Raw genomic sequence first — 56,743 nt, 5'->3', positions numbered from 1 at the left:
GAGGGCGACTACAAGCACATGCGCAAGGTGGTCGGCTACGTACGGCGGCACATGGCGCAGCGCCCCTCCGGCAGTGTCCGCGACACCAAGTGGCGCTGGTCCCTGATGAACTGGGGCCACGACCCGATGAAGTGACCCACCACCGAGCGACTCCAGATCAAACCCTCAGGGCGACGGGCGCGACCAACACGACCTGGTCAGGGGTTCCGGGGCAGTCCGACCCACGCAGGGATCACGCCTGACCGCGCGGAGTGGGGCGGGCTGCCCCGGAACCCCCACACCGCAACCACCACAAGATCAGTGATCGGCGCTGTTCCAGTCGCGGCCCTCGCCCACCGACACCTCCAACGGCACCGACAGCGGGTACGCCCCGCCCATCTCGTGCCGGACCAACGCCTCCAGCGCCTCCCGCTCACCGGGGGCGACCTCGAAGACCAACTCGTCGTGCACCTGCAACAGCATCCGCGAGCGCAGCCCGGCCGCGCCGAGCGCGGTGTCGACGTGCAGCATCGCCACCTTGATGATGTCGGCCGCGGAGCCCTGGATCGGGGCGTTGAGCGCCATCCGCTCGGCGATGTCACGGCGCTGCCGGTTGTCGCTGACCAGGTCGGGCAGGTAGCGGCGGCGGCCCAGGATGGTGGAGGTGTAGCCGTCCTGGCGGGCCCGGGCGACCACCTGGTGCAGGTAGTCGCGCACCCCGCCGAAACCGGCGAAGTAGTTTTCCATCAGCCCCCGGGCCTCTTCGGTGTTGATCCCGAGCTGCTGGGACAGACCGAACGCGCTCAACCCGTACGCCAGGCCGTAGTTCATCGCCTTGATCTTGCGGCGCTGGTCGGGGGTGACCTCGTCGAGCGGCACCCCGAAGACCGACGAGGCGGTGGCGGCGTGGAAGTCGGCGCCGGAGTTGAACGCCTCGATCAGCGCGTCGTCCGAGGACAGGTGCGCCATGATGCGCATCTCGATCTGGCTGTAGTCGGCGGTGAGCAGGCACTCGTAGCCCTCCCCCACCACGAAGGCCCGCCGGATCCGCCGGCCCTCCTCGGTGCGGATCGGGATGTTCTGCAGATTGGGCTCGGTGGAGGAGAGCCGTCCGGTGGCCGCCACCGTCTGGTTGAAGGTGGTGTGGATCCGACCGTCGTCGGAGACCGACTTGAGCAGCCCGTCGACTGTCGACTTGAGCTTGGCCACGTCGCGGTGGCGCAGCAGGTGGGCCAGCACCGGGTGCGGCTGCTGCGCGTAGAGCCACTGCAGGGCGTCGGCGTCGGTGGTGTAACCGGTCTTGATCTTCTTGGTCTTCGGCAGGCCCAGCTCGGTGAAGAGGATCTCCTGCAACTGCTTGGGTGAGCCGAGGTTGAACTCCCGGCCCACCGCCTCGTACGCGCCCTGCGCGGCGGCCTTCACCTCGGCGGCGAAGTGCGCCTCCAGCTCGGACAGGTAGTCCGTGTCGGCGGCGATGCCGGTGCTCTCCATGCCGGCCAGGACCCGCATCAGCGGCAGCTCCACCCCGGCCATCAGCCGGGCGGACTGCTCGCCGTCGCGGGACAACTCGGCGTCGATCGCGTCGGCCAGGTCGAGGGTGGCCCGGGCCTGGAGCATCAGGTTCTGCTCGGCCACGCCTTCGTCGCCGAGCCCGTCGAGGGTGAGCTGACCGGACTCCGGGACGTCCACCCGCAGCTCCCGGTGCAGGTAGCGCAGCGCCAGGTCGGTGAGGTCGTAGGAGCGCTGGTCGGGGCGGGCCAGGTACGCGGCGATCTGGGTGTCGCGGACGATGCCGGCGAGCTGCCAGCCGTGCGCGGCGCAGGCCAGCACTGCCGGCTTGCTGTCGTGCAGCACCTTGGGCCGCTGCTCGTCGGCCAGCCAGGCGGCCAGCGCGCCCTCGTCGGTCGGGTCGAGCCGGGCCGGGTCGACCCAGGCCGCCGCGCCGCCGGCGGTGGCCAGCGCCAGGCCGGTGATCGAGGCGGTGTGCCGACGGTTGACGCCGGTGTCGAGCTTGACCGCCAACCCGACAGGCGTGCCGGTCGGCGCGTGCGTGCTCAGCCAGGCGGCCAGCGCCCCGGACTCGGTGAGCACCTCGCCGGCAAGGTCGAACCCGGACTCGGCCTCCGGCTCGACAGCCTCCAGGTACTGGTAGAGACGGTCGCGCAGGATGCGGAACTCGAGGGTGTCGAAGACCTGGTGCACGGCCTCCCGGTCCCACCCGGTCCAGCGGGTGTCCTCCGGGCGCAGCGGCAGCTCCAGGTCGGCGACGAGCCTGTTGATCTCGTAGTTGCGGATCACGTCGGCGAGCCGCTCGCGCAGGCTGTCGCCGGCCTTGCCCTTGATCTCGTCGGCGCGGGCGATCACGCCCTCCACCCCGCCGTACGTGGTGATCCACTTGGCGGCGGTCTTCGGGCCGACGCCGGGGATGCCGGGCAGGTTGTCGCTTGTCTCGCCGACGAGCGCGGCCAGGTCCCGGTACTGCTGCGGGCTGACGCCGTACTTCGCCTCGATCGCGGCCGGGTCCATCCGGGCCAGGTCGGAGACGCCCTTGCGCGGGTAGAGGACGGTGATCTGGTCGTCGACCAACTGGAACGCATCCCGGTCGCCGCTGCTGATCAGCACCGTCATGCCCTGGTCCCGGGCCTGGCAGGCGAGCGTGGCGATGACGTCGTCAGCCTCGAAGCCCTCCTTCTCGACCACCGGGATCTGGAGTGCGGCGAGCACCTCCTTGACCAGGCTCACCTGGCCCTTGAAGTCGGTAGGGGTCTCACTGCGGCCGGCCTTGTACTCCGCGTACCTGTCGGTGCGGAAGGAGCGGCGGGAGACGTCGAAGGCCACCACGATGTGGGTGGGCTGCTCGTCGCGCAGCACGTTGATCAACATCGAGGTGAAGCCGTACACCGCGTTTGTCGGCTGGCCCGTCGTGGTGGAGAAGTTTTCCACAGGCAGGGCGAAGAACGCCCGGTATGCCATGGAATGTCCGTCGACGAGGAGCAGGCGCGGTGTCGTAGCTGTCACGGCAGCGACTCTAGTCCGTCGTACCGACACCTTCCGGGCTCGGCATGCGGTGACGTCGGGAAGTGCTCCGCACCGGCACCCGCGTCGCGCGACTACGCAGAGCGTTGTCCGTGCAACGACGACCCGGCGAGCCGCGCCCGCATCTCGTCAGCCTTGGGATGGCCGAGCTCGGCCAGGATGGCAAGCGATAGACGCCAGTCTTCGCGGCTTGCCTCCGGGTCACCGTCGGCGTGGTGGGTGTCACCCAGCCGGGCCAGGGACAACGCCTCCGCGAAACGGTCCCCAACCGCCCGGAACAGCGTGACAGCATGCCGGAAACAGTGCGCGGCGGAGCGGTGCCGGCCGCGGCGGTAGTTGGCGTAGCCGATGCTGTCCCAACTGTCCGCCGCTCCACGCCGGTCGTCCAAACGCTGGTGCAGCCGCAACGCCCGCGCCGAGTAGGTCACCGCCTGGGCATGATCACCGAGCAGGGCCCGGCACCAACCGACCGCGTTGAGCGCGTTGGCCTGGCCCGGGCGGTAGCCAGCCCCCTCATACAGCGCCAGCGCACGCTCGGCGTGCTTCAGCGCCGCCGCGTAGCGAAGCCGGCGCTCACAGGAGTCGGCGAGGCTCATCTCCGTGTTGGCCAGGCCGACGTCGTCGCCCAGGGCCGCGTAGAGGAGCACCGCCTGCCGCAGCTCACGACTCGCGTCGGCGTGCCGGCCCAGCCGAGAGTAGGCCCGGGCCAGGCCACGATGGGTGCGGGCCCGCACCGACTCGTCCCCCAGCCGGCCCGCTGCCGCCAGGGCGATCCGTTGCACCGTGGCCTGATCGTGCCACTGCGCCCGATGGTCGAGAAAGGTCGTGAGGCTCCACGCCAGCTCGCACGTCAACCGGTGGAAGCCGCTCGCCGCGGCCTGGTTGATCACCGCGAGCAGCACCTCGCACTCGGCGGCGAACCAGTCGAACGCCGTGTCGGTTTCGCTCGGCGGCTCGGCCCCGAGACCGACCGGTGACGCGCCGGCCCGGACCACGCCGGGCTCCCCCGGCGCCGGTCGACCCGGCGGGCGGTACGGCGAGATCAGTTGGTCGGCGACCGTCGCCCAGGCCAGGTAATGCGCGGTGAACCGGTGTACGGCGTCCTGCCGTACCGACTCCGGGTCGACGGCCCGGGCGAGATCGGCGGCATAGACCCGCAGCAGGCCGTGGCAGGCGTAGCGGCCGGGCCGGTGTTCGACAAGGAGGTGAGCCCGGGTCAGTTGCTCGAGCGGGCGCCGCACCTCCTCGACTGTCGTACCCGCGAGGGCCGCGGCGGCAGCTACCGAGATGTCCGGACCGGGATGCAGGCCGAGCAGCCGGAACAGCGCTGAGGCGTCGGCGGGGAGGGCGCGGTAGGACCAGGAGAAGACGGCCCGGATGTCGAAGGACTCGTCCTCGTCGGCGAACGCGGTGAGGTCACTGGCACCGGCGCGCAGCTGGCTGGCCAGGGCCGCCAGCGGCAGCTGGGGCTGGGCGGTGGCGCGGGCGGCCACAATGGCGAGTGCCAGCGGCAGTCGGGCGCAGGCCGCCACGAGCTGGTCGACCGCTTCGGGGGCCGCTGCCACCCGTGGCGAGTCGAACCGGCTGGTCAGCAACTGCCGCGCCTCCACCTCGGTCATCAGGCCCAGACTGAGCGGTCGGGCCCCGGTGACCACGAGACCACGCTGGTCGACGCGGCTGGTGACGACCGCGAAACAACCGGCGGAGCTGGGCAGCAGCGGGCGGACCTGGTCGGCGCACCGCGCGTTGTCGAGCAGGACCAGCACCCGCCGGCCGACGAGCAGACTGCGATAGAGGCCGACCTGGGCGGTCAGCCCGGCCGGCATCCGCTCCGTGGCGACCCCGAGGGCGGTGAGGAAACCGCGCATCACCTCGTCGACCCGGACCGGACCGGTCCCCGCATCGAATCCCCGGAGGTCGGCGTAGAGCTGGCCGTCGGGAAACCACTCGGCGGCCCGGTGCGACCAGTGCACCGCAAGCGTGGTCTTGCCGACCCCGGCCGTACCGGTCACCACCGCAAGCGGCGAACGGCAGCTGGCCCCACCCGTCGCCACGTCGTCGAGCCACCGCAGTTGCTCGGTACGACCGACGAACGCAACCGCGTCGGGCGGAAGCTGGGCCGGCACGATCGGCTGTTCGACGGCCGATGAGCCGGCCAGGCCGATCGGCTGTTCGACGGCCGAGGAGCCAGCCAGGCCGATCGGCTCCTCGACGGCCGAGGAGCCGGCCAGGGTCACCGAAGGGGCAGCTGGTCGGCTGACGGCGGGCGTGCTCCGATCGGGTTCGAGCAACTCCCGATGCGCGTCGGTGAGCAGGGCGCCGGGGTCGACTCCCAGCTCGGCCACGAGACGCCTGCGGGTCGATTCGAAGACGGCGAATGCCTCCGCCCGCCGGCCGAGGGCCAGGTAGCACCGCATCAGGTCCGCCTGCGCCGGCTCGTCGAGGGGCCTGGCGCGGGCCTCCGCGCGTACCAGTGCGAGCACCTCCGCTGCCCGGCCCATGCGGATCGCCGCATCCACCCGCCAAGAGATCACCAACTGCGACTCCGTGGTCATCGCAGCGGTACGGGGGTGCCCGGCGAGCATCGGAACGTCGGCGAGGGGCGTCTGCCAGAGGTTCAACGCCCATCCGGTCAGCTCCCAGACCCGCGCCTGGTCGTCGGCGGCGTGTGCGGTACGGGCCTCGTCCACCAGCCGACGGAACCGGTACAGGTCAACCGCGACCGGATCGACCGCCAGCCGGTATCCGGTGCCGACCGAGGGCAGCACCCGGCTGGGTTTTCGCGCCGTCCGGCCGGGCTCCAACACCCGACGCAGATGCTTCACGTGGGTCTGCAGCACGTTCGTGACGCGCCTCGGCGGCTCTGTCGGCCAGAGCGCGTCCACCAGTTCGTCGCGCCCGACCGGCTGGCCCGCGGCCAACGTCAGCAGCGCCAGCACCGCCCGCCGCTGCGGTGGGCCCGCCGGCAGCTCGGCCACGCCCCGCCACAGGCGGACCGGGCCCAACATGTCTATCCGCAGATCCCCTGTCCCATATTCCGGCTCCACGCCACCCCCCGTGGCCAAGATCGCTTTCTGTCGGCGTCCTGACGCTCCGACCGTCCATTGTGCATTCAGTCGATGACCAAGCGGAAGATCCACGATGGTTGTCAACAGATTGAAGGAGGTGAAACTAATGATCCGAATCGTCAACTCGGTCGGCGACCGCCTGCTCGGCTTCGTCGCCCCGAAGGCGACGGCCTCGGCCGCCGACTGCGGCCCCATCGAGCGATACGAGTTCCGCTGCTACAACGGTGTCTACCAGCGGCGGGGCTGCTTCGCGCGCCCCGGCTGCGCCTGCACGACATGGGTCGTCGTCAGGGACGGCTGCTGACCCAGCGGCTGACGTCACGGCCCGGGCGGCCGGCCTTCACCCGCCGGCCGCCCGGGCCTCGCCCGGCACTGTCGCCGATTGCTCGCCAACCGTCCCGTGGTCTTGCCGACCCCGGCCGTGCCGGTCACCGCCGCAAGCGGCGAACGGGCCCAACATGTCTATCCGCAGATCCCCTGTCCCATATTCCGGGCTCCACGCCACCCCCCGTGGCCAAGATCACTTTCTGTGTCGGCGTGCTGACGCTCCGGTCGTCCATTCCGCATCCAGTCGATGACCAAGCGGAAGATCCACGATGGCTGTCAACACAGCTTCAAGGAGGTGAAAACGAATGATCCGAATCGTCAACTCCATCGGCGACCGCCTGCTCGGCTTCGTCGCCCCGAAGGTGACCGCCTCGGCCGCCGACTGCGGCTCCAACACGCGGTACGAATACCGCTGTAACCGGGGCGTCTACCAGCGGCGGACCTGCTGGACGAACACCAACTGCGCCTGCGGGCCCTGGACGGGCGTCAAGGACGGCTGCTGAACCAGCGGCTGACGTCACGGCTCGGGCGGCCGGCCTTCCACTCGCCGGCCGCCCGGGTCTCGCCAATCACTGTCGCCAAATGCCCGTCAACCGTCCCGGTCGGCCGGGGATCCACGAGAAGGAGTAGCGCCGTGCCGTACCTCATCACCGCCGTGGTCCTCGCGTGCACGCTGGGGACACTGAACCTGCTGCTGGCCCTGGCAATCATCCGCCGACTGCGTGAGCACAGCGAGTTGCTCGCCGGTCGGCCGTCCGGCGACGGGCCGGGCATCATCGGGGCCGGGCAGACGCCCGCCGCCTTCGAGGGCGTCGACACGGACGGAGTGCCGGTACGCCGGGAGGAGCTGACCGGGGACACGCTCGTCGTCTTCTTCTCGACCGACTGTCGGGCCTGCCGGGAGGCGCTGCCCCGGTTCGTCACGCAGGCCACGGCCTTCCCCGGTGGTCGAGGTCAGATCCTCGCGGTGGTGACCGGTGATGAGCCGGAGGTGCCCGAGCTGGCCAGCCGACTCACCGAGGTCGCCCGGGTGGTGCTCGACGGCGCCGACGGCAGCCTCGCCACCGCGTTCCAGGCCGCCGCGTTTCCTTGCTGGTGTCTGCTCGACACGACGGGCACCGTCCGACGCAGCGGTACGGGATGGACCGACCTGCCCGCCCCGGTGCCCGCGTGACACCACGGGACATCCGGCGTGGGGTGGACCGCCAGCTGGTCATCGCAGCGGTCGGCCTGGCCTACCGATCGGCCCCCAGCATGGCGGTCCTCCAAGCGCTGCTGGCGATCGTCGCCGGCGTGACCCCGGTGGGCGTCGGCCTCCTCACCAAGCTGGTCGTGGACCGGCTCGCCGATCCTGGCGGCGAACCGGTGGCGGCGGTGGTCGGGGGCGCGGTCGCGCTCGCGCTCACCGGGGTGGCCGTGGCCACGCTGCCGCACCTGCTGCGCTACGTGGAGGCCGAGTGGCGGCGAAGGATCTCGATCCGCGCCCAGGCCGACATGTATCGCGCGATCGACCGTCTGCCCGGCCTCGGGAGGCTGGAGGACCCGGCCTTCCGCGACCACCTCAACATGGCCGACGAGGCCGGCCGCAACAGCCCCATCGCGGTCGCCGGCGGCGGGCTGGACCTGCTTGCCGGCCTGCTCACCATCGTCGGCTTCACCGCCACGCTGGCCCTGCTCAACCCGTGGATGGTGGGAGTCCTCGCCCTGGTGGCCATCCCCACCATGCGGGCAGAGCTGCGGTTGTCCCGGCAACGGGCGACGGTGATGTGGCAGATCACACCGACCGAGCGACGCCAGTACTTCTACGGGGAGCTGCTCACCGGCCTGGCCGCGGCCAAGGAGATTCGACTGTTCAATCTCGGCGACCTGTTCGGCAAGCGGATGATCGCGGAGTTGCGTGCCCTCAACGCGGCCAACCGCCGGATGGACCGGCGGGAGGTCCTGGTGCAGGCCGGGCTGGCGCTCACCGGTGCGATCGCCGCCGGCACCGGCCTGGTCTGGGCCATTCTCGCCGCCCGGCAGGGTCGGCTCAGCCTTGGCGACGTGACGATCTTCATCGCCGCCGTGGCCGGGGTGCAGGGGGCGGTCGCCACCGGGATCAGCAGGTTCGCCGACGCGCACCAGGCACTGCTGCGCTTCACCCACTACCGGGACGTTCTTGCCGCCACCCCGGATCTGGCGCTGCCCGCCGACCCGGCGCCGGTGCCGCCGCTGCGCCAGGCCATCGAACTGCGCGACGTCTGGTTCCGGTACGGCGATGGGCACCCCTGGGTGTTGCGCGGCCTCAACCTGACCATTCCGCGCGGCCGGACCGTGGCCATCGTCGGGCTCAACGGCGCGGGCAAGAGCACGCTCGTGAAGCTGCTGTCCCGGTTCTACGACCCCAGCCGCGGCAGCCTGTGCTGGGATGGCGTCGACTACCGCGAGCTCGACGTCAGCCAGTTGCGCGACCGGCTCGGGGCGACATTCCAGGACTTCATGTGCTACGACCTGTCCGCTGCCGAAAACATCGCCCTCGGCGACACCAGCGCCCTCGACGACACCGAGCGCATCACCACCGCGGCCAAGAGGGCCGGCGCCCACGATGCCGTGATGGCACTCCCGCACGGGTACGCGACCCAGCTCACCCGTATGTTCGCGGACCCGGCCGACCGCGACGACGTCAGCACCGGCGTGCTGCTCTCCGGTGGACAGTGGCAGCGCCTCGCGCTCGCCCGGTCCTTTCTGCGCGCAGACCGCGACCTGCTGATCCTCGACGAGCCCAGCGCCGGCCTGGACGCGGAGGCAGAGGCCGATCTGCACCACCGGCTGCGACGGCTGCGCGAGGGGCGGACCACGCTGCTGATCTCGCACCGGCTGGGCACGATCCGCGACGCCGACCACATCGTGGTGCTGCGCGACGGGGTGATAGCGGAACAGGGCAGGCACGAGGATCTGCTGGCGGCGCAGGGCACGTACGCCCGGCTGTTCAACCTGCAGGCCGCGGGCTACCAGCCGGTTGCGAATTGAGAGGTGAGCGGCAGATGGTCTTCGCGGTGCTCAGCGGTCTGGTCGTGCTGGTGCTGGGTGGCCTGCTGATCTGGTTGCGACGCGGCTGGGCGCTCATCACCGTGGAGGGACAGTCGATGGCCCCGACGCTCCGCCCGGGTGAGCGGGTGCTGGTCCGCCGGGTGCCGGCGGCCAGCATCAAGACCGGCGAGATGGTGGTGGTCGAGCGGCCGGTGGACGGCGGGTGGCGGACGACGCCGCTGGCCGCCGGGACGACGCCGCTGGCCGGCCGGAAATGGATCGTGAAGCGTGCGGTCGCTGGACCCGGCGATCCGGTGCCCACGGAGTTCCGCGCCTCGAACCACGACGATGACGGTGCAGCGGCCGGCGGGGTGCCCGACCCCACCGGCGGGTCAGCCCTCGTCCCACCCGGGCACTACCTGCTGCTCGGCGACAATCGCCACAACAGCGTCGACTCCCGGATGTTCGGCTTCGTGCCGGGAACCCGGATCCTCGGCCCGGTCCGCCGGGGTACGGGCCCGACCTGACCAGCCCCGAGACCGACAAACGGGCTGGCCGGCCGGACAGCCCCGCACCAGCACCTCGGCCCACCGGGTGTGGCGGGCCCGGCCGGCGCGACGTCAAGCGAATGGTTCCGACTACCGGAGGACAAGCAGTGTCCTATGTGGCCGCGTTCAGTCGATCTCTCATCTTCCTGATCTTCCTCGCCGCGGTGCTGGGCAAGCTTCGTGACCGGCGGCGGTTCGGGGAGTTCGTGGCCTCCGTGGCAGCCCTGCGCCTGGTGCCGGCGAGCCTGGTGGGGCCCGTGGCGGTGGCAGTCGCCGGCGCCGAGGTCGCGGTGTGCGCGCTGCTGCTCGCGCTACCGGTACCGGGGTTGACGGCCGGCGGGCTCGGGCTGGCCGCCGCGTTGCTCACCGGGTTCTCGGCTGCCATCGCCACCGCCCTGAGCCGCGGGGTGACCGCTTCGTGCCGGTGCTTCGGCGGCGACCTCTCGGCGCCCTTCGGCCGGCGTCACGTCGTCCGTAACGCCACACTGGCTCTGGTCGGTGTGGCCGGGGCCGGTGCGGTCCTGTGGCAACCCGCCACCGACCTGCCCGCCCTGGCCATCACCGCCCCGTTCGCGTTGCTCGCGGCAGCGCTGACGGTCCGGCTCGACGACGTGGTCGAGGTGTTCCGGCCCCTGTCGGTGCCGGGTCGGTAGCCGCCGCCGTTTACCGACAGCGCGCGAAGAAACCGGCCGGGTGGCAGATGCCACCCGGCCGGTCACCGCGTCACGCGACGCCGAGGTACGCCTCCTTGACCGCCGGGTCGTGCAGGAGTTCCTGGCCGGTGCCCTCCTTGACGATCCGACCGGTCTCCAACACGTACCCCCGGTGGGCCCGGGAGAGCGCCTGCTGGGCGTTCTGCTCGACAAGCAGGATGGTGGTGCCCTGTTCGTTGATCCGGGTGATGATCTCGAAGATCTGCTGGATCAACTTGGGCGCCAAGCCCATCGACGGCTCGTCCAGCAGCAGCAGCTTCGGACGGGTCATCAGCGCCCGACCCACCGCCAACATCTGCTGCTCACCGCCGGAGAGCGTCCCACCGGCCTGCTTACGCCGCTCGTGCAGCCGTGGGAACAGGTCGAACACCATGGCCAGGTCCTTGGTGATCTCGGCCTTGTCCCGACGGGTGTAGGCCCCCATCTCCAGGTTCTCCAGCACGGTCATGCCGGGAAAGACACCACGCCCTTCCGGCGACTGCCCGATCCCCCGGATCACCCGCAGGTCGGCGCGCAGCCGGCTGACATCGTTGCCCTCGAACTTGATGCTGCCCCCGGAAATGGCGTGCAGCCCCGAGATCGCCTTCATGGTCGTGGTCTTGCCGGCGCCGTTCGCGCCGATCAGCGCCACGATCTCGCCCTGGTCGACGTGCAGGCTGATGCCGTGCAACGCCTCGATGCGACCGTAGAGCAGCTTCAGATTGTCGATCTCAAGCAGCATCCTCGACACCTCCCAGGTAGGCCGCGATCACCTTCGGATCGTCGCGCACCTCGGCCGGCGACCCCTCGGCGATCTTCTGCCCGAACTCCAGCACCACCAGCCGGTCCACCACGCCCATGACCAGTCGCATGTCGTGCTCGATCAGCAGGACGGTCACCCCGGAGTCGCGGATCTTGCGGATCAGCTGCAGCAGGGCCACCTTCTCCGCCGGGTTGAAGCCGGCGGCGGGCTCGTCGAGGCAGAGCAGCGTGGGATCGGTGGCCAGGGCCCGAGCGATCTCCAGACGACGCTGGTCACCGTACGACAGGTTGCGAGCCAGGTCGCCGGAGCGACCCTGGATGCCCACGAAGTCCAGCAGCTCGTGGGCCTTCGCCTTGCCCTGCCGCTCCTCGCGCCAGTGCCGCGGCAGCCGCAGCAAGGCGCTCGGAACGCTCGTCTTGTGGTTGGCGTCGGCACCGACCTGCACGTTCTCCAGTGCCGTCATCTCCGGGAAGAGCCGGATGTTCTGGAACGTACGGGCGATGCCCAGCTTGGTGATCTGGAACCGCTTACGGCCGCTGACCTTCTCACCCCGGAACCGGATCTGGCCGGTCGTCGGGGCGTAGACGCCGGTCATCGCGTTGAAGCAGGTGGTCTTGCCCGCGCCGTTCGGACCGATCAGCCCGAGGATCTCCCCCTCGTAGAGGGTGAAGTTGACGTCGTTGAGGGCCACCACGCCGCCGAACCGCAGCGTGACGTGGTCGACCTCCAGCAGCGGCTTGCGACCGTCGGCCGACGGGGTCGGCTCACTGACCGCCTCGTCCGGCGTCGACGACGTCTCCGGCGGGCTACCCACCGTCGTCCGCGCGTCGATCGCCATGTCGCGCTCGCTGCTGACGTCGCGCTCGCTACCCATCCGTGGCTCACTCAACGACAGCCACCTCCTTCTGCCGGTCCTTGAGCTCGGCGGCCCGCCGCCGGTTCGGCCAGAGACCCTGCGGTCGGAAGATCATCACGATGATCAGCAGGATCCCGAAGATGAAATAGCGCAACGAGGTCGGGCTGACGTCGAAGTCGTTACCGAAGACGGTAGCCGTCTCCGGCAGGCCGAAGACGTCACCCACCGACCGTAGCCACTCCGGAATGTAGATGACCAGGAAGCCGCCGAGGATCGCGCCACCGATGCTGCCCGCACCGCCGAGCAGCACCGCCGCCAACACCAGGATCGAGTTCTCGAGCGAGAACGTCGACGAGTTGACGAAGTTGGCCTGACCGGCCCACAACGTGCCGGACAGACCGCCGACCGCCGCGCCGATCGCGAACGCCCACAGCTTGAACCGGAACGTCGGCACGCCCATCAACTCGGCCGCGTCCTCGTCCTCACGGATCGCCACCCACGCCCGACCCACCCGGCTGTTGGCCAGGTTCCGGATCAGGAAGACCGCACCGATGATCACGGTGAGCAGCAGCCAGTAGTACGGCTTGAACTCGAACTGGAAGATGGCGGAGCCGTCCGGGTACTTGCCCGGCGGGTGCCCCACCTGCGGGATGCCCCGGTCACCGTTGAGGATCCAGTCCTGGTTCTTCGCGATGATCCGGATCATCTCCGCGAAACCGAGCGTCACGATCGCCAGATAGTCACCACGCAGGCGCAGCGTCGGCGCACCGAGCAGCACACCCGACAGCAACGCCAGGGCGATCGCGATAGGCACAGTGACCAACCAGGGCCACGGGCTTTCCAGCCAGTTGTACTCGGTGATGAGCTTGCTCTCCGGCGACGTCAACAACGCCACCGTGTACGCGCCGACGGCGAAGAAGCCGAAGAAGCCCAGGTCCAGCAGGCCCGCGTACCCGACCACCACGTTCAGACCGAGGGACAGCAGCACGATCCACGCGCAGTAGAACAGCACCGCCGCCATGTCGTTGCGCGTGGTGTACAGCGGGATCCACAGACCCGGAATGTTCAGGTACTCGTAGAACCACTTGTTCGGCAGGACGTAGAGGAAGGCGATGAAGGCCAACAGTCCCGTGATCCGGGCGGACTTCGGCAGCCCGTCGACCCGCCGACCGATGGCACTCGATGCGGAGTGCCAACGCTCTCGCAGAGCGGTCATGCCCGCGCCCTCCCCAACGACTCGCCCAGCAGACCGGTCGGCCGGAACATCAGCAGGACGATGAGCACCACGAAGGCGATGAGGTCCCGCCACTGCGAGCCGAACAGCGCCGACCCGTAGTTCTCGACCAGGCCCAGCAGGATGCCGCCGATCGCCGCGCCCCGCAGGTTGCCGATACCGCCCAGCACCGCGGCGGAGAACGCCTTGAGGCCGAGCAGGAAACCGATGTTGTACCTGGTGTTTCCGCTCTTCATGTCACTGAAGACGGCGGCCACACCAGCCATCAGACCACCAAGCACGAAGACCAGCGCGATCACGCGGCTCTTGTTGACACCCATCAGCGCGGCGGTGTTGGCGTCCTGCGCCACCGCGCGGATGCCCTTGCCGAACCGGGTGCGGTTAACGAACCAGTCCAACCCCACCATCATGATGATGGCCACGCTCAGCGTCAGCATCTGCACCGGCGTGACGCTCCAGCCACCGATGCTGAACAGCGTGTCAGCGGGCAGCAGGGCCGGGGCGCCGACCTGGCGGCGCTGGGTGAGCGTGCCCATCAGCTCCATCAACGCGTACGACGCGCCGATGGCCGTGATCAGGAAGGCCAACGGCGGTGCGTTGCGCCGCCGAAGCGGACGGTAGGCGGTAACCTCGATCAGGAGCGCGACGCTGCCGGACAGCAGCGCCGCGGCCACTATCGCCAGTGCGATGAGAAGCAGCGCGCCACCCACCGACGGAGCGCTGCTGTTGCTATCAAGCCCGAAGGCCGCCCAGGTCCAGATGGCACCGAACGTGCCGATCATGAAGACCTCGGAGTGCGCGAAGTTAATCAGGCGAAGTACGCCGTAGACGAGGGTGTAGCCAAGGGCGATGAGCGCGTAGATCGCTCCTTGCACCAACCCGGTTGTGGTCAGTTCCGGGAAACCCCGGACGAGTTCTGCAAAGTCCACCGATGCTCCGAAGGGTGTTGCGCTGAGCCGACGCGGCCGGGGTTACACACCCCGGCCGCATCGAAACAGCTCTGTTCGTCACGCCCTCAACCTGTGACCCCAACGGGATCAGGCCTTCGGGACCTCCACGTCCGGAGCCCACGCGCCGGCCTTCGCCTTGAACGCCCACACCTTGACCTGCGCCGGGTCCAGCTCGCCGTTCGGCTCCCACTTGTAGGTCACGCCCGAGGCGGAACCGGCCTTGTTGTAGGAGGAGAGGAACGCCTGAATGTCGGCGCGCGAGGTCTTACCGGCCTTGATCGCCTCGAGGTAGATGTTCGCCAGGTCGAACGACACGTCCGCGTACACGCCCGGGTCGACGCTGTACTTGGCCTTGAAGTCGGTCACGAAGGTGCCCTTGGCCGCGGTCGCCGGCCCACACGGGCAGGTGGCGATGGTGCCCTCGACGTCCTTCTGACCGGCCACCGACAGCATGTTGGCGTCGTTGATGCCGTCACCACCGATGAACGTGCCGGTCCAGCCCGCAGCGCGCAGCTGCTTGAGGAACGGCGCGGCCTCCTCGGTGTAACCGCCGTAGAAGAGGACAGCGGCACCGCTGGTCTTCACCTTGGAGATCTGCGCACCGAACTCCTGTGCGTTGTCGACCACCTTGTCGGTGCCGATCACCACCGGGCCGAGGCCCTTCTTGACCTCGTCGGCCAGACCCGCGCCGTACGCCGACTGGTCGTCGATGACGAACGCCTTGTCGGACTTCAGCACGTTCTTGATGTAGCTGGCGACCGCCGGGCCCTGGGAGAAGTCGTTGCCCACGCCACGGTGGAAGACCTTCCAGCCCTTCTCCGACAGGCTCGGCCGGGTGGCCGACGGGCTGATCACGGCGAGACCCGCGGTGTCGAAGATCGGCAGCGCGACCTCGCTCTCACCGGAGAACGCCGGGCCGACCATCGCCACGATCTTCGTGTCGGCCGCCGCGCTGGTCGCGAGGCCACCGGCCAGGTCGGCCTTGCCCTGCGAGTCGAACGCCTGAACGGTGACCTTGCAGTCCGCGTTCTCCGCGTTGTACTTCTCCACGGCCAGGTCGGCACCCTGCTTCATCGGGGTGACCAGGCCAGCGTCGGCGCCGGAGAGCGCACCGAAGAAACCGATCTTGAGGTCGCACGCCTTGTTGGCGGAACCTTCCGACGTGCCCTCGTCCTTCTTACATGCGCTGGCGCCGCCGGCAACAAGCGCCAAGATGGCGACGCTGCCGAGGACGCGCACGAAGTTTTGCCTCAAGGCTGGAACCCTCCTCCGTCCAGAAGCCCGCCGGCGCCCGGCAGAACGCCGAGGCGACAACGGACCGGACCGTTCACCCGGTCTGGGGCGGGACGTTATCCCACAAGCACTACTCACCGTAAGGTGTCGTAGGCGGCATTGACTCAACCGTTACCAGCGGCGGGGAACTTCGCGTTTAGATGTCACATCGGCGGGTGTCGACAACTCGTCAGACGGGCCCGGAAGGGGCGAACCACAGTCTCGCCGCCACCCCGTCGTCGATCGTGACAACCATCCGACCGTCCTGCGCCGTAACCGCCGCCGACGTGTCCCCACCAGCGGAAACTTCCGCCGGCAGCGCCACCGGCAACCACGACGCGCCGTCCCCGGCGGAGCGCCACAGCCGATGCCCATCGGCTGCCACAGTCATCGCCAGCAGCACACCAGCACCGCCGGCGACCGCCTCCACCCCGGCCACCGCGCCGGTGCCGGTCGCCCCGAACCCGGCCACCGCCCGCCACTGGCCGGCACCCGTCGCCGTCCCCGGCGACCCGGCCCGGGGCTCAAACGCCCACGCCTGGAAGCCGCTCCCCCGCACCCCGAGGGCGTGCACGACGGCACCCACCCGGACGAGACGCTGCACGATCTCGTCCGCGTCCGTCGCCGGCAACGCCAGGCGCGTCCACGCCCGACCGTCAGCCGACGACCAGACGAACGGATCACGGTCGGCCCGATCCGCCGGCCGACCGGCGCCGCCGACCAACCAGCCGTCAGGCACCGCGAGCGCATCCGTCGCGATGGTGGTCAGCCCCGAATCACTTGCCAGCCCGGGAGCGTCGTCGACCAACGCGAAGCCGGCCGCATCCGGGGAACGCCACACCGCCGCCCCGCCCGTCCGGGCACCCGCGATCAGCCATCCGGCGGCACCACCGGCGATGCGGCTCGCGCTCACCGCGTCCGGTCCGCCGTACAGCTCGAACTCCGCCGGCACCTCGGTCAACGCACCGTCGGTGTCCGGCCGCCACGTCCGCACCCGTGGGTTGCCGTGCGCGCCACCCGCGCGGGCGCCGATGACGGCGATCCGGCCCTGGTGGCAGCCGGCGGCGTAGAGGATCGCCCGCTCGCCGTAGTAACTGATCGGTCGCAACGGCACAGGAGCCCAATCCTGGCCGTCCACGCTCCGCCAGGCCGCCGGCCGGGTTGCGCCGTCCGGCGCACCCACCGCACCGACCGCGTACCACGTACCCGCACAGGCGGTCACGTCACGAACGATGAGCCGACCCGGCGGACCCGGGGGCACCGGCAGAGCCGCCAACGCCCACCGTGGGCGAACCGGTTCGGGCGGGCGCCGGTCCTCAGTGGACGGGCAGCCCGCGAGCAGCGTGAGGGCAACTCCGGACACCGCGACCACACGTCGGACCGACACGCGGGTGATGCTATCGATCCGTTCGCCCGCCGCCGAGCACCTGACAGCGATCAGACGGTCGGCTGCTGCGACACCTCGCCGCCGGCGGTCTCCGCGAGGATCCGCTCGGCGACCTCTTTCATGGTCATCCGGTGGTCCATCGCCGTGCGCTGGATCCACTTGAACGCCTGCGGCTCGGTCATCCCGTACGTGGTCATCAACGCGCCCTTGGCCCGCTCCACCGCCTTGCGGATCTCCAGACGGTCGGTCAGGCTCGCGACCTCGGCCTCCAGGGCCGCGACCTCGGAGTAGCGCGACAGCGCGATCTCCACCGCCGGGACCAGGTCACTCTTCTGGAACGGCTTCACGAGGTACGCCATCGCGCCTGCCGCCCGCGCCCGCTCCACCAGATCACGCTGGCTGAACGCGGTCAGGATGATCACCGGCGCGATCCGGGCCCCGGCGATCCGCTCGGCGGCAGCCAACCCATCCATGATCGGCATCTTGATGTCGAGGATGACCAGATCGGGCTTCAACTCCTCGGCGAGGCGAACGGCTGTCTCACCGTCGCCGGCCTCCCCCACCACCTCGTAACCCTCTTCGACAAGCATCTCGGCGAGGTCCAGCCGGATCAGCGCCTCGTCCTCGGCGATCAGCACGCGCCTGCGCTCGGCATCCGTCGGCATCTCAGCCACCAGCCACTCCCACCATCGATCACTGCACGGCTACCACCCATGCTCCCGCATGAGAGTAGTCGGGTACAGTAAGCGGCACCCGCCGGGATGGTGGAACGGCATACACGGAAGTCTCAAACACTTCTGCCCGAAAGGGCTTGCGGGTTCGAATCCCGCTCCCGGCACCTTGTCATACACCTGTTCGATGATGTGCGGATGCACCCACCGCAGTTACGGGCACGAGCCCGCGCTCTCCACGCACGCGGACACACCGTCCGCTCCGTGGCTCGCACGCTCTCGTTGCCGTATGCCACGGTCTGGCACTGGTGCGTCGATCGACCCGAGCCGGTGAAGCGCGGCACGGAGCTACGGTGCTTCCGGTGCCGGCCGGATGTCCAGAATCCGACCGACCTCGCCGCCTACGCCTACCTGCTCGGTCTCTACCTGGGCGACGGCCACCTGGTGACAGCGGCACGCGTCCCGGTGCTGCGCATCTACTGTTCCCATGCGTGGCCCGGGTTGATCGAGGCGTGCGACACGGCCATGCGAGCCGTGCTGGCGTCGAAGGTGCAACGGGTCCAGAAACAGGGTTGCGTCGGCGTGCAGAGTTACGGCACCCACTGGCCGTGCCTGCTGCCACAGCACGGTCCGGGCAGGAAGCACGAGCGACCTATCGTCCTGACCGACTGGCAACGGCGGATTCTCGAAGTCCATCCCGGCAGCTTCCTGCGCGGGCTCTTCCACTCCGACGGATGCCGAACAGCCAACCGGGTGACAGTGCGTGGCAAGGCGTACGTCTATCCGCGCTACATGTTCGTCAACGAGTCGGCCGACATCATGCGGCTCTGCCAGTGGGGCCTCGACCTGCTGGGCGTCGCCTGGCGGATGAACCGGCGCAACTCGCTGTCGGTGGCGCGACGCGACGCGGTCGCCACGCTGGACCGGCACGTCGGCCCGAAGTGCTGATCCCGCTGGCGCGCCGGTGGGACGCTCGGTTGTCCGGAACACCACGCCTTCGAGCAGGATGAGCCGAGTGGTCGACGACAGGGGTGGATGCTGATGCGGGTGGTCATCTTCGGTGCGACAGGCATGGTCGGCCAGGGTGTGTTGCGGGAGGCGCTGCTCGCCGAGGACGTGCGGGAGGTGCTCACCGTCGGCCGGAGGCCGACCGGTCGGCACGATCCGAAGCTGCGGGAGCTGACAGTCGCGGACGTGGGCGAGTTGGCGTCGCTCCGCGCCGAGCTGACCGGCGTGGACGCGTGTTTCTACTGCCTGGGGGTGTCCTCGCTGGGTCTGGACGAGGCCGCGTACACCCGGGTCAGTTACGACTACCCGCTCGCGGCGGCGCGGTTGCTGGCCGAGGTGAGCCCGCAGGTCACCTTCGTCTACGTCTCGGGGGTCGGGACGGATTCGTCGGGTCGGGGTCGGGTGATGTGGGCGCGGGTCAAGGGCCGTACCGAGAACGCGATCATGGAGTTGCTGCCCAACGGCTACGCGGCGCGTCCGGGGTTCATCCAGCCGACCTACGGCGCGGTGTCGCGGATCCGCGGCTACCGGATCGGCTACGCGGTGACGCGTCCGCTGTTCCCGGTGCTGCGTCGGTTGCTGCCGAACCAGGTCACCACTACCGACGGGATCGGTCGGGCGATGCTGCGGGTGGCTCGGCAGGGTTCCCCGATCCGGGTGTTGGGCAACCGCGAACTGCGCTGATCAGGCGATCGTGTCGAGTGCCTGGGCGAGGTCGGCGCGCAGGTCCTCGGGGTCTTCCAGGCCGACCGAGAGACGCAGCAGGCCGGCCGCGGGTTTCGCGTCGCCGTCGACGGGGCGGTGGGTGAGCGACGCCGGGTGCTGGATGAGGGTGTCGACGCCGCCGAGCGACACCGCGTGGGTGATGAGGTGGCAGGCGCCGGCGACGGTCGCCGCGGCGGGAGCGCCGCCGCGTACCTCGAAGGCGAGCAGGCTGCCGGGTCCGGCCATCTGCCGGCCGACGAGCGCCGCCGGGTCGTGCACCGAGGGGTGGTGCACCCGGTGTACGGCGGGGTGGTCGGCGAGCCAGCCGGCGAGCTTCTCGGCGCTGGCCTGTTGTGCGCGGACCCGCAGCGGCAGGGTCTGTAGGCCGCGGTGCAGCAGGTAGCCGCCGAGCGGGTGCAGGATCGCGCCGGTGACCGCGCGGACCTGACGGAGTCGCGCGGCCCAGTCGGCGTCGCAGGCGACGACGCCGGCGAGGACGTCGCCGTGTCCGCCGATGCTCTTGGTGGCGCTGTGCAGGACCAGGGTGGCGCCGTGCCGGGCGGGTTGTTGCAGGACCGGGGTGGCGACGGTGTTGTCGACGAGCAGTGGGACGTCGCCGGCCGCGGCGGCGAGGGCGGCGATGTCGACCAGGTCGACTGTGGGGTTGGCGGGCGTCTCGGCGATGACAAGCGCGGTGTCGGGGCGGATGGCGGCGGCGACCTCGTCGGGGCGGGCCCAGGTGACTGTGGTGCCGAGCAGGCCGGTGGCGAGGACGTGGTCCGTTCCGCCGTAGAGGGGTCGGACGGCGACGACGTGCCGGCGGTCGTCGCGGGCGGCGGCGAGCAGCGTGGCGGTGAGGGCGGCCATGCCGCTGGCGAAGGCGACGGCCTGCGCGGTGCCCTCCAACTCGGCGAGGGCGGTTTCGAAGCGGGCGACTGTGGGGTTCCAGAGCCGTTGGTAGACGGCGCCGCCCTCGCTGGGCAGGGTGCCACCGGTGGCGAGTTGTTCGTACGCGGCGCCGCCGTCCTCGACCGAGGGCAGTGGGTTGGTGGTGGACAGGTCGATGGGCGGTACGTGCACACCGAGGGTGCGGAGGTCGTCACGACCGGCGTGTACGGCCCGGGTGTCCATCGTTGTCATGCCGGTAGCGTCGAACATCTACCGTCCGACAGGCAATGCCTCGGCAGATGATTCTGTCGATGCCGCTGGTTTCGGTTCAGGATTCGGGCGAGGATGGCGGAATGTCTCCTGCGCCGAACGATCTGCGGCCGTACCCGGCCCTGGACGAGGTGGATCGCGCGATCCTGACCGAGTTGGCCGCCGATGGCCGGCTGCCGAACAACGCCCTCGCCGAGCGGGTGGGGGTGGCCCCGTCGACGTGTCTGACCCGTACCCGGACGCTGCGCGAGCGGGGCGCGATCCGCGGTTTCCACGCCGAGGTGGACCCGGCCGCGCTCGGCCTGCCGTTGCAGGCGCTGGTGTCGGTGCGGCTGACCGCGCACGAGCGGGCGGCGGTGGACGCCTTCCGGGCCCGGTCGGTGCGGCTGCCGGGGGTGGTCTCGGTGTTCCACGTGGCAGGTGCGGAGGACTACGTGCTGCACGTGCGGGCGGCGTCCGGTGACGCGCTGCGCGACTTCGTGCTGGACCACCTCGCGGTCGACCCTGTGGTGCAGCACACCCAGACCAGTCTGATCTTCGAGCAGGCGCGCGGGATGGGCTGAGCAGCGGGTGAGCTGGCCGACGAAAATCCGCAGGTCGGAACAAAGCCGGCCGCCGACGGGTTGGCCAAGCGTGTGATCACCGTACCGTTGTCTGTTCTTGATCTTGCCCCGGTCGCCAAGGGCACCACTGTCGGCGCGGCCCTGGAAGCCACCACCGAGTTGGCGCGACGCACCGAGGAGTTGGGCTACCGCCGGTTCTGGGTGGCCGAGCACCACAACATGCCGGCGATCGCCAGTTCGGCCCCCGCGGTGCTGCTGGCGCACCTGGCGGCGAACACGTCGACGATCCGCCTCGGTTCGGGCGGGGTGATGCTGCCCAACCACGCGCCGCTGGTGGTGGCCGAGCAGTTCGGCACCCTGGAGGCGCTGCACCCCGGTCGGATCGACCTGGGCATCGGGCGGGCCCCCGGCACCGACCAGGTGACCGCGCTGGCGTTGCGGCGCACCATGGAGGGCCTGTCCGCGGAGGGCTTCCCCCGCGAGCTGGCGGACCTGATGAACTACTTCAGCGGGGAGAAGCCGGGGCAGATCGTCGCCACCCCGGGTCGGGGCGAGCAGCCGGCCGTGTGGCTGCTGGGCTCCAGCGGGTTCAGCGCCCAACTCGCCGGCCTGCTCGGTCTGCCGTTCTCCTTCGCGCACCACTTCAGCTCGGCGAACACCCTGCCGGCGTTGGCCCTGTACCGGCAGAACTTCCGGCCGTCGCAGTGGTTGGACAAGCCGTACGCCATGGTGGCGGTCAACGCGGTGTGCGCGGAGACCGACGAGCGGGCCGAGTGGCTGGCCGGGCCGAGCGCGTTGTCGTTCCTGAAGCTGCGCTCCGGACGGCCGGAGCCGCTGTCGACCCCCGACGAGGCGGCGGCGTACCCGTACTCCGAGATCGAGCGGGAGTTCGTCCTGCAACGCCGCGACGGTCAGGCGATGGGCTCGCCGGAGACCGTACGCCGGCAGCTCACCGAGCTGGTGGAGCGCACCGGCGCGGACGAGCTGATGCTGACCACGCTCGTCTACGACGTCGCCGACCGGGTGCGGTCGTACGAGTTGATCGCCGAGCAGGTGGCGGGCGGTCTGCGCCGGGAGGCATGAAACACGATCTTCACGTCAGCGTCACCCCAGCGACCCCGACGCTGCCTAATGTTGGTGCCGGTGGTGGTACGGCATTCCCGGTCGGGACGGGTCGGGAATGCCGCGGTGTGGCGCACCGGGCCGGAGCTGAGCGGATTCCGCGGCTGCGGCCCGGTGCCTGCCACCCTAGGCGACCCCGGTCGGGACCACCAGGGGTCAGATCAACGTAGATAGATGTTCGGGGTGGGTGGGCTGGCCATCTGGTCGCCGATGAAGAACCCCGGGTGTGGCGGCTGGTTGTAGGCGGTGTTCTGCCACGCGATCGCCACCCGATACTGCGGGTCGTGCATCAGGGTGTAGATCCGGGTGCTGGTCGGGGTGGGTGTGCTGTAGATGCGCAACGCCCGGCTGTCGGTGGTCCGCCAGATCACCTCCTCACGCCAGTCGCCCAGGATGTCGCCGGAGAGCGCCGGCGTGGACTTGGTGCCGTTGTTGGACGCCACGTTGCTGCCGGTGAGCAGCCGGGTCTCGCCACCGGTGCCGTACTTGTCGATCTTCGTGGCGTCGAGCAGCTCCCGCACCGGGTCGCCGTCCCACCAGGCGAGGAAGTTCGCCGAGGACGGCTTGCGGCCGACGTTCTGACCCCTGGTGTTGGCCAGCCCGTTGACCGCCGACGACCACGACTCGGCACCGGGGCTGCCCGCCCAGATGTCCGCGGAGACACCCCGGCCGTTGTCACCCGAGGCCGGCGTGGACCAGAGGATCTGACCGGTACGGGCGTCGGCGAACCAGGAACTGGGCTTGCTCGCGTCCTCGTCGACCTTGAACACCTCCAGGCCGGCGCGGCCCGGGTCGAGGTCGCCGACGTGCAGGGCGTCGCCGTGCCCGTTGCCCGTGGAGTAGAGCAGCCGACCGTTGTCGTCGATGGTGGCGGCACCGTAGACGATCTCCTGGCGGCCGTCGGCGTCGACGTCGGCCACGGAGAGCTGGTGGTTGCCCTGGCCGGCGGCGGCGCCGTTGCCGGAGGAGTTCGAGTCGAACGTCCAGCGCTTGGTAAGCGTGCCGTTGCGGAAGTCCCAGGCCGCGATGACCGCGCGGGTGTAGTAGCCCCGGGCCATGATCAGCGAGGGGCGCTCTCCGTCCAGGTAGGCGGTGCCGGCGAGGAACCGGTCCACCCGGTTGCCGTACGAGTCACCCCAGGACGACACAGTGCCGCGCGGCGGGTCGTAGTTGACTGTGGAGGCGATCGCGCCGGTCTGGCCGTTGAACATGGTCAGGTACTCCGGGCCGGACAGCACGTAGCCGCTGGAGTTGCGGTAGTCCGCCGACGACGAACCGATGAGCTGACCGGTGCCGGAGCGGGTGCCGTCGGCGGTCTTCATGGCCACCTCGGCGCGGCCGTCGCCGTCGTAGTCGTACACCTGGAATTGGGTGTAGTGGGCGCCGGCGCGGATGTTGCGGCCCAGGTCGATCCGCCACAGCCGGGTGCCGGTCAGGGTGTACGCGTCGACGTAGACGTTGCCGGTGTAGCCGGACTGGGAGTTGTCCTTGGCGTTCGACGGGTCCCACTTCAGCACGATCTCGTAGCTGCCGTCGCCGTTGAGGTCCCCGACGGAGGCGTCGTTGGCGCTGTAGGTGTAGGTCTCCCCGCTGGGCGTGGTGCCACCAGCCGGGACCTGCAACGGCACGTCCAGGTAACCCGCCCCGAACTGCAGGGCCGGCGCCGACGCCGCCTGCTCGACGCCGCCGACCACGGCCCGCACTGTGTACGCCGAGCCGGCCGCCGCGCCGTCGTCGAGGTAGTTGGTGGCGCCGGTGATCGGGCTGGCGTTGACCCGGGTCGAGCCCCGGTAGAGGTTGAACGCCACCCCGGAGGTCTCGGTGCCGAGCAGTCGCCAGGAGACCAGGTTGCCGCTGCCGGAGCGAACGCTTATCAACCCTCGGTCCAGGTTCTCCAGCTGTTTCGCCCCGGCCGGTGGCGGGGTGGTCGGTGGCGGCGTGGTGGGGGGTGGCGTGGTCGGCGGTGGGGTGGTCGGGGGTGGCGTGGTCGGTGCCGGTGTGGTCGGTCCGTCGGTGGCCGGCGCGCCGGTGCAGGTGGTGCCGTTGAGCGCGAAGCTTGTCGGCACCGGGTTGCTGCCGGTCCACGAGGCGTTGAAGCCGAACCCGGCGCTGCCGTTTGTGGCGATGGCGGCGTTGTAGTCGACGTTACGTGCGGTGACCTGGGCGCCGGACTGGGTGACGGCGGCGCTCCACGCCTGGCTGACCTGCTGCCCGGCGGCGTACGACCAGGTGAGAGCCCACCCGTCGACCGGGTCGCCGAGGTTGGTGACCGTGACGTTGGCGCCGAAGCCGCCCTGCCACTGGTTGGTGATCTGATAGTCGACCCGGCAGCCGACAGCGGCGGCCGAGGCGACCACCGTGCCGAGCGTGCCGGCCACGACGGCGGCCGCCGTCGTTCCGGCGAGCAGGATCAGCCGATGTCTGGACGGGTGCATGCACTGCCTCCGAGGATCCGCAGGTGATCGCGGCGGCCCACCGGCCCGGCCCGGAACGCGCGGTGGACCCGTCCCGCCGCTGCGGCGGCGGACGGCGATCTGATCGGGGGTGAACGCCCTGGCACCCGCGGATCCGACTCCCCGCGCATCGTAAGGCAAGCGCTTTCCGTCCCGCAACATCGACGATCGTTGTTCCTGCCTCGTCGATCATGGAATCGTGGTGGGTGACAAAGTGCCCGGATCACCGCACGTCAGGCGCCATAACTCCATGATCGACGAGGCTGGACGGCCGCGATCTTGCGCTTACGGTGGCCTCGGTGGCCTTGGCGACCTCGGCGCGGGCCCGGCGGGTGCGGCGAAGGGCGCGCACGGCAAACACCAGGGCGGCCAACCAGCCGGCGGCCAACAGGGCGTACGTGACCGGGCGGACCGGGCCGTCGAGTCCGGCGGAGCGGATCAGCGTGCGGGCGTTTGTCAGCACGATCACGCCGCCGACCGCCGCGCCGAGCAGTTGGGCGGGCACGATGCGCACCAGCCAGGCGGCCAGCGGGGCGGCGATGAGCCCGCCGATCAGCAGCGCGGCGACGGTCGGCAACAGGAACCCTTCGGAACCCAGCCCGATCAGGAAGCCGACACTCGCCGCACCGGCCACCACGAACTCGGCGGTATCCACCGAGCCGATCACCTTGCGGGGCTCCATGCGGCCGGAGACCAGCAGTGCCGGGGTGGCCACCGGGCCCCACCCGCCGCCGCCGGTGGCGTCGACGAAGCCGGCGACCAGGCCCAGAGGGCCGAGGAAACGTCCGCGGAGCCGGCCGCCGGCCCGGTCGGTGCGCAGCGGTCGGGCGAAGCGGACCAGCAGGTACGCGCCGAGCGTGAAGAGGATGCCGGCCATCCACGGCGCGGCGGCCTCGGTCGAGATCGAGCTGAGCACTGTGGCACCGACGAAGGCACCGATGGCGCCGGGCAGGGCGATGCGGGAGACCACCCGCCAGTCGACGTTGCCGAAGCGCCAGTGCGCGACACCGGCGGCGAGCGTGGTGCCGATCTCGGCCAGGTGCACCGAGGCCGAGGCGGCGGCCGGGGCGACCCCGGCGACCAGCAGCAGAGTGGACGAGGTCAGCCCGTACGCCATGCCGAGCGAGCCGTCGATCAGCTGCGCGACGAGCCCGACCAGAGCGAGAACCAGCAGCTTGCGCACGAGCGCCCCCTGAGTTTTCGGCATCTCCTATCGACTTGGTCGACAATGCGGCACCGAGGGCCCGGGGTCAAGCCTCAGATCGGTGGATGGGACGCCGCCGATGCGACGCGACGCGGTCAGTGCGAACCGTGCGCCAGGCATGGCGCGGGCCACGGCGGACACCCGGGCACGGGTGGGCCGGGCAGACGGGCAGGCCGGCCGGGCGGGGCTGGCCGGCCGCACGCGGACCGGCCGGGTCGGGACGGGCACCCGGGCCGGGGTTGGAAGCCTGCGCTCAGATCCAGGCGCGCGGGTCGGCGACCAGCTCGGTGATCCGCGCGGGCAGCGTGCCAGCGGCCACGTCGGCGACGCTCACCAGCTCCAGGATCTCCCGTTCGCTGGCCCGTAGTGCGATCCAGACCTCCTGGAGGGCACGCGCCGGGCCGTGGTAGCCGAGCTGCTCGGGGCGCTGCCCGCGAACGTGGGCAAGCGGTCCGTCGATCACCCGGATCACCTCGGCGAGTGAGATCTCCTCGGCCGGGCGGGCCAACCAGTAGCCACCCTCCGGGCCGCGCTGGGCGTGCACGATGCCACCCCGACGCAGTTGCAGCAGGATGCTCTCCAGGAACTTCGGCGGGATCTCCTGGGCACGGGCGATCTGGTCGGCCGTGACGGGCCGGCCGCGCCCAGGACCACTGGCCGTCGCGGCAAGCTCGGCGGCCGCGCGGAGGGCGTAGTCGACCCGGGCGGAGAGGCGCATGTCGGCAAGGTTAGCCCCCGCTCAACCGGCCGGACGGGCGACCCTCGGCCGATCGAATAAGCATCGATGAAAGGCGTGCCATTCACGTCGGTTCCGGACGTCGACGAGGACCAGTCAAAGCGCGCCATGATCCACCGTTAAGGTGGGTGACGGAATGCCGGTGTGGGGCGTCCTTATGCTGGGCGGGGGCGCGATCGCCAGACCACCGCAGCGGCGCCGGGAAGCACATTGATACACATCGGGGGAAGGCAACACGATGACCGATATCGCCACACGCACCTGGGATGGCATGACCATCCCGGTGGCCGGCACCTATCTTCTGGATCAGGCGCACAAGCGGATCGGTTTCCTGTCCCGGCACATGATGGTGAGCCCGGTGCGTGGCGAGTTCGCCGAGGCGACCGCGCAGATCGTCGTGGCGGAGGATCCGCTGCTCTCGGCGGTGACGGCGACCGTCTCCGCGCCGAGTATCACCACCGGCAGCATCGACCGGGACACCCATCTGAAGAGTGCCGACTTCCTCGATGTGGAACGCTATCCCACCCTCGAATATCGAAGCACCGGAATCAAATGGCAGGGCCAGGAGGCGCCCATCTTTCAATGGGCCCGCCTGCGCAACCACCGGCTCGGTGGACGCGGCCGGAGTCCGATTGTCCCGCCGCAGTCCGAGGGCACACCCGGGCGATTCGTGCTGACCGGTGAGTTGACAGTGAAAGGAATCACCCGGGCCGTCGACCTGGAGGTGAATTTCGGGGGCGCCCGTCGTGATCCGTACGGGCAGAACATCTTCGGATTCAGCGCGACTGCCGAGATCGACCGCGAAGACTATGGCCTGCTCTGGAATGTGCTGTTGGAGAGCGGCGGGGTCCTGGTCGGCAAGACGGTGCAGATCGAGATCGCCGGCGAGGCCATCCACCAGGCCTGAGCGGCGCGAGCACCACCCGGGGACTGGCGGGGACGCCGCGTCGGCGTCAGGCGCCCACCCGGCGCAGCAGACCCTCCTGGACGGCGCTGGCGATCTGCTGGCCGTCGGTGGTGAACATCCGGCCGGTGGCCAGCCCGCGAGCGCCGGACGCCGACGGGCTCAGGCAGTCGTAGAGGAACCACTCGTCGGCCCGGAACGGCCGATGGAACCAGAGCGCGTGGTCCAGGCTCGCGCCGACCAGCCCACCCGGCCCCCAGACCTCGCCGTGTGCGGAGAGCACCGAGTCCAGCAGGGTGAGGTCCGAGGCGTAGGTGAGCGCGCAGGCGTGCAGCAGCGGATCGTCAGGCAGTTTGCCGTCGATGCGCATCCAGACGCGCTGGTGCGGGTCGGCCGGCCGGTCGCCGGGACGGACCCAACCGGGCTCACCGACGTAGCGGACGTCGATCGGCCGCGGGATCTGCCCCCAGATGCCGAGCCGCTCCGGGTACCGGGAGAGTCGGTCGGTCATCGTCGGGACGTCCTGCGGCGGCGGCACGTCGAGCGGGGCCGTGACCTGGTGGTCCAGGCCCTCCTCGGCCCGCTGGAACGACGCCGACATGAAGAAGATCGGCTTGTCGTGCTGGAGGGCGACCGCGCGGCGGACCGAGAAGGACCGGCCGTCGCGGATGTTCTCCACCTGGAACGCGATCGGCTCGACCGGATCGCCGGGGCGGACGAAGTAGCCGTGCAGCGAGTGCACGAACCGCTCCGGGTCGACGGTGCGGCCGGCGGCGACCAGGGCCTGACCGGCGACCTGGCCGCCGTACACCCGCTGTGGGCCGACCGGGGGGCTCATCCCCCGGAAGGCCATGGCCCCGGTCGGGTCGAGGTCAAGCACTTCCAGCAGCTGGTCGACCGCCGCCTGGCCGACCGCGACCCGACCGTCGCTCACTGCAGCGCCCGCGCCGACGCCGCGTCGACAAGCGAGCCGAGCTGGTGTACGCGCAGCGTGTTGGTCGAGCCGGGGGTGCCGGGCGGGCTGCCCGCCACGATCACCACGTAGTCACCGGGGTTGGCCCGGTCGAGGCCGAGTAGCGCCTGGTCGACCTGGCGGAACATGTCGTCGGTGTGCTGCACGAACGGCATCAGGAAGGTCTCCACGCCCCAGGTGAGGGCGAGCTGGTCGCGCACCTCGGGGACCGGCGTGAACGCCAGCAGCGGCAGGTCGCAGTGCAGGCGGGACAGCCGTCGGACGGTGTCACCGGTCTGCGAGAAGGCGACCAGGGCCTTGGCGTTGATGGCGCGGGCGATCGACGAGGCGGCGACGGTGAGGGCGCCACCGTGGGTCCGCGGGTCGTGCTGCAACCGCGGCACCCCGATGGAACCGGCCTCGGTGGTCGTCACGATCTTGGCCATGGTGCTGACGGTGAGCACCGGATACTTGCCGACGCTGGTTTCGCCGGAGAGCATCACCGCGTCCGCGCCGTCGAGCACGGCGTTGGCGACGTCGGAGGCCTCCGCCCGGGTGGGGCGGGAATTCTCGATCATGGAGTCGAGCATCTGGGTGGCCACGATGACGGGCTTGGCGTTCTCCCGGCACAGCTGCACGGCGCGCTTCTGCACCAGCGGGACCTCGTCCAGCGGCATCTCGACACCGAGGTCACCGCGGGCGACCATGACGCCGTCGAAGGCCAGCACGATGGCCTCCAGGTGATCCACCGCCTCCGGCTTCTCGACCTTGGCCAGCACCGGGCGGAACACGCCCTCCTCGGCCATGATGTTGTGGACGAGCTTGATGTCCTCGGCCGAGCGGACGAAGGAGAGCGCGACCAGGTCGACCCCGAGCCCGAGGGAGAAGCGCAGGTCCTCGGCGTCCTTGTCCGACATGGCGGGCACGCTGACCGCCACGTTGGGCAGCGAAACGCCCTTGTTGTTGGAGACCGGGCCGCCCTCGGTGACGAGGCAGCGGATGTCGTTGCCGGTGACGTCGGTGACCTCGACGGCGACGCGGCCGTCGTCGATCAGCAGGCGGTCGCCGGGCTTGACCTCCTGCGGCAGCTTGCGGTAGGTGCAGGAGACCCGATCCTTGGTGCCGAGGATGTCGTCGCCGGTGATCACGACCGAGTCGCCGGTGCGCCACTCGTGGGGGCCGTCGGCGAACCGACCGAGCCGGATCTTGGGGCCTTGCAGGTCGGCGAGGACGGCGACGGGCTTACCTGCTGCCTCCGACGCCTCCCGGACCAGTCGGTAGACCGCCTCGTGGTCGGCGTGGCTGCCGTGGCTGAAGTTGAGCCTCGCCACGTTCATGCCGGCCTCGACGAGACCCCGGATGCGCTCCGGGGACGAGGTGGCGGGACCAAGAGTGCAGACGATCTTCGCGCGGCGTGTCACGCCCATCAGGCTAGTCTCTCCTTCAGGTCGGACTCGGGGCCGACCCATTGCAGGCAGCGGAACATGTGTCCAACGACGCGCGGTGCGCGTCGGGCCGGCGGGCGGAACCGCACCGGGAACGTTGTGGCGACGGGCAACGGCGACCGCGCGCCGGGAATCGTACGCCTCCGCCGGGGTGCGCCGTCGGGGTGCTCCCGGGGAAGGCTCACCGTGGGCGTCCCTCCGGCGGCAGGGTGGGCACCGCGGTGAGCAGGTCACGGGGGTCGTAGCGGAGATCATGGCGACTCCTCGACCGGGGCCCGACCCCGCGCTTCCGGGTGCGCCCCGGCGGCGGCCCTGGCAGGGCGCGACAGTAACACCGGCACACCGCCGAGCGCCGTCGCCATCACGACAACCGTCGATTGGGCGACAGCTCAGCTCTCGGTCTTGATCAGGGGGAACTCCAGCGACCCGGCCGGGCAGAGGAAGGTCAGCACGTCCACCCGGTAGAGCCCGGCCTGCACCGCCGGGTCGGCTTCCAGCACGCTGCGGACGTCGTCGACGCTGCCGGTGCGGGCCAGCCCGAAGCCGATCGGCGGCTCCGGGTTGCTGGCCGGCCCGTCGATCGAGCCGGCGACCAGGATGATGCCGCTGCGCTGCAACGCCTGCATGTGCTCGGCGTGCTCCGACTGCAACCGCTGCACGGTCTCGGCGGGCAGGACCCGGCCGGCCGCGCCGGGGTAGATCACGATGCACTCGTACGTGTCGAGCGCGAAGTTGACCTGCGGCACTCCCGCCATGGGTGCTCCCTCCGCCGTCGCGCCGAACGGCACCGGCCCCGCCAGCGTCGCACGTACGCCCGGGCCGTACCGGGCGCTTGCCGGCAACTGGTCCCGGCGGGGCGGATGACGTGGCCGCGCACACACTCGGGCGACAGCCGGTGTGCCGGCCGGGCCACGGGGGATGATCTACCAATGGCGACAAACATCAGTGAGCAACCCGCGAAGGCGTCCGGCACGTACCGGATCGGCGGTGACGTCACGGTCAACCGGCTCGGTTACGGGGCGATGCAGATCACCGGGCCCGGTGTCTGGGGCGACCCGAAGGACCCGGCCGAGGCGGTGCGGGTGTTGCGCCGGGCCGTCGAGCTGGGCGTGACGTTCATCGACACAGCGGACTCGTACGGGCCGTTCGTCTCGGAGTTGCTGATCCGGGAGGCGCTGCACCCGTACGCCGACGACCTGGTCATCGCGACGAAGGCCGGGCTGAGCCGCTCCGGGCCGGGCGACTGGCGGGCGCTGGGTCGCCCGGAGTACCTGCGCCAGCAGTGTGAGCTGAGCCTGCGCCACCTCGGCCTGGACGCGATTCCGCTCTACCAGTTGCACCGGATCGACCCGAAGGTGCCGCTCGCCGATCAGCTGGGTGAGCTGGCGCTGTTGCGGCAGGAGGGCAAGATCCGGCACATCGGGCTGTCCGAGGTGAGCGTCGCGCAGATCGAGGAGTCCCGCGCGATCACCGACATCGCCTCCGTACAGAACCTGTACAACCTCGCGAACCGCAGCGCCGAGGACGTGCTCGAGTACTGCGAGCGCAACGACCTCGCGTTCATCCCGTGGTTCCCGATCGCCACCGGTGAGCTGGCCAAGCCGGGCGGCCCGCTGGACGCGATCTCCACGGAGCACGGCGCGTCGCCCGCGCAGCTCGCGCTGGCCTGGCTGCTGCGCCGCTCGCCGGTGATGCTGCCGATCCCCGGTACGTCCTCGGTGGCGCACCTGGAGGAGAACGTGGGCGCGGCCGACGTGCGGCTCACCGACGACGAGTTCGAGTCGTTGGCCAAGGCGAGCTGACCGGCCGGTGCGGACACCGCCGGCTTCAGTCGGCGGTGTCCGGGCCAGGCTCCCGGGCGGCCCGCAGCGCCTCGGTCGCCTGGGCCAGCAGGCGAGCCGAGTCGGTGCGTCCACTCACCTGTAGTTCCACCTCGGTGTCCCCGGCCTGGATCCGGACGCTGGCCTCGGTGCGCTGCTGGTCGACCCAGGACTGCAACAGGTTGAACAGGCCCGGGAGCAGCCCCTGCGCCAGCACCGCGATGAGGACCGCGTCGGTGAAGCCCGGCCGACCCCCGCCGCCGCCGGCCTGGCGGACCACCGGCTGGTACTGCGGGTTGCGCCGGATCCAGTCGAGCAGGCTGACCGGCGGCGGCTGCCGGTGCCGCGGACTGATGGTCAGCCGTACGGGGTGTCGCGCGACGGAGTCGCTGTCGGTCACTGTCTCTCCCGGTCAGTTGGGGGTGGGGCGGAAGGTGACGGTGTCCCCGTCGGCGGTAGCGGTGCCCGTGACGGTGAACTCGTCCTCGTCGGTGAACGGTGAGTCGCCACCGAAGTAGGTGTTGGTGCCGCTTACCTGCACCTTGCCCTGGGTCGCGTTCGGGGTGGCGACCCGCGCGCTGGCCGGCTCGGTCAGTTCGACGGTGATCTGCGGGTACTCCAGGATCTTCCAGGTGACCTTCTGCGCGGAGCCCCCGTAGTAGCGGAACGGGCAGCCCGGCGGTGCGGCGACCGTCTGCTTGGCGCACTCGTCCAACCACGCGCGGACCTGGGCCTGGACGGCCTCGCCGGCGGCCGGTTTGAGCACCGGGGCCAGTTGGAGGGTCGCGCTGCCCTGCTCCGGGCCGACCGCCACGGTCTCCCCCGGCGTCTCACTGAGCGCGCTGGCCGGGCCGGTCGCGGCGTACTCACCGGGCAGCAGCAGCACCGCGGGCCCGTCGGCGGCGCCCGGCAGCGCCACGCCGTTGAGCTGCGCGCCGGGGCCGGCGAACGGGGCGTCGAGCGAGGTCAGGCCACCGCTCAACCGCCAGCCGTGGAAGAGCCCGGCGGTGGCCTCGTCCGCGCGGTGCAGCGTGACACCGGCGGTGCGTCGCTCGCCGGCCAACCGGTAGGTGACAGTGGCGTCGGCGCGGTCGCCGTTGCGTTCCAGCTTGGTGATGTCGATGTCGGTAGGTGGCCGGTAGCCCTCGCCGCGCAGCAGTTGGCCGAGCAGCTTGCGGTCGGCGTCACCGATCGGATAGTTGAGGAAGCCGAGGGCGGCGTCGCTGTCCCGGTCGGCGAGCGCGGAGAAGTATCCGTCGATCGTCGCCTGCGGTCGGAAGAACGCCCACTGCACCACGCCGAGCCCGCCGGTGCCGACGCAGGCCGCCAGCAGCAGGGTGCCGACCAAAAGCCAGGTGCGCCGGGTGCCGACCGGACCGGAGTGGCCGAACAGCCGCTCGGCGGTGACCGGCTGGTCCGCTCCGGCGGACACCCCGGCGACCGACGCCCGCTCCAGGGCGTCGAGCCGGAGCTCGTGCGGCGGGTGGGTGGCGCAGACCGCCTCGTCCCAGCCGCTGCGGCCGGTCTCGAAGGACAGCCGCCGCTCCAGCACGCGCCGCATGCCGTCGACGTGCCCGGTGAGCACGGCGCCGAGGTCGGCCCGGTATTCGGCAGCCCGCACGTCGCGGGCGTGCAGCGGCAGCACCACGTAGCGCATGGTGAGCAGCACCGGCCAGAAGAACAGGAAGACCACGAAGTTGGTGCCCGGGTGCGGGAACGTCCGCATCAGCCAGGTCGGCAGGGCGTGCGCGAGGGTGAGCGGCAGGCCGACCCCACGGACGAAGGCGCTGGTGATCTCGTCGCCGGTGCGCCAGTGCACAAGTTCGTGGCTGAGTAGCGCGGCGACCTCGTCGTCCGGCTCGGTCAGCACGGCGGTGGTGACCACCACGTGCCGCGCGTACGTGCGGGCGTTGCTCAGGACCGGGTCGTCCTCCATCAGCAGCCGGGGCACGCTGGGCAGGCCGAGGCGCCGGGCGCACTCGTCAAGCACGGGGCGCAGCCGCGCGTACTCCCGGCGGCTGGGCTGGCGGGCACCGGAGACGACCAGCAGGCGCGGTTCCAGCAGCACCCGGTAGAGGGTGTAGAGCAGCCCGATCAGCGCCGCCGCGGCCACCGTGCCGGCCAGACCGGTGGCCACCGTGAGCACCCCGTTCTCGGCGCCCAGCCAGGGCACCACGAACACGGTGAGGAAGCCGACCAGGAAGCCGGCGGCGAAGCCGGCCATCCCGCCGAGCACCCCGCCGGAGCGGGTCAGGAACGCCTCCAGCAGGGAGCCGATCAGCGGGGCGTCGCGCAACACCTGGGGCACCTGGTCATCGGCGCCCAACCCGCCGGCGAAGAGGCCGATCACGGCGAAGACGAGACCGCTCCAGAACGCCAGGAGCAGCGCGACCGGCAGGTAGAACCAGGTGGCGACGAACGCGCCGAGCACGCCCCGCCAGTCCCGCAGGATCCCGGCGCGCAGCCAGAGCAGCGCGCTGGGGTAGCCGGGCGGCCGGTCGGCGAACCCCCCGGTCGACGGCGGTGCTGCGCTCGCTGGCGGTTCGGCCGCCCGTACGTCGAGCTGCGGCACTGTCGGCGGGGTGCCCTCCGGCGGCACGGTGTGCGGCTCGGTCATGCGCGCTGCTCCTCCGGGACGTCACGTCTGTCGCGATTGGACAGCGGCAGCAGGCTATCGAGCACGTCTGTCGTCCGGCACCCCCTTTCCCAGGAACGTCACGCACCCGACATTCGCCGTCGCACCCCCGGGCGGGTGGTCCGGTCGGGACCACCCGCACGAACTCCACAGTGCACCGACAGCCCGTGACACACCCTCCGGACGGTGACCGTGAATGGCATGCTGTGGCAGTGGTCGCCGACGAACCTCCCGAGCGCCAGTTACGGGTGATGCCCTGGTGGCTGGTGCTTGTCGGCCTGCTTGTCGCCGCCGCCCTGGGCTGGCTGGTGCTGGGCCTGCTGCTCACCGAGGCCGACCGGGCCAGCCAGGCGGACACCCGGGCCACGCTGCGCATCGACGCGATCCGCACCGGTCTGACAGTGGTCGCCGGCACCGGCGGAGGTTTGGCCCTGCTGCTGGCCGCCCGCCGTCAGTGGATCGCCGAACGCGCGCAACGGCACCAGGAGCGCGTCGCTGCCCGCGACCAGGCGCACCGGGACCGGGTGCAGGCGCACGCCGAGGCGGTGGCCGAGGCGGCGCAGCGCCAGCAGGACCGCCAGGCCGGGGCGGCCGAACACGACGCGGCCGAGCGCCGGCTGACCGAGCTCTACACCCGGGCCGTCGAGCTGCTCGGCAACGACAGCGCGGCGGTACGCCTCGGCGGCCTGCACGCGCTGGAGCGCCTCGGTCAGGACAATCCGGGGCAGCGCCCGACGATCGCGGCGGTGCTCTGCGCGTACCTGCGGATGCCGGCACCGGACGGCGAAACGCGCGAGACGGAGGTCCGGCGCACCGCGCAGCGCGCGCTCACCGGGCACCTGCGCGCGGACGACGCGGCCCACTGGCCGGAGCTGACGCTCGACCTGACCGGTGCCACGCTCGTCGACTTCGACGCCTCGGGGTGCACACTCGTCGACGCGAACTTCACGGCGGCGGCGTTCACCGGCACGACCACCTTCGCGGGCGCGACAGCCCGGGGGCGTCTCCTGCTCGGGGCGGCGTCCTTCGGCGACGTGACCTTCGAGGGGCTCGCCGCCGACGGCGAGGTCATGCTCGACGGCGCTCGCGTCGGCGGTCTGGCCAGCTTCGACGGGACCGCTTTCGCCGGTGGCCTGTCCTGCCAGCGAGTCAGCTTCGCCGGCCCGACGTCGTTTCGGCGGGCGACCTTCGGTCAGCCGACAAGCTTCGACGCGACCCGCTTCGCGGACACCACCACGTTCCAGGAGAGCGTCTTCGACGGCGCCCTGTCGATGGAGCACACCGAGTTCGGCGCCTCGGCCGACTTCCACTCCGTGCGTTTCCGGCACATGGTGGCGTTCCGCTGGACGGTGTTCGGCGCCGAGGCGCTGTTCGACGGGGCCCGCTTCACCGACGCCGCGAACTTCGGCCGGGCCTGGTTCCACAGCATGGCCAGCTTCCGCGACGCACAGTTCAGCCAGCAACCGTACGTCGACCAGGCCCGGGCGGTTGTCGACCTGGGTCACCGCTGGCCGGCGGGCACTGTGGTGCAACGGTTCGACGACGAGTGGCTGCTGCTGGTCGACCGCTGAGGCCGGGTCAGCGCACTGTGACGCGCAGGCCGTCCAACGCGACGCCGAGCACCCGGTCGCGCTGCCCGGGTGAGGAAAACTGCCCCATGGTGAGGCCGCTGATCAGTCGCACCACGTCGTCGAAGCCGATGTCGGCCCGGACCACTCCGGCATCCTGGCCGCGGCGCAACAGCGGCTCGCCGGCGGCGTAGATCTCCGTCCGACAGCTGGTGAAGATCTCCGAGTCCTGCAACAACTGCTCGGCGAGCGCCCGTTTGGTGGCCACGTACGCGACGAAGCGGTGCAGCCAGGCGACAAGCGCGTCCCACGGGGGCAGTTCGGCCAGGTCCTCGGCCGAGCGGCTGAGCGCCCGGACCTCCTCGACGTAGACGGCCTCGAACAGGTGCCGTCGGCTGGGGAAGTTGCGGTAGAGCGTGCCGATGCCCACCCCGGCCCGTCGTGCGACGTCCTCCAGGGAGGCGGAGGCACCGTTCTCGGCGAACGCCTCGCGCGCCGCCGCGATCAGCGCGTCGTAGTTACGCCGCGCATCGGCCCGCTTGGGCCGTCGGGCGAAGACCTCGGGCGCCTGCCCCGCGCTGGTCATGACGTGCGTCACCTCACCCTGGTTGCATCCGGAGGCATCCCTCCGCTAACTTAGTGGAGGCACCCCTCCGGAACCCCCGGAGGCCTGCCTCCGGTTAGCTTACCTCGGGATCTGCCCGATCGCCGCCTGGCCACCCCGATCGCCCGGACCCGACAGCCCTGCCCGTCGCAAACGACGGGCTCAGTACGTAATCAGGGAGTTCTCTCTCGTGGCAACAACCTCCCGACGCGGCTCGCGTCGGCTCACCTTCACCGTGCTCGCGGCCGGTGCCGGGTTCTTCGCGATGCTCCAGTCGCTGATCACCCCGGTGCTACCCACCATCCAGCAGGATCTGCACACCTCCCAGAACACAGTCACCTGGGTACTCACCGCCTACCTGCTCTCCGCGTCGATCTTCACACCGATCCTCGGACGGGTCGGTGACATGGTCGGCAAGGAGCGGATGCTCGTCGTCTCGCTCGCCGCACTCGCGCTCGGCTGCCTGCTGGCCGCCATCGCGCCGAACATCGGCGTACTCATCCTCGCCCGGGTCGTACAGGGCATCGGCGGAGCGGTCTTCCCGCTGTCGTTCGGCATCATCCGCGACGAGTTCCCGGCCGCACGGGTCTCCACGGCGGTGGCCGCCATCTCGGCGATCGTCGCCGTCGGCGGTGGGCTGGGCATCGTGCTGGCCGGCCCGATCGTCACCACGCTCGACTACCGCTGGCTGTTCTGGATCCCGATGGTCGTGGTCGGGCTGACCGCCGTGGCCGCCCACCTGTTCGTCCCCGAGTCGCCGGTCCGGACCCCCGGGCGCATCGACTGGCGGGCCACGCTGCTGCTCTCCGGCTGGCTGGTGGCGCTGCTGCTGCCGATCAGCCAGGGCGCGACCTGGGGCTGGACCTCCACCCGGGTGCTCGGCCTGCTGGCGCTCGCCGTGCTGCTGCTGGTCAGCTGGCTGGTCGCCGAACTGCGGTCGAAGAACCCACTCATCGACATGCGGATGATGCGCCTGCCCGGAGTCTGGACCACCAACCTGGTCGCCCTGCTCTACGGCGCGTCGATGTTCTCCGTGTACGCGTTCCTCCCGCAGTTCGTGCAGACCCCGACCGCCGCCGGCTACGGCTTCGGCGCGAGCATCAGCCAGGCCGGTCTGCTCATGCTGCCGATGCTCGTCGCGATGTTCGTCGCCGGCCTGATCGCCGGCCGACTCCAGGCGGTCTTCAGCGCCAAGGCGCAGCTCGCCACCGGCGCCGCGTTCAACGTGGCCGCCTCGGCGATGCTCGCCGCGGCGCACGACACCCGCTGGGAGGTCGGCATCGCCGGCGGCCTCGTCGGCCTCGGCATCGGACTGGCCTTCGCGTCGATGGCCAACCTGATCGTCGCCAGCGTGCCGGCCAGCCAGACCGGCGTGGCGACCGGCATGAACGCCAACATCCGCACCATCGGAGGCGCCATCGGCGCCGCGGTGGTCAGCGGTGTGATCACCGCGCACCCGCAGGCCAACGGTTTGCCCCGGGAGGCCGGCTTCACCACCGGGTTTCTCGTTCTCACGGCCATCGCGCTGGCCGCCGCGCTCGCGGCTCTCACCGTCCCGTCCGCCCGGCGGGCGTCGGCCGGTCGCCGGCCGTCCCCCGCGACGATCATCGAGTCGGAGCTAGCCGGCGAGTTCGCCACCATGCCGGCGACCCGCTGACCCACGGCGGAGCCCGGGCGGTTCGCCGCCCGGGCTTCGCCGTGTCCCGGAGTACGCTGGCCGCCTCGCGCCCGTCCACCACTCCCCTGCTTCAGGATGCCGCCATGCCCGAACTGCTGACCGCCGACCGCATCGAGGAGATCGGTGCGCTGGGCCCCACGAGCCCGGATCCGGCCGCCCTGGTCGCCGAGCTGGTGCGCGCGGTCGACGAGGGACGGGTCGCCGACCCCGACGACACCGGGTACGCCCTGCTCGTCGCCGCGGACATCCTGGCGACGGCGGGCGACCTGGCCGACGCGCTCGCGCTGGCCACCCGTGCCATCGCCGAACAACCCGACGAGGACGCGTACGCCCGGTCGGTGCGCGCCGGTCTGCTGTTGCGCCTCGGCCGCACGGACGAGGGCATGGCCGAGCTGACCGCCCTGCGCCCACTGTTGGAGACCAATCCCAACGCCACCTACCTGGTCGACGAGCTTGCCGACGCCGGTCACCCCGAGCTGGCGGTGCAGTGGCTGACCGAGGCGCTGGACGCGATCCTGGCCCGCACCCGCGACAAGCAGCACGAGTCCGAGGACGCCCAGGACGAGGCCGCGGCCATGATCTACGGCCTGACCCAGCGGCGGCACCACCTGCGGGAAGGGCTGGGCCTGCCACACGACGAGTACGACAACCTCGCCGACCGGCTGCGCGCCGCGAGCAACCACGCGCTCGACGCGCTCGACGACGGCCCCGCGACGCTGCTGTTCTGGCCGCGGGCGGAGTTCGACGCGCTGTTGCTGCGCTGGCCCGCGCTCGCCGACAGTTACCCCGCCAGCTGGGACGAGCACCGCGCCCAGACCGAGCGCGCCCTCGTCGACGCGTCCGGGCTGGGCGGCGCCGACCTGGGCGTGGTCGTCGGCTCCGTCGCCGGGTTGGCGGCCTTCGCCGAACGCGGGGGCGACGACCCCACCGACGAGGAGACCCAGGACGAGTACGCCGACTCGCTCACCGGGCCCGACCTACGGGCCTGGCCGCCCGGGCGCAACGACGCCTGCTGGTGCGGATCGGGCACCAAGTACAAGAAGTGCTGCCTGCCGCGCTCGCGCGGCTGACCAGCCGGCCCCGCTGACGCTCGCTCCGGCACGCCGCACAGCCGCGCAGCGGGGACGGGCGCTCGGTCAGGACGCCTCACGGACGCGCAGGTCGGCCAGCCACACCTCGGCCAGGTCGCTGAGCGGGACGCCGAGGACCTCGCTGAGGCAGACCACAGTGCCGAACGCGGGTGCCGGGAGCCGACCCACCTCGATCTTGCGGAGCGTCTCCGGCGAGATGCCGGCCGCCAGTGCCACCTCGACGAGGGGACGGCCACCCCGTGCGACCCGAAGCGCCGCGCCGAGACGTTGGCCCGCGGCAATCTGCGCGGGGGTGAGCGGTGGCCGAACCATGTGAGCAGGATAGATCTGCCGTGGCGGACCAGCAACGCCATCCGGGCGACGCACCGAGGCGTGGTATAAATATACCGCTACGGACAGGGAGGGTTGGTCGTGATCGAGCTTAAGTCCCCGGAGGAAATCCAACGGATGGCCGTGACCGGCCAGTTCGTCGGTGAGCTGCTGGCAGATCTGCGCGAGGTCGCCGACGTCGGGGTCAACCTGATGGACCTTGAGCACCACGCCCGCCGTCGGATCAAGGAGCGGGGCGCCGAGTCCTGCTACTGGGACTACGCGCCGTCGTTCGGCCGCGGCCCGTTCCGCAACGTCCTGTGCCTCTCGGTGAACGACGCGGTGCTGCACGGCCTGCCGCACGACTACGTCCTGCGCGACGGCGATCTGCTGAGCATCGACATGGCGGTCGGGATCGACGGCTGGGTCGCCGACTCGGCGCTGTCGGTCATCGTCGGCACCCCCGCCCCGGAAGACCTCACGCTGATCGAGGCCACCGAGGTCGCGCTGGCCGCCGCCATCGACGCCGCACAGCCGGGCCACCAGCTCGGCGACGTCTCCGCCGCCATCGGCGAGGTCGCCCACAGCTACGGCTACCAGGTCAACAACGAGTTCGGTGGGCACGGCATCGGCCGCACCATGCACGAGGCCCCACACGTCGCCAACAAGGGCCGCCCCGGCCGGGGCATGACACTCAAGCCCGGCCTGACGATCGCGATCGAGCCGTGGTTCTGCCGGAGCACCGACAAGATCAGGTTTGACGACGACGGGTGGACGATCCGCTCCGCGGACGGCTCCCGCACGGCCCACTCCGAGCACACCGTCGCGATCACCGAAGCCGGGCCCCAGGTGCTGACCACCCGCCCCGGGCACGACACCCGGCCAGCCGACCACAGTGGGCAGTCCGCCAGCACGTCCTGACCGGCACGGCCGGCGAGACAACCGACCATCGGGCACAATGTGCCGAACAGCGCCCGGCACATCGGCGAGTGGGGCCGGGCCGGCCCCACCGAGGAGACATGCCGTGACCACGCACGAGCAGCACGAGACGATCGAGGACAGCCCGGTCGGCTGGGTCGCCGCGCACATCCGGCGCTACGTGCAGACCGACGGCGCCGACGGCGAGACCTTCCATGGCGTACCGTCGCTGCTGCTCACCACCCGCGGACGCCGCACCGGCAAACTGCGCCGCACCGCCCTGATGTACGGCCGCGACGGCGACAACCACCTCCTGGTGGCCTCCAACGGGGGCGCCAGCACCCACCCCGCCTGGTATCTGAACCTCAGCGCCGACCCGACCGTCGAGGTCCAGGTCGGCGCGGAACGGTTCACCGGACGGGCGCGGACGGCGACGGGCGAGGAGCGGGCTCGGCTGTGGCCCGTCATGACGAAGGTCTTCCCGACGTACGCCCGCTACCAGAAGGGCACCGACCGGGAGATCCCGGTCGTCGTCGTCGAACGCGCGCCCTAGCCGGAAAAGCGGATGACCGGAAGGTCGCCGCCGTCGCCGTACGCCTTGACCTCGCTGGTCAGCACCGAGGCATCGTGCTCCAGGACAGCCAGCACGGCAGCGGCGAGGTCGACCCGACCGGTCACCACCCGCCAGTACGCCAATTCCTGCCAGTCCTCGCCCCAGGTCGACAGCACCGCGCAGGCGGGCCGTTCGAACAGTCGGTGCAGCACCGCACGATCACCCGGATCGTCCACCACTGCCAGCACCTCGGCCGCGACCACCGCCGGCACCCCGAACCGGACCCCGTCCTGGGCGACCTCGTGGATGGGTTCGGCGACGTCCATGGATCCAGCCACATAGGCGAGCAGTGCGGACCGGTCCAGTATCAGCCGGACCGCCGGCGCGTCGGGACTCGTCATGCGCCCGGAGCCTGACTGCCGGGACCATCGAGCATCTCCGCTGCCGCGCGGCGGGAGCGATCCCGCAGCGCGGCGCGTCGACCAGGTGACCATTCCTGCTCGACCTGGGCGCGTTGGGTCCTGGCACGGGCCTGCCCTTCCGCCGTTACCGTCATGCCCCGGCGGGCCAACTCGGCGTCGAGATCCTCGGCACGCATCCGCGCCCGGATCGTGTCGACAACGTACGCACTGGCGTTGGGCTCACGCTCCAAGCGCTCCGCCACGTCCTGCGGAAGCGAGAAGGACTTCTTGCTCACCGGTCCGGTCATACCGACAAGCCTAACGAATCGCACCACCGATCCCGGATGACATGCCGTCACCTCATCCTGACTCTGCGCCCGGTCAAATCTTCGATGATCTCCTGCGCGATCACCTCCGGCGGCAGCAGGGCGTCGGCGTCCTCCAGGGAGGCGTCCTTGAGCCAGGTGATGTCGAGGTTCACCTTGTCTCGGGCGATCAGATCTTCGTAGGAGAAGGGCTTGAACTGCTCGGTCTCGACCCGCTCGGCGCGGTCCTTGCCCGGCAGGTAGCAGTCGACGAAGTCTTGAAGGTGCTCACGACGCAGCGGGTTCTGCTTCAGCGTGAAGTGCTGGTTTGTGCGGAAGTCGCGCGGCACGCCGGCCAGCGGAACTTTGGGCTCGGTTCCGTGTGCGGCTCGAGGACAACTGCTAGCGTGGGTAACGCAGGACGCCCTAGTCGGGCTCCCGCGCCCGCCTTGGGGCCCGCGTCAGCGGGCCCTTCGTGCTTTCGGCTTACTCCTGCTTCGCCATTGGATCCCAGCACCACGAGTGGTAGCACCGAGGCTCCACCAGCGCCCAAAGCTGTTCGTTCACTGCCGCGGCACGTGGGATCATCCCCGGAAGTTCAAGCCGTTGAAACAGGAACGTCACCAGGTCCACTGCCTGCACCAGCCGACTCGCATGCGACGGAGCGAAGTGCAACGTGTCGACTATGCGGGTCAGTTTTCGGGATCTGTATCCGCCAGTGCCCGAGATTCGGTAACGAGTCAGGTCAGCCCGGTGCGTGGCCTGGTCATGAACTTCGTCCGCTATGACGAGCGCATACTGCTCGCGGGACGCGGCGTACCCGTCGACCCGTTCAAGCACATGCGACAGCACCACCTCGTGCGCCGGCCGTGGGTACGCGTACCGCCTGGCCAACTGCTCACGCCTCACACCACGCAGGATGATCGCCACATCCTGCACACCGATCGCCCTCATCGCCGCCTTGTAGACCGCGATCCGCGCACGAGGCGGGATACCCTTCCAGCCCTTGCGGCCGTGAAAGATGTCGTACCCGTGCAGCTCAACGTCGACGGAAACGCCGTAGGTCTTTGCCGCGTCCGCTACGACCTGGTCGAGTGCCTCGCTCAGTTGGATCGCTACCCCGTCCGGGACCATCAGCGCCCCGATCCAGTAGACGCGAGAGGTAAACGACTCGTCGACGTAGGTGAGTAGCACAGGACGCAGGGTAACGATCCGAGCGCCGGCACATCGGCTGACGCGCCCCGATGCCGCGCTCAGGATGCCGGCGCCTCACGTTCCTCTCGACGCGCGCCTCACGTCGGCTGTCACGGCTGGGCAGCGCCGGTGCCGACAGTGGGACCGCAGGCCGCAAGGTGATGTCGACTGGCGCGGGTGGATGGCGGGTTGCGCTGCCACCGCCCGCTGTCAGTTTCCCAGCGCTCGGACCTTGGCGATCGTCTCCTGCACATGCTGTTTGGCCGGGTCGCCACCCTGGGAGGCCTGCGCGAGCGCCTGACGGTACGCGTCGATCATGCCGACCAGCGGACCGCCAGCCACGCCTTCCAGCGCACCGGCGACGAGTGCCCGCGCCTCGGCCGCGTCCTGCGCTGCCGCTGCGGTCTTGGCCTTCGCCTCGTCCAGTTTCTGCGACGCCGCCGCCAGCCTCGCGATGATCTGTCCTGCGCTCACGCGCACCTCCCCCTGGTCGACCATCGCCTCCACCACCGCACCGGCGGAGACCACATGGGAGCGTACGAGATTCGTGCACTCAGCGCGACCGAGCGTTCGCTCCCACGTCACCTGACAGGCTGTGCCGCCAAGCGGGCGACCCCCGCAGGACGGAACCGGTCCAGGATCTGGAGCGCCATGGGAACGGGAGGCGTTTGGGCGGTCAGATGTTCAGCGTTCGGCAACGAACACGCCGACGCCACCGACACCTTCCACTAATCCCTCGATCTTGAGCGCGTTGATGGCCTGACGAACGACGATGGCCGAGACGTCGTGTTGACGGCACAGCTCAGAGGTCGAGGGCAGTTTGTCGCCCGGCGCAAGGTCGCCGGACTTGATCTGAGCGCGGATGCCGTCGGCGATCTGCGCCCACTTCGCTTTGGCGGGCATTGGTGTCTCCCAGGTCTGCCCTGCCATTCGATCACGAGGAACTTTGTATAGCAAGCAATGTGTGGTCGATCCTTGCGCTTACATGACCTGTTATATAAGCTTCCCCTTGGCTGGCTCCCAGGTCTGCAACCCGGAGCTGGTTCGTTCCCACCGCGCAGGAAGCGCCCGGTCGGTCGGTCCCCCCGTTCGACCGGGCGTGCCGGGGTGTGCCCGCACACCGCCCCGCACGCAAGAGCCGTGAGCAGCTGGAAGACGACCCGACGGGAGCCCTCGATGCCCGATCGACCCGACGAATCCCCCACCGATCCACCAGCCCCGCCCGAGCAACGCCATCGCCTCGTGTCCGATCAGGACGTCGAGGACGCCGACGACGTCCTCTTCGCCCATCCGCCCCGGGTGGTCCGTCGCTGGCTCTGTGAGTGCGGCGTCGACTACCCCTGCACCGATGTGCGCTTCGCCCTGCTGGTCAAGTCGAGTGCCGAGGCGAACGAATGAGGTCGGCGTACCCGGAAAGTAGCGGACGTGGTCGCGGTCCGGCGCGTCCTGCCTGGTCGTTCGGCGCGTCGGGTCCGGACCGCGACGTGTGGTAACACCGGTGGCGCACCATCGATGGTGTGGACATTGTGTTGGGGTGGCTACAGCCGGTATACGACCTGGTGAAGGCGGTCGATCCGCTCGCCGGCACCGGGGCGGCGTTGCTGGCGATTTCGGTGGCGGCGACCCGGCTGCTGCGCAAGTTGCGGCGCGGGGCGCCGGAGGAGCGCTACCGCCGTTGGTTCGTCGAGGAGTACCGGGTGTACAACCCGTACCTGGCGGCACCGGAGACGCTGAGGCTGGAGCGGACCCTGGTGCCGCTGTTCGTGACCGAGGAGGGACGCTCGGACCGGATCGCCGACGCCGGCCGGCGGATCGCCGACCGGCACCACCACGTCGTGCTGCTCGGCGACGCGGGGTCCGGCAAGACCACGATGCTCAAGGCGTTCGGGATCGCGGCGCTGGGCGGCGTCGACGGTCGAGGGGGCACCGGGCGGGGCCGGGAGGTGCCGTTCCTGGTGCCGGTGCGGTTGCTTCGCGGCATCGGACAGGCCGGCGCGCTCACCGACCACATCCTCGGGGTGCTGCGGTCACAGAAGGGGCTGGCGCTGACCAAGGAGGAAGCCCAGCAGTTCCTCGCGCAGACGTTGCAGCAGGAGCGTTGCGTCGTGTTGCTCGACGGGCTGGACGAGGTGACGCCGGCCGCGTACTCGGCCATCCGCGACGAGGTGTACCGGTTCCTCAGCGACCACACCCCGGAACTGCCGACCGCCAATGCCCGGATCGTGATCACCTGCCGACGGCTCACCTTCCTGCGGATCGCCGACGACTGGCAGTCGGAGCGGTTCGGCCCGCACCGCAGTTACGCGCTGGCCCCGCTGCGGGACACCGAGATACTCGCCTACCTGCGGGCCTTTCCCGATCGGTTCCCCGACCTCGACGGGCCGCAGCGGTTCATGGCGCAGCTACGGGTGTCGGGCACGCTGGGCCTGCACCGAAATCCGCTGGTCCTCTCGATGTCGATAGGCCTGTACGCGGGCCGGAAGTTCCCCGCCATCGCGCACTCGACGGCGCGACTGTACGACGAGATGATCGACGAGATGCTCGGCCGGCACAGCTTCCGGGCCGACGGGCTCACCACCGGGGTGAACGAGTTCGACCAGGCCGACAAACTACGGGTGCTGCGGGAGTTCGCACTGCGCGCGGCGCTCGGCCCGCAGGGATTCGGACCATTCGACAGGGCGGCGCTCGCCGACTTCGTGTCGGCCACCGGCGACCGGCTGCGGCAGAATCTGCACGGCCGTGCCGACGACTTCGTCGACGAGATCATCGACCGGTCCGGGCTGCTCAGCCCGGTCAGCGACGGGCAGTACGAGTTCGTGCACCGCTCGTTGCAGGAACATCTGGTCGCCTCCGAGTTGCTGCGCCAGAGCGACGAGGGTCTGCGGCTGCTGCGGGGGCGGGCCATGGAGCGCGAGTGGCGTCGGGTGGTGCTCTTCTACACGGCCACCGCGGACCAGTCGGTCGTCACCGGCTTCGTCGGCGAGCTGGCCGAGATCGACCCGGTCCTCGCCTGCGCCTGCCTGGCGGGTGCGGACTGCCTCAACCCGATCGGTTTCGCCGTACTGGAGCGGATGGCCGAACCCCTGCGTGACCCGAGGCCCCCGGTGATGCTCTCCGCCCTGGCAGCCGTGCTGAGCGCCACCGCGTCGCCCCGGGCGGCGATCCGTGACGCCGCCCGCGACCAGGCCTTCACCTGGCTGACGAAGGTCGCCGGCGAGGCGGACGCCGCGGACGCGCTCGGCGGCACCCACGAGACGCTGCTCGACGTGATGACGATGCTCGTGGAACGGTTGGGTGAGAGTTCCGTCAGCCGCTCGATGGTGGTCCGGCTGGTGGGTGTCGTACCCGACGACCCGCGGTTCGTCGAACCGTTGTGGCGTTGCCTGCGCACCGCGGAGGGCGCACCCCCCGACGACCACTCGCTGGTGCCACTCGTCGACCGCCTGGTACGGCTCGCCACCGACCCGGCCTGCTTCGCGGCGTTGCAACGTCAACCGGCAGCGCACCCGCGATTCGCCACCGCCCTCCTGCGCCAGCAGGTGTATCCGTTCCGGCGCGGGCTGGACCGACAGTCCAACCTGGTGACGCTGCTGTGCTGGGCACAGGAGGTCGACCTGGACACGTCGGACGTCAACCGCTTCCTGACGGCCAAGGCCACCGACCCGGCCCGCTGGGCCAACCTCGAAGCGGACTGGCGTCGGCGGGGCGCCCTGGTGTTCGTTCCGGTGGTCCGGGCGCACCGGGTCGACCGCCACTCCGCCGAGCAGGCAACGGGCGGGTTGCTGAGCGTGCTCTCGGTGGCGGCGCTCGGCGCGGTCGGCTGGGATCTGACACGACCGGACGGCGCGCTGGGCTTGGCCGCCGGCATCACCACGGTCGTGCTGGCGGCGGTGGAGCTGGCGTTGGCGCTGACCATGCTCGGGTTACAGCCGCGGCTCGAGCTGCGGGGCCGGCGGGTGTGGCGACCCAACGAGTGGATCGACGCCTACGAGGACCCTCGCAGCCGGCACTGGCTGGTGTCCGACGCCGGCGAGGGCCCCGGCCTCACCGGGTGAGATAGGGCGCCACGTCGGCGGGCAGCCGGGGCGGCGTCCCGCCCAACTGCCGGTACATCACCGCCTTTCCGGTGGCCCGACCGTCGATGTCGGCCCGTTCGCCGAACGTCAGGGTGCCTGTCGCGCCGACGATCTCGTGCGCCAGCGCGAGGTTGCTGAACTGGGTCTGCACACCGTCGGCAGTGGGTATGTTGTCGCGCCCGACGGCCATCCGGATCGCCCGCACGGCGCTCGCGACGGCGTCGTGGTACATCACCGCGTACCCGTCGTCGAGCGAGTCCGCCGGATACTTCTCCTCGTCGCGGTAGACCTTGAGGAAGTCCGGGAAACCCGCGGGCGTGCCGGGTCGGTTCCTGATCCAGGCTGGCGCATCGGCCGAGGAGGCCCAGATGACCGAGACGTTCGCGGCGTCGAGCAGTGTCACCTGTTGCGGGGAGAGCTGGAAGCCGGTGGCACCGACCAGGATGGTCAGCGGTTCACTGCGACAGATCCGCTCCTTCAACGCCTCGGCGAAACTCGGAAAGTCGGCGACCCGACCGGCGAAGAACACCATCTGGAGTCGCTTGGCTTTGTTGCCGTCCTTCACCGCGCTGCACAGATTCCGCACGATGGGGTCGAAGACCCGCGGCATGGCCGGGTTGCCGACCGTGCCACCGGTGAAGGACTGGGCGGGGAATTTGACGTAATCCTTCAGCACACTGGTGAAGGCCGCCGTCAGCGTCCGCGGATAGGGGTCGTCGTTCCGGTCGTGCACGACGATTCCATTGCGGGGAAGCGTCTCGGGATTCTTGTCCAGCAGGTCCTGCAGTGCCATCGCGTAGTCGATGTTGCTCGGGGACACGCTGTGAAACGTCGGGAAATCCGCCGCGCTGAGGCTGGTCGCGGAGGTGACCGCGCCGACCATGGGGATGCCCCGCTTCGACAACGCCGCGGCCATCTTCTCGGTGCCCGTGAAGCTGGAGCCCAGACCCACGACGGCCACCACCGGATGCTCGGCGTTGCCGAGCGTCACGATCCGCTCCACTAGTGATTCGTCGAACGGCTGGCCGCTGCCCTGGTTGACGAGGAGCAGCTGCACGGCAGGGGCGTTCTTGTCGCCGAACGCCGCTGAGGTATTGGCCCGACGAAGTGCCACGTGCGCGCCCTGGAGGCTGAACCTGACCTGGTCGAGGGAGATCGCCGACGCGGCGGGTGCCGGCGCGACGCTCAGCGGCGTCAGCAGCACCATCCGGACGTACCGGGGTTGACCTTCGACCTCTCGATTCATGGCGAGGATCTTCCCGGCGACCTCTTGGATGGTGCCGTCGAGCGTGGAGACGTCGGTGACCGGGCCGAGGCACTCGCCGGTGTCGGCGGTGACCCCTGCCGCACAGCCGTCCGCGGCGGACGCACTCGGGCGGGGGACAGTCGACCGCTCTGGCGGATCGATGATTTTGTAGCCGAGGTAGCCGACCGGAACGAGCAGCGCGAGGGCGATCACCCCGGCGAGCATGAAGCGCAGTCGATTCGTTCCGGGTTCATCTTTCGTTTCAGTCCGACGGAACACCGAACCACCTCCGTGAAATGCAATCTGCCCGGGGCGCAATTGCGGTCGGCCTGACGCGAATCACTCACGCATTCATTCATCGACGTGACGATCTGTCAGCAGACGGGACCCTATCCCACCATCGGCCACACCCGAGGAATTGTTGCGCCTCAGTCGTTTAGCTGACTCGACGCGAGGCTCGTCCAACAGAGACGCGTCCGGCCGCCAGAATCGCCGCGGACCCGGTCGCGGCCCGCGGTGACGCTACCGGCGACTGCCGTGCGACGTGATGACCGCACGCCACTCCGGCACCCGGGCCGGGAGGCCCGGCACGAACACGCTGACCACCGGTTGCGCGGCGAAACGCAGACCGGATCCCAGGTCAGCAGTCATCAGCGCAGACCGCGCACCAGTAACAGATAGCCGCAGTAGGCCATCGGCACCAGCAGGAAACAGATCAGGAATCCCAGTGGCAGATAGCGCGGCGGGGTGCCGGCGACCATGGCCGGCCGCCCCCACCGGCCCAGCACCAGGTACCCGCCGAAGAACGCCACCGCCGGCAGCCCCGCGCAGATCCACGCGCCCAGGGTGAACCCGTCCACCAGGCCCACCCCGGAGGCGAGCACCAGGACCAGCATGACCAACCCGGCGGCAGCCCCGCAGCCGGCGTAGACGGCGACCGCCCGCGCCAGCGGCGACCACGTCGGCAGGAGCGCCGGCCGCTGGGCCAACAGCTCCGCCTGTTGCCCGTGCCGGTCGGCCTCGTCGGCCATCCGCCGGGCCAACTCCAGCTCCACCACCGGGTCGACCGCCGCCGCCCGCTGCGCCGGCACCCCGGCGCCCGCCGGGCTCACCGCCGTCGGCAGCGCCAGCCGCGCCTCCCCCGGCACCTGGGGGTACGCCCCGACCCCCGCCCGCCCCGGCCCGCCGGCTGCGCCGTCGGATGCCCCGTCCCCCGGGCCGGGTGCGGCGGACTGGCTCGACCCATCAGCGGACGCCGAACCGAGGCCGGCAGCGGCGGACTGGCCCGATCCACCAGCGGACGCCGGCCCGAAGCCGGCAGCGGTGGCCGGGCCAGCGCCGCCAGCGGCGATCGGGCCGGAGCCGGTAGCAGTGGCCGGGTCGGAGTCGGCCGGTTGGCCAGGCCAGGTGGCAGCGTCGCCTGGACGCCCCGCGGTCGGGGACGGGCCGGCGGGCGGCTTGTCGACGCCGATCGCTCGGCCGAGCTGGTCGAGGCGCTGCCCCTGGGCGGTCAACCGCTGGTGCAGGTAGTCGACGGCGGCGTGCAGGTCCCGACGGCGCTCAGACTCGGCGGCGGCGTGCTGCTCCCCGGCCCGGTGCTGCGCGGCGAGCTGTCGGGCCAGCGCCGCGTACTCCTCGAAGGACACTGTCACCGCTCCCCGTCCGGCTCGTCTGCCTCGCCGGCGAACGGGACGATCAGCCGGATGCGCTGGTCGTGCCGGTCGATCAGCAGCGCCCGGTCGGTGCGGGGCGTGTAGGCCAGGTCGTGCGCGCCGAGGTGCAGGGCCAGTTCGCTCCCGGGCACGTTGAGCGCCACCAGGCAGGCGACGTCGTCGCGGTTCTGGGTGCCGCCCAGGTCGTCGGCGAGTCGGCGCAGCCCCCGCCACCAACCGAGCAGGTGCACCCCCTGCCCGGGGCCCTGGCGCAGCACGGTGCGCAGGTCGTCCAGGCCGGAGCGGAAGGTGCCCGGGTCGGTGGCCCCGAGGACCGGGGCGGCGGCGTCCATCCCGAACACCACAAGGTACTCCCGGCCGGCGGGCTCGGTGGCCAGCGTGGCGATGTGCTCGCGCAGCCCGGCCGCGTCGAGGCGGTGCACCGGGTGACCGGCCGCCCGGAGGACCGCCTCGGTGTCGTCGGCGACCGGGTGGGCGGCGGTGACCAGGGAGGCCACCTGGAATCGGACGTCGCCGGGGTGGTGCTGGCGGGCCAGGCTGAGCGTCGCGGCGCGCAGCACGTCCGCGCCGGCCGGTGCGGTGCCCACCACGGCGAGATGCCGGCCGGGGGTGGCGTCCATCAGGAACAGCGCTGTGGTGCCGTGCACGTCGACGGTCCGGCCGACCAGGGCCATCGGCCGCCGGCCGCCGGGGCGCAGTCCGGTGAAGGTGCTGTCGTCCTCGACCCGCGCGGCCTCGTACCCCTTGAAGACGGCAGGTGCCCGCGAACCCGCCGGCCGGGCCTGCCACAGGTCGTGGCGCAGCGCGGCCAGGTCCGCGCTGGCGGCGTGCGCGTCGGGGAAACGCAGCACCGTGTCGGCACCTACCGCACCGGCTGCGGTGTTGACCACCGCCGAGCCGATCGGCAGGGCCGCGGCGGCGGTGTTGAGCTGGTCGAGCACCCCGCCGCCGCCGGGCAGCGCCACCCGCAACGCGAACTGCCCGAAGATCGCCTCGGCCCGCCCGTAGAGGGCCTCGATGCCGGTCATGCTCTGGCTGGCCAGCACCAGGTGGATGCCGTACGAGCGGCCCTTGCGGGCCAACTCCTCAAGCAGGTCCACGGATTCCCGGGCCAGCGCGTCGTTGCCGGCGAGCAACACGTGGAACTCGTCGATCACCGCCACGATGCGCGGCAGGGGATTGTCCCGGGGCAGGTCGGCGAGTTTGGTGACGCCGTGCCGCTTCAACGCGGTGGCCCGGCGTTGCGCCTCCCGGCGCAGCTCGCGCAGGATCGCGAGACCGTACTCGCGGTCGGATTCGATGCCGACGGCACGGGCGTGCGGCAACCAGGACGGGTCCCGACTCGTGGGCACGAACTCGGTGAAGCTCACGCCCTCCTTGAAGTCGAGCAGGTAGAGCTGCAACTCGGCCGGAGAATACCGAGCGGCCAGGCCGTAGAGGACGTCGAGCAGGAAGACGGTCTTGCCGGCGCCGGTGCGCCCACCGACCAACCAGTGCGGGGTGGCGTCGTCGAAGGCGAGCGTCAGCGGGGTGTCGACGGCTGGCGCGTCGCCACCGGCCCGACCGATCACCGTACGCAGACCGTTGCCGGCGGACTCGGCCCAGCGCCGCTCGGGCAGCAGGTCGGTGAAGGGCAGCGCGTCGGAGCGGCGGGCGGCGGCGGCCAGATGGTCGGCGAGCCCGCGTACCGACGCCGACGGCGGATCACCGTCGAGCAGCACCGGGGCGGCGAGACCGGTGCCGTCGGCGCTGAACGGCATGCCCGGCGGGTCACCGACGTACGCGTACCCCGTGTCGAGCCGGACCGCTGTGGCGCCGCCCAGCGGCGTCGGGGTCTCGCCGGGCAGCCGGGACGGATGGCCGGCGAGCAGCACGCAGACGGCGGCGGCCGGGCCGGCATGGGTGAGCGCGGCGAGTCGGGCCAGCTCGCGCGGCGGTGGCGCGGCGGTGGCGACCACCACCAGCAGGTGCCGGGCGGCGGGCGGGGCGTGCTGCGCCGCGCGGGCGTGCCGCTCGGCGGCGTCCAGCAGTGCGGCCACCTCGGCCTCACCTGTCGCCGGCGGGCTCAGCACCCCGGCGTCGAGCAACGGGCGCAGCGGTCCGAAGGTGGCACCCACCGCGGCGGTGTCGATGCCGACGACCCGGACCTGACCGGGCGGTGCGGTGGCGACCAGCCGCAGCACCAGCGCCCGCAGCAGCCCGGCGACCCGCTGGTCCCGGATGTCGGCGTCCACCGCCAGGTGGTGGCCGCCGCCGAGCGGCACCAGCACCGGGAAGCCGCCGTCCGGGGTGGACGCGGCGCCGATCCGCACCGCTGCCGGCTCGTCGGTAAGTGGGGTGACGCCCGGCGCGGGCGTGGCCAGGGCACCGCCGAGGTGGGCGAGACGGGCCACCAGCTCAGCGGCACCGGTCGGCGCGACGGCCGGCGGCGCCACGCCCAGGGTGCCCCGGGCGGCGTCCAGGTGCGCTCGGGCCGCCCGGTGGGAGTTGACCGCCTGCCCGTACGCCGACGCGAGCCTGCCCAACCTCTGCCCCCAACGCCAACGGCCGTCTGGTCCCAGGAACCCTAACGGACATCCGTGGCAACCGGACAGTCCCGCGAGGACGTGTCACGCCGGACCGCACGTGGCCGGGGTGGACGCGTCGGCCACCCCGCAGCGGAACACCTCCACCGGTGCCGTCGCCACGTCGGGCACCTGCTCGACCCGCATCAGGGCCAGCCGCTTGTCGACCGGCTCACCCGAGTCGGGGGTGAACCGGATCAGCCCGGCCACCCCCGGGTAGCCCTGGCCCGCGTTTTGCCGCAGCACCTCGGCGTGCACCCCCACCGGGTTGACCGAGGTCGGCTCCCAGCGTTGCCGCGGATCGGCGTGGTGCAGCCGGGCGGCGAGGCTCTCCACCGCCCGGACCATCATCATCGCCGCGTCGTAGGCGAGGCTCACCCGTTCGCCGACCTGCCGCTCGGAGCCGGGTCGGCAGCGCGGCGGGTCGAGCAGGTCGTCGGCCTGGATCCAGGACAGGAAGCTCGCCCGTGCGTCGTCGGGCCGTTCCCGGGCCGATCGCAGCGCGGCGCAGGTGGCGAGCGCGGCCTTCGAGACGTACGTGACCGGCAGGTTGCCGGGCGCGGCGGCGCGCAGCCCGGGATTGGCCATGTAGCGGTTCGCCGAGTCGTCGGCGACCAGATGGTGGGGCGGGTTCGCGCCGCACTCGCGCAGCGCCCGCAGGAAACCGTCGAACTCCGACCACCGGCCCGCGTAGAAGAGCAGACCCGGGTAGCCGCACTCGTCAATCAACCGCTGGCCGGTGCTCCACTTGTCGAGGCGGGTGACCCGGGACCCGAACCGTTGCCGGAGCCCGTCGACGAGGGTGTTCACGTACAGGTCCTCGGTGAGCGAGCTGCCCTCGAGCGTGGTGTAGAAGACGTGCGCCTCGTTGACCTTCAACACCTGCTGGGCGTACGCGTCGACCATCTTCACCTGATCGGCGTTCGGCGCGGAGATCTGCAGGTAGAGGCGGGAGTTGGCGTCCATCTTGTCCGCCGACAGGGTGGGTGCCAGCACCGGCAGCCCGACCCGGTTCAGCTCGCGCAACGCGCGGGCCGTGCTGGTCCGGCTCTCCACCAGCCCGACCACCCCGAGCACCGTGGGGTCGTCCCGGGCCAACTCGGCGAGCATCGCCACCGCCCGGTCGGCGTAGCTCATCTGCCGGCCGCCGTTCGCCACCACGATCCGCAGCAGCGCCGCGCCGTCGGCACTGGCCGACTCCTTCAGCAGCGCGTACTGGGCGGTCGCCATCCCCTCCAGCTCCTCCCGCTCGGAGACGTACGACTCCTCGTCGGCGCGGGTCCGGTTACCTGTCAACGTGCCCAGGTAGACCAGGGTGAGGAAGGGCCGGCGTCGGTCGCTGCGCTGCCAGACCTCCTCGGCGGCCCGGTTCTGCGCGAAGATGCGCCGCTGGATGGTCCGCAGCCCGTCCTGGCCGGGGTCGTTGTTGAACACCTGCGCCGCGCTGTCGCTGTAGCCGATGCACTCACCGTTGCCGACCACCTCGACCGACACCCGGCCACCGGTGAGCGCGGGGTGGCAGCCCGGCCCCCACCGGCTGCCCGCCCACACCCCACCGGCGGCCAGCAGCACCAGGCAGAGCGCGCCCGGCAGGAAGCGCCGCGACCACCAGGGCGGGTCGGGTGCGGAGAACGGTCGCATTCCGCCCCGAGACGGTGGGCCGACGTCGGTGTCGTCGGGCCGCAGCGCGACCAGCCAGGCGGCCGGGCGGCGCAGCCGCCGCATCTCCGGCAGCGCCTCGGCCCACTCGTCGTACGCCTCGTCGGCCTCGGTCAGTGGGTGCGGTTCGGGCAGCTCCGGTGGGGTTGCCCGCCGGAGACGACGATGAGCAGCGGGTCGTTGCGGCCGGTCTCGGTGCGGACGTCGCCGATCAGGCGGACCAGTTCACCACCGACGTTGCCGGGAGCGACGTGATCGACAAGCAGCGCCGGGTACGCGGTGCGCCGCCAGTCCGACGGGCGCCACGGCCGACGCCGGTACGCCTGCCGCAGGTCCTCCAGGAACGCGTGCAGCAGCAGTTTGTTCACCTGGTCGGGTTGCTCGCCGTCGCGCCACCCGGCGGTGAGGCGCTCGGCGAAACCGAGGAACGTGACCGACTGCCGGGGCGCGAGATACTGCTGGCGCATGAACCAGTTGTAGTGCCGCCCGAGCACCGGCACCCGGCCGGAGACGGCGGCCCGGAACACCACACTCGGCACGGCGCGGCGGACCAGCCAGAGCAGCACCTGCGAGGCGATGCCGACCGCGTCACCACCGGAGGGCAGCGCATCGGCGGTACGCGTCCCCTGCCGATCGCGCAGCCGGCGTACCAGACCGGCCCGGCTGTCGTCGGCGTCGGCGCCGAGACTGAGGCTCTGGTGCATCAGCCAGTCGGCGAGCGGGTAGTGCCGGAAGCGCAGCCGCGCGGCACCGAACGCCTCCAGGGAGAGCTGCCGGTGCAGTTCGCGTAGCAACGCCGGCACGTCCCCGGCGCCCGGTGGCGCAGCGGCGTCGAGCACGGCGTGCGGCACCCGCCGCCGGGGCCCCTGGCCGAGGAATCGGCGCAGTGCCACCATCAGATCCGAGCTGTCGGTGCGGACCAGCCAGAGCAGCGGCAGCCTCCGGTCGCCGCGGCGGGGCCGCCGCAGCAGCCGGGCCAGCAGCGCGAAGAACTCCAGCCCGCCGGCCGGCAACCGGTCCCGACCGGCGGGCGACTGTCGCTGGCCGACCAACTCCCGCCCGGACACCTCGGATCGCCGCACGAGTCACCTCCGATCCACACAGTGTGACCGCGCAAGGCAAAGCACACCAGGCCCGACAACCCTCCCCGCCCCGCCCCGGCCCTCCCCGCCCCGGTCGATCATGGAGTTGTGGTGCCTGATATTCCAGGCGAATGTGGACCTATTGCCCACCACTACTCCATGATCGACGCGGCCGGGGGGTGCGGTCAGACCGCGGGGGTTGGGGTTGCTTCGATGGCGCGGATGTGTCGGTAGGCGAACCAGAGCGGGGGGAACGCGCCGACCGCGAAGGACAGATCGATGAGCGTCCAGAACCAGGGGATGTCGCGGATCGGGCCGCAGATCAGCGCCAGGGGGACGATGCCCGCGCAGGCGATCATGCCGACCTGCACCACCCAGACGTTACGGACCGGGTCGCGCAGCGGCCCCCAGAACGCCACCGCCAGCACCAGGTGGGCGAAGGCCAGCCAGTCGGTGCCGTAGAGCAGGAACGGGTAGTCCGCGCCGGCCGTCACCAGCCCGGCGTGCACCCGCTCGATCCAGTCGACAAGGGCGGGCAGTTGGCCGGCGAGCGGGTCCAGTACGCGCAGCAGCCAGCGCACCTCGATCTCCAGCGGAAAAGCTGTGGCACCGCTCAGGAAGAGCCCGATCAGCACGATCCACAGCCACCGACGGGTCCGTCGTAGGCGCTCCTCGATGTTCATGATCGCAGCGTAACGATGATCTTCGTAGCGCCCTGTCCCTCACGCGGGCCGCGCGGGGTGAGCGCTGTCTCAGCGATCCGGTCCGGAGGATCCGCACCCAGACGTGGGCGGCTGCACCGGCCCTGCCGATGACACGAGGATCATGGACGATCCCCTGCACCGTCGGCAGGACCGGGTGTCAGCGGCCGGTCAGCCGACGGAGAGCCAGTCGGCCCAGGGTCCGTCCGGGGTGGCCTGCCACGTCGAATACAACGACCCGTTGCCACCCACCACGAACACCTGCAACCGGCCATCGGCATTACGACCCACCGCCAGATCGGCGCTCAGATCACTACCACCCCGACTCACCCACTCCGAGAACGGACCATTCGGGCTCTGCTGCCACTTGTGATACAGCTTCCCGTCACCACCGACGACGAACAACTCCATCCGACCATCCGCCGCCACATCGACCACCGGACGCCGCAGCGCCGTACCACCCAAACTCACCCACGACGCCCACGCACCATTCGGCGCCGCCTGCCACGTCGAATACAACGACCCATTGCCACCCACCACGAACACCTGCAACCGGCCATCGGCATTACGACCCACCGCCAGATCGGCGCTCAGATCACTACCACCCCGACTCACCCACTCCGA

Annotated in this window: 52 protein-coding genes, 1 tRNA gene and 2 pseudogenes (1 of these 55 running past the window's edge); 21 read left to right on the top strand and 34 right to left on the bottom strand. The window is 70.9% G+C overall.

What is annotated here, in order from left to right; all coding sequences use genetic code 11:
• A pseudogene (locus AB0B85_RS23880) lies at positions 1–126 on the top strand (DUF3140 domain-containing protein); its annotated part reaches 216 nt to the left of the window's first position; the annotation flags it as partial.
• A gap of 171 nt (positions 127–297) precedes the next feature.
• Here the strand turns inward: AB0B85_RS23880 and polA are convergent.
• Together polA and AB0B85_RS23870 are read right to left on the bottom strand one after the other, a co-directional pair.
• A complete protein-coding gene (polA, locus tag AB0B85_RS23875) occupies positions 298–2,997 on the bottom strand; it encodes a DNA polymerase I (protein WP_357410808.1) in 2,700 nt (899 codons plus the stop codon).
• A 92-nt stretch (positions 2,998–3,089) separates the two neighbouring features.
• Positions 3,090–6,023 (bottom strand): BTAD domain-containing putative transcriptional regulator, encoded by a 2,934-nt coding sequence (locus AB0B85_RS23870; protein WP_357410806.1) that lies wholly within the window; start codon positions 6,021–6,023, stop codon positions 3,090–3,092.
• A gap of 166 nt (positions 6,024–6,189) precedes the next feature.
• On the opposite strand from AB0B85_RS23870, the gene AB0B85_RS23865 reads away from it, so the two are divergent.
• The 6 genes from AB0B85_RS23865 to AB0B85_RS23840 all read left to right on the top strand — a co-directional run bounded on the left by AB0B85_RS23865 (position 6,190) and on the right by AB0B85_RS23840 (position 10,620).
• Positions 6,190–6,387 (top strand): hypothetical protein, encoded by a 198-nt coding sequence (locus tag AB0B85_RS23865; RefSeq protein WP_357410804.1) that lies wholly within the window; start codon positions 6,190–6,192, stop codon positions 6,385–6,387.
• 328 nt (positions 6,388–6,715) lie between these two features.
• Positions 6,716–6,913: a hypothetical protein gene (locus AB0B85_RS23860; RefSeq protein WP_357410802.1), complete on the top strand. Its 198-nt coding sequence runs from the start codon at positions 6,716–6,718 to the stop codon at positions 6,911–6,913.
• A 131-nt stretch (positions 6,914–7,044) separates the two neighbouring features.
• Positions 7,045–7,584, top strand: a complete 540-nt coding sequence (locus tag AB0B85_RS23855) for a TlpA disulfide reductase family protein (RefSeq protein WP_357410800.1) — start codon at positions 7,045–7,047, stop codon at positions 7,582–7,584.
• Complete coding sequence (locus AB0B85_RS23850; RefSeq protein WP_357410798.1) at positions 7,581–9,419, top strand: ABC transporter ATP-binding protein; 1,839 nt, start codon at positions 7,581–7,583, stop codon at positions 9,417–9,419. The genes AB0B85_RS23855 and AB0B85_RS23850 overlap by 4 nt, the downstream gene beginning before the upstream one ends.
• 14 nt (positions 9,420–9,433) lie before the next feature.
• Entirely contained in the window at positions 9,434–9,946 is a 513-nt protein-coding gene (lepB, locus tag AB0B85_RS23845; protein WP_357410796.1) for a signal peptidase I, read from the top strand.
• A gap of 128 nt (positions 9,947–10,074) precedes the next feature.
• Entirely contained in the window at positions 10,075–10,620 is a 546-nt protein-coding gene (locus tag AB0B85_RS23840; RefSeq protein ID WP_357410794.1) for a MauE/DoxX family redox-associated membrane protein, read from the top strand.
• Between the two features lie 70 nt (positions 10,621–10,690).
• Here AB0B85_RS23840 and AB0B85_RS23835 read toward each other — a convergent pair whose 3' ends face one another.
• The 7 genes from AB0B85_RS23835 to AB0B85_RS23805 form a co-directional block, all read right to left on the bottom strand.
• Positions 10,691–11,401: an ABC transporter ATP-binding protein gene (locus tag AB0B85_RS23835; RefSeq protein WP_357410792.1), complete on the bottom strand. Its 711-nt coding sequence runs from the start codon at positions 11,399–11,401 to the stop codon at positions 10,691–10,693.
• A complete protein-coding gene (locus AB0B85_RS23830; RefSeq protein WP_357410862.1) occupies positions 11,391–12,260 on the bottom strand; it encodes an ABC transporter ATP-binding protein in 870 nt (289 codons plus the stop codon). The genes AB0B85_RS23835 and AB0B85_RS23830 overlap by 11 nt, the downstream gene beginning before the upstream one ends.
• Positions 12,261–12,303: 43 nt before the next feature.
• A complete protein-coding gene (locus AB0B85_RS23825; RefSeq protein ID WP_357410790.1) occupies positions 12,304–13,494 on the bottom strand; it encodes a branched-chain amino acid ABC transporter permease in 1,191 nt (396 codons plus the stop codon).
• Positions 13,491–14,441 (bottom strand): branched-chain amino acid ABC transporter permease, encoded by a 951-nt coding sequence (locus AB0B85_RS23820; RefSeq protein WP_357410788.1) that lies wholly within the window; start codon positions 14,439–14,441, stop codon positions 13,491–13,493. The genes AB0B85_RS23825 and AB0B85_RS23820 overlap by 4 nt, the downstream gene beginning before the upstream one ends.
• A 108-nt stretch (positions 14,442–14,549) precedes the next feature.
• Positions 14,550–15,716 carry a branched-chain amino acid ABC transporter substrate-binding protein gene (locus AB0B85_RS23815; RefSeq protein ID WP_357410786.1) on the bottom strand — a complete coding sequence of 389 codons (1,167 nt, stop codon included), beginning with the start codon at positions 15,714–15,716 and terminating at the stop codon, positions 14,550–14,552.
• 208 nt (positions 15,717–15,924) lie between these two features.
• Positions 15,925–16,956 carry a hypothetical protein gene (locus AB0B85_RS23810; protein ID WP_357410784.1) on the bottom strand — a complete coding sequence of 344 codons (1,032 nt, stop codon included), beginning with the start codon at positions 16,954–16,956 and terminating at the stop codon, positions 15,925–15,927.
• Between the two features lie 215 nt (positions 16,957–17,171).
• A complete protein-coding gene (locus AB0B85_RS23805; RefSeq protein ID WP_088991522.1) occupies positions 17,172–17,795 on the bottom strand; it encodes a response regulator in 624 nt (207 codons plus the stop codon).
• Positions 17,796–17,876: 81 nt separating this feature from the next.
• Here AB0B85_RS23805 and AB0B85_RS23800 point away from each other — a divergent pair.
• The 3 genes from AB0B85_RS23800 to AB0B85_RS23790 all read left to right on the top strand — a co-directional run bounded on the left by AB0B85_RS23800 (position 17,877) and on the right by AB0B85_RS23790 (position 19,484).
• Positions 17,877–17,959: transfer RNA gene (locus tag AB0B85_RS23800), tRNA-Leu, on the top strand.
• 97 nt (positions 17,960–18,056) lie between these two features.
• The gene (locus AB0B85_RS23795) at positions 18,057–18,740 is read left to right on the top strand and encodes a transcriptional regulator (protein WP_357410782.1); all 684 of its coding nucleotides are present in this window, start codon (positions 18,057–18,059) and stop codon (positions 18,738–18,740) included.
• Positions 18,741–18,833: 93 nt separating this feature from the next.
• Positions 18,834–19,484, top strand: coding sequence for an NAD-dependent epimerase/dehydratase family protein (locus AB0B85_RS23790; protein ID WP_357410780.1), 651 nt, complete (start codon positions 18,834–18,836; stop codon positions 19,482–19,484).
• On the opposite strand, the gene AB0B85_RS23785 is transcribed toward AB0B85_RS23790, so the two are convergent.
• On the bottom strand, positions 19,485–20,663 hold the full coding sequence (locus tag AB0B85_RS23785; protein ID WP_357410778.1) for an aminotransferase class I/II-fold pyridoxal phosphate-dependent enzyme: 1,179 nt from the start codon (positions 20,661–20,663) through the stop codon (positions 19,485–19,487).
• 83 nt (positions 20,664–20,746) lie between these two features.
• On the opposite strand from AB0B85_RS23785, the gene AB0B85_RS23780 reads away from it, so the two are divergent.
• Both AB0B85_RS23780 and AB0B85_RS23775 read left to right on the top strand, forming a co-directional pair.
• Positions 20,747–21,226: an Lrp/AsnC family transcriptional regulator gene (locus AB0B85_RS23780; protein ID WP_357410776.1), complete on the top strand. Its 480-nt coding sequence runs from the start codon at positions 20,747–20,749 to the stop codon at positions 21,224–21,226.
• Positions 21,227–21,286: 60 nt separating this feature from the next.
• On the top strand, positions 21,287–22,309 hold the full coding sequence (locus tag AB0B85_RS23775; RefSeq protein ID WP_357410774.1) for an LLM class flavin-dependent oxidoreductase: 1,023 nt from the start codon (positions 21,287–21,289) through the stop codon (positions 22,307–22,309).
• Positions 22,310–22,509: 200 nt separating this feature from the next.
• Here the strand turns inward: AB0B85_RS23775 and AB0B85_RS23770 are convergent, their stop codons facing one another.
• The 3 genes from AB0B85_RS23770 to AB0B85_RS23760 form a co-directional block, all read right to left on the bottom strand.
• On the bottom strand, positions 22,510–24,783 hold the full coding sequence (locus tag AB0B85_RS23770; protein WP_357410772.1) for a cellulose binding domain-containing protein: 2,274 nt from the start codon (positions 24,781–24,783) through the stop codon (positions 22,510–22,512).
• A gap of 241 nt (positions 24,784–25,024) precedes the next feature.
• A complete protein-coding gene (locus tag AB0B85_RS23765; RefSeq protein ID WP_357410770.1) occupies positions 25,025–25,984 on the bottom strand; it encodes a sulfite exporter TauE/SafE family protein in 960 nt (319 codons plus the stop codon).
• 274 nt (positions 25,985–26,258) lie between these two features.
• Positions 26,259–26,723, bottom strand: coding sequence for an Rrf2 family transcriptional regulator (locus AB0B85_RS23760; protein ID WP_357410768.1), 465 nt, complete (start codon positions 26,721–26,723; stop codon positions 26,259–26,261).
• Between the two features lie 256 nt (positions 26,724–26,979).
• On the opposite strand from AB0B85_RS23760, the gene AB0B85_RS23755 reads away from it, so the two are divergent.
• Entirely contained in the window at positions 26,980–27,648 is a 669-nt protein-coding gene (locus AB0B85_RS23755) for a YceI family protein (protein WP_357410766.1), read from the top strand.
• A 46-nt stretch (positions 27,649–27,694) separates the two neighbouring features.
• Here the strand turns inward: AB0B85_RS23755 and AB0B85_RS23750 are convergent, their stop codons facing one another.
• The 3 genes from AB0B85_RS23750 to AB0B85_RS23740 all read right to left on the bottom strand — a co-directional run bounded on the left by AB0B85_RS23750 (position 27,695) and on the right by AB0B85_RS23740 (position 30,797).
• Complete coding sequence (locus tag AB0B85_RS23750; RefSeq protein ID WP_357410764.1) at positions 27,695–28,579, bottom strand: acyl-CoA thioesterase II; 885 nt, start codon at positions 28,577–28,579, stop codon at positions 27,695–27,697.
• Complete coding sequence (pyk, locus tag AB0B85_RS23745) at positions 28,576–30,024, bottom strand: pyruvate kinase (RefSeq protein WP_357410762.1); 1,449 nt, start codon at positions 30,022–30,024, stop codon at positions 28,576–28,578. The genes AB0B85_RS23750 and pyk overlap by 4 nt, the downstream gene beginning before the upstream one ends.
• 407 nt (positions 30,025–30,431) lie before the next feature.
• On the bottom strand, positions 30,432–30,797 hold the full coding sequence (locus tag AB0B85_RS23740; RefSeq protein WP_357410760.1) for a YciI family protein: 366 nt from the start codon (positions 30,795–30,797) through the stop codon (positions 30,432–30,434).
• A 174-nt stretch (positions 30,798–30,971) separates the two neighbouring features.
• Between AB0B85_RS23740 and AB0B85_RS23735 the strand changes: the two genes are divergently transcribed.
• Positions 30,972–31,844 carry an aldo/keto reductase gene (locus AB0B85_RS23735; protein WP_357410758.1) on the top strand — a complete coding sequence of 291 codons (873 nt, stop codon included), beginning with the start codon at positions 30,972–30,974 and terminating at the stop codon, positions 31,842–31,844.
• Positions 31,845–31,869: 25 nt separating this feature from the next.
• Here the strand turns inward: AB0B85_RS23735 and AB0B85_RS23730 are convergent, their stop codons facing one another.
• Together AB0B85_RS23730 and AB0B85_RS23725 are read right to left on the bottom strand one after the other, a co-directional pair.
• Positions 31,870–32,262: a hypothetical protein gene (locus AB0B85_RS23730; protein ID WP_357410756.1), complete on the bottom strand. Its 393-nt coding sequence runs from the start codon at positions 32,260–32,262 to the stop codon at positions 31,870–31,872.
• Between the two features lie 12 nt (positions 32,263–32,274).
• Positions 32,275–34,479: a M48 family metalloprotease gene (locus AB0B85_RS23725; protein ID WP_357410754.1), complete on the bottom strand. Its 2,205-nt coding sequence runs from the start codon at positions 34,477–34,479 to the stop codon at positions 32,275–32,277.
• Between the two features lie 230 nt (positions 34,480–34,709).
• On the opposite strand from AB0B85_RS23725, the gene AB0B85_RS23720 reads away from it, so the two are divergent.
• A complete protein-coding gene (locus AB0B85_RS23720; RefSeq protein ID WP_357410752.1) occupies positions 34,710–36,068 on the top strand; it encodes a pentapeptide repeat-containing protein in 1,359 nt (452 codons plus the stop codon).
• Between the two features lie 7 nt (positions 36,069–36,075).
• Here AB0B85_RS23720 and AB0B85_RS23715 read toward each other — a convergent pair whose 3' ends face one another.
• Positions 36,076–36,651, bottom strand: coding sequence for a TetR family transcriptional regulator (locus AB0B85_RS23715; protein WP_357410750.1), 576 nt, complete (start codon positions 36,649–36,651; stop codon positions 36,076–36,078).
• Positions 36,652–36,859: 208 nt separating this feature from the next.
• On the opposite strand from AB0B85_RS23715, the gene AB0B85_RS23710 reads away from it, so the two are divergent.
• On the top strand, positions 36,860–38,326 hold the full coding sequence (locus AB0B85_RS23710; protein ID WP_357410748.1) for an MFS transporter: 1,467 nt from the start codon (positions 36,860–36,862) through the stop codon (positions 38,324–38,326).
• 104 nt (positions 38,327–38,430) lie between these two features.
• Complete coding sequence (locus tag AB0B85_RS23705) at positions 38,431–39,417, top strand: SEC-C metal-binding domain-containing protein (protein WP_357410745.1); 987 nt, start codon at positions 38,431–38,433, stop codon at positions 39,415–39,417.
• 66 nt (positions 39,418–39,483) lie between these two features.
• Here the strand turns inward: AB0B85_RS23705 and AB0B85_RS23700 are convergent, their stop codons facing one another.
• Positions 39,484–39,750, bottom strand: coding sequence for a helix-turn-helix transcriptional regulator (locus tag AB0B85_RS23700; protein ID WP_357410743.1), 267 nt, complete (start codon positions 39,748–39,750; stop codon positions 39,484–39,486).
• A 99-nt stretch (positions 39,751–39,849) separates the two neighbouring features.
• Here AB0B85_RS23700 and map point away from each other — a divergent pair, with 99 nt between their 5' ends.
• The gene (gene map / locus AB0B85_RS23695) at positions 39,850–40,668 is read left to right on the top strand and encodes a type I methionyl aminopeptidase (RefSeq protein ID WP_357410741.1); all 819 of its coding nucleotides are present in this window, start codon (positions 39,850–39,852) and stop codon (positions 40,666–40,668) included.
• Between the two features lie 103 nt (positions 40,669–40,771).
• A complete protein-coding gene (locus AB0B85_RS23690; RefSeq protein WP_357410739.1) occupies positions 40,772–41,218 on the top strand; it encodes a nitroreductase family deazaflavin-dependent oxidoreductase in 447 nt (148 codons plus the stop codon).
• On the opposite strand, the gene AB0B85_RS23685 is transcribed toward AB0B85_RS23690, so the two are convergent.
• From AB0B85_RS23685 to AB0B85_RS23660, 6 genes are all read right to left on the bottom strand, one after another.
• Positions 41,215–41,619 (bottom strand): hypothetical protein, encoded by a 405-nt coding sequence (locus AB0B85_RS23685; protein ID WP_357410737.1) that lies wholly within the window; start codon positions 41,617–41,619, stop codon positions 41,215–41,217. The two genes, AB0B85_RS23690 and AB0B85_RS23685, sit on opposite strands and share 4 nt — an antisense overlap.
• Positions 41,616–41,927 carry a hypothetical protein gene (locus tag AB0B85_RS23680; protein WP_357410735.1) on the bottom strand — a complete coding sequence of 104 codons (312 nt, stop codon included), beginning with the start codon at positions 41,925–41,927 and terminating at the stop codon, positions 41,616–41,618. The genes AB0B85_RS23685 and AB0B85_RS23680 overlap by 4 nt, the downstream gene beginning before the upstream one ends.
• 47 nt (positions 41,928–41,974) lie before the next feature.
• On the bottom strand, positions 41,975–42,274 hold the full coding sequence (locus AB0B85_RS23675) for a hypothetical protein (RefSeq protein ID WP_357410733.1): 300 nt from the start codon (positions 42,272–42,274) through the stop codon (positions 41,975–41,977).
• Positions 42,275–42,410: 136 nt separating this feature from the next.
• Positions 42,411–43,118: a DUF3800 domain-containing protein gene (locus AB0B85_RS23670; RefSeq protein WP_357410731.1), complete on the bottom strand. Its 708-nt coding sequence runs from the start codon at positions 43,116–43,118 to the stop codon at positions 42,411–42,413.
• A 210-nt stretch (positions 43,119–43,328) separates the two neighbouring features.
• Complete coding sequence (locus AB0B85_RS23665) at positions 43,329–43,616, bottom strand: DUF6244 family protein (RefSeq protein WP_357410860.1); 288 nt, start codon at positions 43,614–43,616, stop codon at positions 43,329–43,331.
• A 186-nt stretch (positions 43,617–43,802) separates the two neighbouring features.
• Positions 43,803–44,048: a winged helix-turn-helix domain-containing protein gene (locus AB0B85_RS23660; protein ID WP_357410729.1), complete on the bottom strand. Its 246-nt coding sequence runs from the start codon at positions 44,046–44,048 to the stop codon at positions 43,803–43,805.
• Positions 44,049–44,360: 312 nt separating this feature from the next.
• Here AB0B85_RS23660 and AB0B85_RS23655 point away from each other — a divergent pair, with 312 nt between their 5' ends.
• Together AB0B85_RS23655 and AB0B85_RS23650 are read left to right on the top strand one after the other, a co-directional pair.
• Positions 44,361–44,516: a hypothetical protein gene (locus tag AB0B85_RS23655; RefSeq protein ID WP_357410727.1), complete on the top strand. Its 156-nt coding sequence runs from the start codon at positions 44,361–44,363 to the stop codon at positions 44,514–44,516.
• Positions 44,517–44,635: 119 nt separating this feature from the next.
• The gene (locus tag AB0B85_RS23650; protein WP_357410725.1) at positions 44,636–47,173 is read left to right on the top strand and encodes an NACHT domain-containing protein; all 2,538 of its coding nucleotides are present in this window, start codon (positions 44,636–44,638) and stop codon (positions 47,171–47,173) included.
• Here the strand turns inward: AB0B85_RS23650 and AB0B85_RS23645 are convergent.
• The 8 genes and pseudogenes from AB0B85_RS23645 to AB0B85_RS23610 all read right to left on the bottom strand — a co-directional run.
• Positions 47,163–48,665 (bottom strand): hypothetical protein, encoded by a 1,503-nt coding sequence (locus AB0B85_RS23645; RefSeq protein ID WP_357410723.1) that lies wholly within the window; start codon positions 48,663–48,665, stop codon positions 47,163–47,165. The two genes, AB0B85_RS23650 and AB0B85_RS23645, sit on opposite strands and share 11 nt — an antisense overlap.
• Positions 48,666–48,962: 297 nt before the next feature.
• Positions 48,963–49,091 (bottom strand): hypothetical protein, encoded by a 129-nt coding sequence (locus AB0B85_RS23640; protein ID WP_357410721.1) that lies wholly within the window; start codon positions 49,089–49,091, stop codon positions 48,963–48,965.
• Positions 49,091–50,086: a hypothetical protein gene (locus AB0B85_RS23635; RefSeq protein ID WP_357410719.1), complete on the bottom strand. Its 996-nt coding sequence runs from the start codon at positions 50,084–50,086 to the stop codon at positions 49,091–49,093. Before AB0B85_RS23635 ends, AB0B85_RS23640 begins: the two co-directional genes overlap by 1 nt.
• A 2-nt stretch (positions 50,087–50,088) precedes the next feature.
• Complete coding sequence (locus AB0B85_RS23630; protein WP_357410717.1) at positions 50,089–52,638, bottom strand: FtsK/SpoIIIE domain-containing protein; 2,550 nt, start codon at positions 52,636–52,638, stop codon at positions 50,089–50,091.
• Between the two features lie 84 nt (positions 52,639–52,722).
• On the bottom strand, positions 52,723–54,402 hold the full coding sequence (locus tag AB0B85_RS23625; RefSeq protein ID WP_357410715.1) for a hypothetical protein: 1,680 nt from the start codon (positions 54,400–54,402) through the stop codon (positions 52,723–52,725).
• 47 nt (positions 54,403–54,449) lie between these two features.
• Positions 54,450–55,418, bottom strand: a complete 969-nt coding sequence (locus tag AB0B85_RS23620; RefSeq protein ID WP_357410713.1) for a hypothetical protein — start codon at positions 55,416–55,418, stop codon at positions 54,450–54,452.
• 185 nt (positions 55,419–55,603) lie between these two features.
• Complete coding sequence (locus AB0B85_RS23615) at positions 55,604–56,101, bottom strand: hypothetical protein (protein ID WP_357410711.1); 498 nt, start codon at positions 56,099–56,101, stop codon at positions 55,604–55,606.
• A 189-nt stretch (positions 56,102–56,290) separates the two neighbouring features.
• Positions 56,291–56,743, bottom strand: a pseudogene (locus AB0B85_RS23610) (hypothetical protein); the annotation flags it as partial.

Origin of the sequence: Micromonospora sp. NPDC049044 (assembly GCF_040649215.1) — a bacterium.
Taxonomy (GTDB): Bacteria; Actinomycetota; Actinomycetes; order Mycobacteriales; family Micromonosporaceae; genus Micromonospora.
Note: the sequence above shows the minus strand (reverse complement) of the source record. Positions and strands in the feature narration are given on the sequence as shown.

What these genes read in the sequence shown, in the direction of transcription:
- AB0B85_RS23835 (WP_357410792.1), bottom strand. Translation starts at nt 11,401, where the DNA reads ATGCTGCTTGAGATCGACAATCTGAAGCTGCTCTACGGTCGCATCGAG.
- AB0B85_RS23830 (WP_357410862.1), bottom strand. Translation starts at nt 12,260, where the DNA reads ATGGCGATCGACGCGCGGACGACGGTGGGTAGCCCGCCGGAGACGTCG.
- AB0B85_RS23715 (WP_357410750.1), bottom strand. Translation starts at nt 36,651, where the DNA reads ATGACCAGCGCGGGGCAGGCGCCCGAGGTCTTCGCCCGACGGCCCAAG.
- AB0B85_RS23680 (WP_357410735.1), bottom strand. Translation starts at nt 41,927, where the DNA reads ATGACCGGACCGGTGAGCAAGAAGTCCTTCTCGCTTCCGCAGGACGTG.
- AB0B85_RS23760 (WP_357410768.1), bottom strand. Translation starts at nt 26,723, where the DNA reads ATGCGCCTCTCCGCCCGGGTCGACTACGCCCTCCGCGCGGCCGCCGAG.
- AB0B85_RS23665 (WP_357410860.1), bottom strand. Translation starts at nt 43,616, where the DNA reads ATGGTCGACCAGGGGGAGGTGCGCGTGAGCGCAGGACAGATCATCGCG.
- AB0B85_RS23735 (WP_357410758.1), top strand. Translation starts at nt 30,972, where the DNA reads ATGGCGACAAACATCAGTGAGCAACCCGCGAAGGCGTCCGGCACGTAC.
- AB0B85_RS23660 (WP_357410729.1), bottom strand. Translation starts at nt 44,048, where the DNA reads ATGGCAGGGCAGACCTGGGAGACACCAATGCCCGCCAAAGCGAAGTGG.
- AB0B85_RS23865 (WP_357410804.1), top strand. Translation starts at nt 6,190, where the DNA reads ATGATCCGAATCGTCAACTCGGTCGGCGACCGCCTGCTCGGCTTCGTC.
- AB0B85_RS23780 (WP_357410776.1), top strand. Translation starts at nt 20,747, where the DNA reads ATGTCTCCTGCGCCGAACGATCTGCGGCCGTACCCGGCCCTGGACGAG.
- AB0B85_RS23825 (WP_357410790.1), bottom strand. Translation starts at nt 13,494, where the DNA reads ATGACCGCTCTGCGAGAGCGTTGGCACTCCGCATCGAGTGCCATCGGT.
- AB0B85_RS23785 (WP_357410778.1), bottom strand. Translation starts at nt 20,663, where the DNA reads ATGTTCGACGCTACCGGCATGACAACGATGGACACCCGGGCCGTACAC.
- AB0B85_RS23790 (WP_357410780.1), top strand. Translation starts at nt 18,834, where the DNA reads ATGCGGGTGGTCATCTTCGGTGCGACAGGCATGGTCGGCCAGGGTGTG.
- pyk (WP_357410762.1), bottom strand. Translation starts at nt 30,024, where the DNA reads ATGGGCGTGACACGCCGCGCGAAGATCGTCTGCACTCTTGGTCCCGCC.
- AB0B85_RS23615 (WP_357410711.1), bottom strand. Translation starts at nt 56,101, where the DNA reads ATGAACATCGAGGAGCGCCTACGACGGACCCGTCGGTGGCTGTGGATC.
- AB0B85_RS23740 (WP_357410760.1), bottom strand. Translation starts at nt 30,797, where the DNA reads ATGGCGGGAGTGCCGCAGGTCAACTTCGCGCTCGACACGTACGAGTGC.
- AB0B85_RS23705 (WP_357410745.1), top strand. Translation starts at nt 38,431, where the DNA reads ATGCCCGAACTGCTGACCGCCGACCGCATCGAGGAGATCGGTGCGCTG.
- AB0B85_RS23770 (WP_357410772.1), bottom strand. Translation starts at nt 24,783, where the DNA reads ATGCACCCGTCCAGACATCGGCTGATCCTGCTCGCCGGAACGACGGCG.
- AB0B85_RS23725 (WP_357410754.1), bottom strand. Translation starts at nt 34,479, where the DNA reads ATGACCGAGCCGCACACCGTGCCGCCGGAGGGCACCCCGCCGACAGTG.
- AB0B85_RS23625 (WP_357410715.1), bottom strand. Translation starts at nt 54,402, where the DNA reads ATGCGGCGGCTGCGCCGCCCGGCCGCCTGGCTGGTCGCGCTGCGGCCC.
- AB0B85_RS23860 (WP_357410802.1), top strand. Translation starts at nt 6,716, where the DNA reads ATGATCCGAATCGTCAACTCCATCGGCGACCGCCTGCTCGGCTTCGTC.
- AB0B85_RS23870 (WP_357410806.1), bottom strand. Translation starts at nt 6,023, where the DNA reads ATGTTGGGCCCGGTCCGCCTGTGGCGGGGCGTGGCCGAGCTGCCGGCG.
- AB0B85_RS23755 (WP_357410766.1), top strand. Translation starts at nt 26,980, where the DNA reads ATGACCGATATCGCCACACGCACCTGGGATGGCATGACCATCCCGGTG.
- AB0B85_RS23645 (WP_357410723.1), bottom strand. Translation starts at nt 48,665, where the DNA reads ATGCTCGCCGGGGTGATCGCCCTCGCGCTGCTCGTTCCGGTCGGCTAC.
- AB0B85_RS23640 (WP_357410721.1), bottom strand. Translation starts at nt 49,091, where the DNA reads ATGACTGCTGACCTGGGATCCGGTCTGCGTTTCGCCGCGCAACCGGTG.
- AB0B85_RS23700 (WP_357410743.1), bottom strand. Translation starts at nt 39,750, where the DNA reads ATGGTTCGGCCACCGCTCACCCCCGCGCAGATTGCCGCGGGCCAACGT.
- AB0B85_RS23685 (WP_357410737.1), bottom strand. Translation starts at nt 41,619, where the DNA reads ATGACGAGTCCCGACGCGCCGGCGGTCCGGCTGATACTGGACCGGTCC.
- lepB (WP_357410796.1), top strand. Translation starts at nt 9,434, where the DNA reads ATGGTCTTCGCGGTGCTCAGCGGTCTGGTCGTGCTGGTGCTGGGTGGC.